General features: G+C 70.4%; 34 protein-coding genes (1 of these 34 cut by a window edge). 17 read left to right on the top strand and 17 right to left on the bottom strand.

The window, feature by feature from the left end:
- From RIC11_RS14495 to RIC11_RS14465, 7 genes are all read right to left on the bottom strand, one after another.
- On the bottom strand, nt 1-1,166 hold the 5' portion of the coding sequence (locus RIC11_RS14495) for a DUF5060 domain-containing protein (protein ID WP_350212519.1). It extends 400 nt beyond the left edge of the window; the window shows 1,166 of its 1,566 coding nt (coding positions 1-1,166); its start codon is at nt 1,164-1,166; its stop codon lies off the left edge, out of view.
- Nucleotides 1,167-1,254: 88 nt separating this feature from the next.
- Nucleotides 1,255-3,639, bottom strand: coding sequence for a glycoside hydrolase family 95 protein (locus tag RIC11_RS14490; RefSeq protein ID WP_350212517.1), 2,385 nt, complete (start codon nt 3,637-3,639; stop codon nt 1,255-1,257).
- A complete protein-coding gene (locus RIC11_RS14485) occupies nt 3,636-5,171 on the bottom strand; it encodes an MGH1-like glycoside hydrolase domain-containing protein (protein ID WP_350212515.1) in 1,536 nt (511 codons plus the stop codon). Before RIC11_RS14485 ends, RIC11_RS14490 begins: the two co-directional genes overlap by 4 nt.
- Before the next feature lie 58 nt (nt 5,172-5,229).
- Nucleotides 5,230-6,888 carry a pectate lyase family protein gene (locus tag RIC11_RS14480; RefSeq protein ID WP_350212513.1) on the bottom strand — a complete coding sequence of 553 codons (1,659 nt, stop codon included), beginning with the start codon at nt 6,886-6,888 and terminating at the stop codon, nt 5,230-5,232.
- Nucleotides 6,889-6,946: 58 nt separating this feature from the next.
- The gene (locus RIC11_RS14475) at nt 6,947-7,597 is read right to left on the bottom strand and encodes a DUF3826 domain-containing protein (protein ID WP_350212511.1); all 651 of its coding nucleotides are present in this window, start codon (nt 7,595-7,597) and stop codon (nt 6,947-6,949) included.
- Nucleotides 7,594-10,593 carry an autotransporter-associated beta strand repeat-containing protein gene (locus RIC11_RS14470; protein ID WP_350212510.1) on the bottom strand — a complete coding sequence of 1,000 codons (3,000 nt, stop codon included), beginning with the start codon at nt 10,591-10,593 and terminating at the stop codon, nt 7,594-7,596. Before RIC11_RS14470 ends, RIC11_RS14475 begins: the two co-directional genes overlap by 4 nt.
- Before the next feature lie 333 nt (nt 10,594-10,926).
- On the bottom strand, nt 10,927-11,838 hold the full coding sequence (locus RIC11_RS14465; RefSeq protein ID WP_350212508.1) for a PEP-CTERM sorting domain-containing protein: 912 nt from the start codon (nt 11,836-11,838) through the stop codon (nt 10,927-10,929).
- 507 nt (nt 11,839-12,345) lie between these two features.
- Here RIC11_RS14465 and RIC11_RS14460 point away from each other — a divergent pair.
- Complete coding sequence (locus tag RIC11_RS14460) at nt 12,346-15,447, top strand: DUF1553 domain-containing protein (RefSeq protein WP_350212506.1); 3,102 nt, start codon at nt 12,346-12,348, stop codon at nt 15,445-15,447.
- A gap of 25 nt (nt 15,448-15,472) precedes the next feature.
- Nucleotides 15,473-16,903: a DUF1501 domain-containing protein gene (locus tag RIC11_RS14455; RefSeq protein ID WP_350212505.1), complete on the top strand. Its 1,431-nt coding sequence runs from the start codon at nt 15,473-15,475 to the stop codon at nt 16,901-16,903.
- Nucleotides 16,904-17,095: 192 nt separating this feature from the next.
- Here RIC11_RS14455 and RIC11_RS14450 read toward each other — a convergent pair whose 3' ends face one another.
- Both RIC11_RS14450 and RIC11_RS14445 read right to left on the bottom strand, forming a co-directional pair.
- Nucleotides 17,096-19,270 (bottom strand): pectate lyase family protein, encoded by a 2,175-nt coding sequence (locus RIC11_RS14450; protein ID WP_350212503.1) that lies wholly within the window; start codon nt 19,268-19,270, stop codon nt 17,096-17,098.
- 34 nt (nt 19,271-19,304) lie between these two features.
- Nucleotides 19,305-21,686 (bottom strand): glycoside hydrolase family 2 TIM barrel-domain containing protein, encoded by a 2,382-nt coding sequence (locus tag RIC11_RS14445; protein ID WP_350212501.1) that lies wholly within the window; start codon nt 21,684-21,686, stop codon nt 19,305-19,307.
- 200 nt (nt 21,687-21,886) lie between these two features.
- Between RIC11_RS14445 and RIC11_RS14440 the strand changes: the two genes are divergently transcribed.
- The 5 genes from RIC11_RS14440 to RIC11_RS14420 all read left to right on the top strand — a co-directional run bounded on the left by RIC11_RS14440 (nt 21,887) and on the right by RIC11_RS14420 (nt 32,961).
- The gene (locus tag RIC11_RS14440; protein WP_350212499.1) at nt 21,887-25,057 is read left to right on the top strand and encodes a glycosyl hydrolase; all 3,171 of its coding nucleotides are present in this window, start codon (nt 21,887-21,889) and stop codon (nt 25,055-25,057) included.
- Entirely contained in the window at nt 25,054-26,175 is a 1,122-nt protein-coding gene (locus RIC11_RS14435) for a hypothetical protein (protein ID WP_350212497.1), read from the top strand. The genes RIC11_RS14440 and RIC11_RS14435 overlap by 4 nt, the downstream gene beginning before the upstream one ends.
- A 65-nt stretch (nt 26,176-26,240) precedes the next feature.
- Nucleotides 26,241-28,598, top strand: coding sequence for a glycoside hydrolase family 95 protein (locus tag RIC11_RS14430; RefSeq protein ID WP_350212495.1), 2,358 nt, complete (start codon nt 26,241-26,243; stop codon nt 28,596-28,598).
- Entirely contained in the window at nt 28,595-31,951 is a 3,357-nt protein-coding gene (locus tag RIC11_RS14425) for a glycoside hydrolase family 2 TIM barrel-domain containing protein (RefSeq protein ID WP_350212493.1), read from the top strand. The genes RIC11_RS14430 and RIC11_RS14425 overlap by 4 nt, the downstream gene beginning before the upstream one ends.
- Complete coding sequence (locus tag RIC11_RS14420) at nt 31,948-32,961, top strand: zinc-binding alcohol dehydrogenase family protein (RefSeq protein ID WP_350212491.1); 1,014 nt, start codon at nt 31,948-31,950, stop codon at nt 32,959-32,961. Before RIC11_RS14425 ends, RIC11_RS14420 begins: the two co-directional genes overlap by 4 nt.
- 95 nt (nt 32,962-33,056) lie before the next feature.
- Here RIC11_RS14420 and RIC11_RS14415 read toward each other — a convergent pair whose 3' ends face one another.
- A complete protein-coding gene (locus RIC11_RS14415; protein WP_350212489.1) occupies nt 33,057-33,962 on the bottom strand; it encodes a sugar phosphate isomerase/epimerase family protein in 906 nt (301 codons plus the stop codon).
- Between the two features lie 32 nt (nt 33,963-33,994).
- Here RIC11_RS14415 and RIC11_RS14410 point away from each other — a divergent pair, with 32 nt between their 5' ends.
- From RIC11_RS14410 to RIC11_RS14400, 3 genes are all read left to right on the top strand, one after another.
- A complete protein-coding gene (locus RIC11_RS14410) occupies nt 33,995-35,536 on the top strand; it encodes a glycoside hydrolase family 28 protein (RefSeq protein WP_350212488.1) in 1,542 nt (513 codons plus the stop codon).
- 300 nt (nt 35,537-35,836) lie between these two features.
- A complete protein-coding gene (locus RIC11_RS14405; protein ID WP_350212486.1) occupies nt 35,837-36,457 on the top strand; it encodes a hypothetical protein in 621 nt (206 codons plus the stop codon).
- An 88-nt stretch (nt 36,458-36,545) separates the two neighbouring features.
- Nucleotides 36,546-37,613: a HEAT repeat domain-containing protein gene (locus RIC11_RS14400; protein WP_350212484.1), complete on the top strand. Its 1,068-nt coding sequence runs from the start codon at nt 36,546-36,548 to the stop codon at nt 37,611-37,613.
- Between the two features lie 144 nt (nt 37,614-37,757).
- On the opposite strand, the gene RIC11_RS14395 is transcribed toward RIC11_RS14400, so the two are convergent.
- Both RIC11_RS14395 and RIC11_RS14390 read right to left on the bottom strand, forming a co-directional pair.
- Entirely contained in the window at nt 37,758-38,519 is a 762-nt protein-coding gene (locus RIC11_RS14395) for a class I SAM-dependent methyltransferase (protein ID WP_350212482.1), read from the bottom strand.
- A 61-nt stretch (nt 38,520-38,580) separates the two neighbouring features.
- Nucleotides 38,581-39,636 (bottom strand): DUF3500 domain-containing protein, encoded by a 1,056-nt coding sequence (locus RIC11_RS14390; protein WP_350212480.1) that lies wholly within the window; start codon nt 39,634-39,636, stop codon nt 38,581-38,583.
- Between the two features lie 587 nt (nt 39,637-40,223).
- On the opposite strand from RIC11_RS14390, the gene RIC11_RS14385 reads away from it, so the two are divergent.
- The 4 genes from RIC11_RS14385 (at nt 40,224) to RIC11_RS14370 (ending at nt 47,256) form a co-directional block, all read left to right on the top strand.
- Nucleotides 40,224-41,897, top strand: a complete 1,674-nt coding sequence (locus RIC11_RS14385; protein WP_350212478.1) for a fucose isomerase — start codon at nt 40,224-40,226, stop codon at nt 41,895-41,897.
- 122 nt (nt 41,898-42,019) lie between these two features.
- The gene (locus tag RIC11_RS14380; RefSeq protein WP_350212476.1) at nt 42,020-45,130 is read left to right on the top strand and encodes a PSD1 and planctomycete cytochrome C domain-containing protein; all 3,111 of its coding nucleotides are present in this window, start codon (nt 42,020-42,022) and stop codon (nt 45,128-45,130) included.
- A 10-nt stretch (nt 45,131-45,140) separates the two neighbouring features.
- On the top strand, nt 45,141-46,586 hold the full coding sequence (locus RIC11_RS14375) for a DUF1501 domain-containing protein (RefSeq protein ID WP_350212474.1): 1,446 nt from the start codon (nt 45,141-45,143) through the stop codon (nt 46,584-46,586).
- Nucleotides 46,587-46,629: 43 nt separating this feature from the next.
- Nucleotides 46,630-47,256, top strand: coding sequence for a 3-keto-disaccharide hydrolase (locus tag RIC11_RS14370; protein WP_350212472.1), 627 nt, complete (start codon nt 46,630-46,632; stop codon nt 47,254-47,256).
- Nucleotides 47,257-47,511: 255 nt separating this feature from the next.
- Here RIC11_RS14370 and RIC11_RS14365 read toward each other — a convergent pair whose 3' ends face one another.
- The 3 genes from RIC11_RS14365 to RIC11_RS14355 are packed head-to-tail and all read right to left on the bottom strand — an operon-like array spanning nt 47,512 to nt 50,523.
- Nucleotides 47,512-48,960 carry a TRAP transporter large permease gene (locus tag RIC11_RS14365; RefSeq protein WP_350212470.1) on the bottom strand — a complete coding sequence of 483 codons (1,449 nt, stop codon included), beginning with the start codon at nt 48,958-48,960 and terminating at the stop codon, nt 47,512-47,514.
- Between the two features lie 4 nt (nt 48,961-48,964).
- Nucleotides 48,965-49,498, bottom strand: coding sequence for a TRAP transporter small permease (locus RIC11_RS14360; RefSeq protein WP_350212468.1), 534 nt, complete (start codon nt 49,496-49,498; stop codon nt 48,965-48,967).
- Nucleotides 49,495-50,523 (bottom strand): TRAP transporter substrate-binding protein, encoded by a 1,029-nt coding sequence (locus tag RIC11_RS14355; RefSeq protein WP_350212466.1) that lies wholly within the window; start codon nt 50,521-50,523, stop codon nt 49,495-49,497. The genes RIC11_RS14360 and RIC11_RS14355 overlap by 4 nt, the downstream gene beginning before the upstream one ends.
- Nucleotides 50,524-50,873: 350 nt before the next feature.
- Here RIC11_RS14355 and RIC11_RS14350 point away from each other — a divergent pair, with 350 nt between their 5' ends.
- A complete protein-coding gene (locus RIC11_RS14350; protein ID WP_350212465.1) occupies nt 50,874-52,223 on the top strand; it encodes a hypothetical protein in 1,350 nt (449 codons plus the stop codon).
- Entirely contained in the window at nt 52,220-53,491 is a 1,272-nt protein-coding gene (locus RIC11_RS14345) for a tagaturonate epimerase family protein (RefSeq protein WP_350212463.1), read from the top strand. Before RIC11_RS14350 ends, RIC11_RS14345 begins: the two co-directional genes overlap by 4 nt.
- 12 nt (nt 53,492-53,503) lie before the next feature.
- Here the strand turns inward: RIC11_RS14345 and RIC11_RS14340 are convergent, their stop codons facing one another.
- Nucleotides 53,504-54,661: an AraC family transcriptional regulator gene (locus tag RIC11_RS14340; protein WP_350212461.1), complete on the bottom strand. Its 1,158-nt coding sequence runs from the start codon at nt 54,659-54,661 to the stop codon at nt 53,504-53,506.
- Nucleotides 54,662-54,816: 155 nt separating this feature from the next.
- On the opposite strand from RIC11_RS14340, the gene RIC11_RS14335 reads away from it, so the two are divergent.
- Entirely contained in the window at nt 54,817-55,782 is a 966-nt protein-coding gene (locus RIC11_RS14335; RefSeq protein WP_350212459.1) for a DUF6807 domain-containing protein, read from the top strand.
- Nucleotides 55,783-55,794: 12 nt separating this feature from the next.
- Here the strand turns inward: RIC11_RS14335 and RIC11_RS14330 are convergent, their stop codons facing one another.
- Nucleotides 55,795-57,531 (bottom strand): efflux transporter outer membrane subunit, encoded by a 1,737-nt coding sequence (locus tag RIC11_RS14330; RefSeq protein ID WP_350212457.1) that lies wholly within the window; start codon nt 57,529-57,531, stop codon nt 55,795-55,797.
- Nucleotides 57,532-57,671 lie beyond the last annotated feature (140 nt).

The following is a 57,671-nucleotide window of genomic DNA, read 5'->3' as shown; positions in this document are numbered from 1 at the left end:
ACGTCGTCGTCGGCCAGGTAACACTCGCCGTGGGTCACGTAGCAGCCGGCGATCGTGCCTTCCCAGAAGCGGTGGACCATCTCCTCGGCCGACAGGTTGCCCCAGCGGAGCGGGATGTCCCCTTCGTACTTGACTTCGTCGAGGACGATTGGCTTGGGGTACACGTCGCGGTACAGCGCAGCGCGGCCGGCGTCCTCGGCTGCCGAGCCGTTCTGGATGCTCGCGTGCGTGAGCCGCGGGTCGTTGTGGTCGTACAACTCGTACCCGTTGTGGATGCCGGTCAGGCGGCCGTAGGGGTCGGCGTCGGTCACCACGCCGATCATCCGGACCCAGTCGTCGCGCGTCTTGTTCTTGTCGAAGTCCCACTCGTTGGCGAGCGACCACCACACGTTGCGGTAGGCCGACAGCCGCGCGACGACGTAACGCAGGTACGCGTCGCAAGCCTCCGGCGGCATGTTGTCGAAGCCCCAGCGGCCGTTGTCGTACGGGTGAAGCAGGATCAAGTCCGCCTGGATCCCCAACTCGCCCAGCTGCTGGATACGCTTCTCCAAGTGGCGAAAAAACCCCGGGTTGTAGCGCGAGAAGTCCCACTCGTCGGGCGGCGTTCCCTCGAATGCGTACCGCGGCGGGTCGACCTCGTTCCACGAGTACCACTTGGGGAACACACACATCCGCACCTTGTTGAACGGAGCGTCGGCCAGCGTGTCGAGCGTTTGCTCCTCGAGCTCCTCCGGCTGCGAAGTCCATGCGTAGCAGGTCGTGCCGATCGGCTTATACGGCGCGCCGTCGGCGTAGGCGAAGTGGTAGGTGTGGGCGACCTCGACAGGGCCGTGGTTGCCGCGGCCCGGTTCGTCGACGGAGAAGTCTCCTTTCTTGCCCCCGAGGCCCTCGGCGTTGCTGTGCGTCTCGTACGACCACTCGCCGGTCGTCGGCGGCGAGAACCGCACGCGGTACACACCGTCGCCGTCGTAGAAACCCGGCACACGGATCGACTCGTCGCCTTGTGAGAAGGTGGCCGCGAAAGTCACGCCGACGAACGGGTTGCCCTCCGTGGGGCCGTCGAGCTCCACCTCGTACACGCCCCACCGCTCGCAGTCGCCGGCCGACAGCGGCGCGGCGATGAGCAGGACGCAGAACAGTAGGCAGGCGCGGTGGAGTCGGTTCATGGTGGCGTGTGCTCGGGCGCCGGCGAGGCGCCGTTGTGAAAACTGGTGGTGTGAGGTTGTGCGGGGTGGGCGATTGCTACGAATCTATTCACCCCCCGGGCGTGGCGCCCTCGGCGACTGTCAGCTCGCCGCCGAGCCGCACTGACTCACCGGCGGCGAGGTCGAGCACGTGCCGGCGATCGCCGCACGCGACCACGGCGGGCTCGCCCAATCGGGAGTGGATCGTCACGTGATCGAGCCGGCCGTCGCTCCAAGCAAGGTCGACGACGAAACCGTCGCGCGTGCGCAGGCCTGTGAGCCGGCCCTCGGGCCACGCTTCGGGCAAGGCCGGCAGCACGTCGATCAGCCGGGCGCCGTCGTCGGTGCGGCGGTGGGACTGCACGAGCATCTCACACACACCCGACGTGGCGCCGAGGTTTCCGTCGATCTGGAACGGCGGGTGGGCGTCGAAGAGGTTCGGGTAGAGGCCGCCGCCGTTGTAGTCGGTCTTCGGCGAGCCGGTGAGCGTCATCAACCCGTCGAGCACCCGCCACGCCCGGTCGCCGTCGCGCAAGCGGGCCCAGAAGTTGACCTTCCACGCGCGCGACCAGCCCGTGCCGCCATCGCCGCGGAGGTCGAGCGAACGCCGCGCGGCGTCGAACAACGCCGGCGTGTCGGGCGTGATCTCTCCGCCCGGGTGCAGCCCCCACAGGTGCGACACGTGGCGGTGGCGGTTGTCGGGGTCGTCGACGTCCTCGAGCCACTCTTGGAGCTGCCCCAGCCGCCCGACCTGGTTCGGCGCGACGCGGCGCCGCGCCTCGGCGAGCCGTTCGCGGAACGACTCGTCGACGCCGAGCGCCTCGGCCGCCCGGATCGTGTTCCCGAATAGCGAGCGGATGATCTGGTGGTCCATCGCCGGGCCCATGGCGAGGCCGCCCTGCTCGGGCGAGTTGCTTGGGCCGCTGATCAGCCAGCCGGTTTCGCTCCGCGGGTCCTCGACCAGGTAATCAAGGAAGAACTCCGCCGCGCCCTTCATCAGCGGGTAGGCACGGTCGCGGAGGAACGCCTCGTCGTGCGTGTAAGCGTAGTGCAGCCACAGGTGCTCGCAGAGCCACGCGCCGCCGGAGGGCCAGATGCCGTGGTTCGACGCGTTGATCGGCGCGGCGCCGCGCCAGCGGTCGAAGTTGTGGTGCAGCACCCAGCCGGGCGCGTCGTAGTGTTCGCGGGCGACCTCCTGGCCGGCCTGGGCGATCTCGGCGATCGCGTCGAACAGCGGCTCGTGGCACTCGTGCAGCCCGCACGGCTCGGCGAGCCAGTAATTCATCTCCGCGTTGATGTTGGTCGTGTACTTGCTGCCCCACGCCGGGTCGAGGTCTTCGTTCCACAGGCCCTGCAGGTTCGCCGGCTGCCCGCCGGGGCGGCTGCTGGCGATCAGCAAGTACCGCCCGTAGTGAAAAACCAGTGCGGCCAGGTCATTGTCGGGCGACCGCTTCGCATCGAGCAGCCGCTGGTCGGTCGGCTTCGCGTCGGCCTCCTCCGGCGGCGGGCCGAGCGTGAGGCCCACGCGGTCGAAGAGCGAGCGGTGGTCTTCGACGTGACGCTCCAACAGATCTGCGTAGGGCCATTCTGAAATCCGCTCCAGATCGCGTTGCGCTAGCGAGCCGGGCTGTGCGGACAAGTCGCGGAAATCGACCACGTTGGTAGCCGCCGTCAGCACGATAGTCGCCTGGCTCGCGTCCGAAACCCTGACGACGCCGCCGCCCGTTTCTGTGTCGCCATCGGTCGACAGGACTTGCAGGCAGGCGGCGAATCGCACCTCGCTGGGTGGCACGCCCTCGCCGGGCCGCGCCCGGTCGTTGACTCGGCCGCTCAACAGCAGCGCGCCGCGGTCGGTCGGCTTGGTTTCCGATCCGTCGTGTGGGCTGGTCAGCTCGGCCTCGAAGGCGAGGCCACCCGGCTTGTCACAGGTCAGACGCACGACGACCGCGCGATCGGGGTGCGAAGCGAAGACCTCCCGCTCGTAACGGGCGCCGTCGATGGTGTAGGTGGTCGTCGCGACGGCTCGGCCGAGGTCCAGCTCGCGCCGGTAGTCGGCTGGAAGCGCGCCGCCGTGGCCCAGCCTCAGCGTGACGTCGCCCAGCGGCTGGTAGTCCTGTTGCCGCAGCGGCCGCGACATAAACTGCCGCGCGGCCAGCTGTTCGGCCTCGCGCTGCCGCCCCTCGAAAAGGAGCCGTCGGATCTCCCCCAGGTGCTCGTGCGCGCCGGAATGCGCATAGCTGTGCGGGCCGCCGGTCCACACGTTCTGCTCGTTGAACTGCAGCCGTTCGCGGCCGACGCCGCCAAAGACCATCGCGCCCATCCGGCCGTTGCCCACCGGCAGGGCCTCCACCCATTGCTCGGCCGGCCGGTCGTACCGAAGGCGCCACTCACGCTCGCCGGCGCCGGCGGCGGCCGCGGCGGCTAGCGACACGGCGGCAAGTACGAAACGAGTCATGGTTGCTCTCCCCCAGGGGCCTCGAGCGCGTTGCTGACGATGCGTTGCAACCCGTCCGCCGTCGTGACCGGGGCGCCATCGGCGAAGACCCGCAGGCCCGCGCCCCGCCCGTAGCGCTCGCCCGAGCGGTCCCAGACGATCGTCAGCGTGTGTCCGTGATAGGGCACGCCGTCGAGGCAGAACCAGTCCCACGTGTCGTCGGGCAGCAGCGGATCGACCTCCACGCGGCCGTCCGCCCGCGGAACGAGCCCCGCCAGCCCGGTGATCACAAGGTCGCAGAAGGTCGAGTGGTTGTAGTAGCGGCTGCGTTTCTCCTTCGGGCCCGTGATGAGCCACGCGCCGGTGATCTCATCGTGGTACTCGCCGATGTAGGCGGCGCCGTCTTTTTCGTGGGCGGTCGCGTACCGCAGCAGTTGCTCGAAGTAGTCGCGCTTGCTGACGTATGGCTGCTCCGGGCCGCGCAACAGGTTGGCCAATCCGCCGAGCGTCTGAGTCGTCGCGAAGGGCCAGACGGCCCCGTCCCACTCGCACGTGCCCACGCCGCGGGTGCGGAACTCGGGGTGACGGCGCTCGGCGGTGGTCAGGCCGGCCGGCGCCCAGAAGCCGCCGTGGTCGCGGATCTGGCGCCAGGCGGCCGCGTGCCGCGGCTCGGCGACGCCCCACAGCCATGGGATGTAGCCGATCGCCTCACGCGCGTCGGACAGCTCGCCCGAATCGAGTCGCACCTTGAAGAACTCCGCCTCGGCGTCCCACATGGCAGGTGCGAACTTGTCGAGGAGCTCGTCTGCTTTGGCCTCGAACTCCCGCGCCAGCTCGTGCCGCTCGGCCTCGGCTGCTATGGCGGCGATCGCCCGAGCGTTGGCGATCATGTAGCTGTTGATCGTGGGCCGCACGTTCTGCGCGCGTCGGCCGCCGCTGATCGATTCCTCCATTCCGTCGCGGACGTCGTACTGCCAGAACAGGCCGCTGGGGAGCATCCGCTCTTCTTCCCATCGGCGATAGTCCGCGACCAGGTCGTCCAGCAGCTCCAGCGCGAGCGACGAGTCACCGGTCACCCGCCGCCGCGCGTCGACCGCCGCCGCGACCCAGCCGCTGAATTTGTGCAGGTGCGGCTGGGCCCCGCCGCCGGGCCCGCGCCGGAACCAGAACCGGAGGTACTCGTCGAGCAACGCCGTGTCGCGGAGCCAGCGCCCCTCGGCCAAATGATGGCCGATCGCGCACGCGATCGTGTTGTACGGCCCCGCGTGGCTCACCGGCGTGATGAATTCGGTCAGCACACGGCCGTCGGGCGTGGCCTTGACGTGCTTTCGGTACGTCCACCAGCGGAAGTAATAGGTCTCGACGAGTCGCGTCGAGGGGCAGTCGAAGCGCGGCGCGTTGTCGGCGATCCACTCCGCCGCCGCGCTGTTAGGGACCAGGTTGACGACCGTTTCGTCGTCCGACGCGTTGAAGCGCTCGACGAACGCACGACCGTGGTCGGCCGGCAAGACCGGCGCAGGGCCCGGCGCGGCGACGGCCGTCGCTCCTATCACCCCGAGTGCGGCGGCGGCGACAGCCGCAAGGCGCCTTGCCGGGCGCCGCCCGCGGCGCTCAGTAGCTCTGCCAGAACAGGTCGACATAGGTCCGGGGCGTCGGCCACTCCTGTTTCGGTGCGCCCGGGTCGAGCCCGTTGAGGAAGTCTTCGATGTTGGTGTAACCGTCGTCGTTGAGGTCGCCCGCCGCGTCGGAAGCGTCCTCCGGGTTGAGCCCGTGCGAGCGCTCCCAGTCGTCCGGCATACCGTCGGAGTCGGCGTCGGCGTAAGGCTCTCCGCGGTACTCGGGGTAGCCGCCGACTTGCTCGATGTCGGTGATGATGCCCTTGCCTTCTTCGTAGGTCACCGTGCCGGTGCGGACCATCTCGACGATACGCTCGTCGACCGGGTCGCGCTTCGGCAGCGTCGCGCCGGCGTTCTGCAGCACTTGTTCGTACGCGTCTTTGGCCGGCCCGATCTCGATGTACGAGTGCGGGTAGGGGGTTTCGGAGCGGATCTCGGCGAGCAGCTGCTCTTCGTTGGGGGTCCGCACCCCCTTCTTGAGCGGCTCGCGCGGCTCTGGGATGTCGACCTGCACGCCGCCGTCCCAGTTGTCGGCGGTGACGCGCGGGCTCCCTTCGACGACGTTGCCGTCGACGTAGGCCTTGCCGTAGTCGAGCAGGTAATAAGGGCTCCGGCGCTGCTCGGGCTTGAGCACGCGGTAGGCGATCGGCTCGTCTTTGGGAGTGACCGGACCCGGCTTGTAATAGTTGTTAATCAGCGTGTAGAAGCTGCGGTGGTCGCCGCCGTCGACCGTTCGGTGACGCCAGTTGTAGAGCACGTTGTTGGCGAACGTGAAGTCGTAGTTCATCCCCACGCTCGGGTTGCGGCCGGTGTTGCACGCCCAAAGGTTGTGGTGGAACGTGCTGTTGTAGCCGCCCAGGGTGCTGCCGAACGCGTGGTTGTAGGTGTCCAGGCCCTCGCTGAAGATCGAGTTCTGGATGGTGATGTTCACCGTCGGGAGCTTCAGCTCGCGGCCGCCGTCGGGCGGCTGGTACATGTGACGGTACATCGACAGGTTCTCGTCGAGGCCCCAGCTGGCCGACACGTGGTCGATCATGATGTTGCCGACCGGGTTCCCACCGAGGGAGTCGTTGCGGTCGCCGACCCACGTGTCGCCGCGGCGGAACCGCATGTGGCGGATCACGACGTCGTGCGTCTCGATCTCGACGGTGTCCCCCGCGATGCACACGCCGTCGCCCGGAGCGGTGGCGCCGTTGATCGTCAGGTACGGCGCGCGGACGATCAGCCGGCTCTCCAGCTCGATCACGCCCGCCACGTTGAAGACCACGATCCGCGGCCCGCCGGCTTCGAGCGCCTCGCGGAACGAGCCGGGGCCGCCGTCCTCGAGCGTCGTGACGACATACACCTTCCCGCCCCGCCCGCCGAAGCTGTACATCCCCCCGCCCTGCGCCCCCGGGAACGCCGGGACCTCCGCCTGCGGGAGGTCGTGCGGCCGGCGTGCGCCCGGCAGGTAGGGCTTGCCGTTCTCGGCGGCCGCCATGATGGCTGGTTGCGCGGCGGCCCAAGCCTCGTCGGATCGGCGGTACACCTCGTCCATGCGGCGGCGGCTCTCCTCCGCGACGTTGGGCGTGATCGTTGGGTACTGCGCGCAGGCCGACCAAGCGAAGAGCACCGGCAGCGCGAGCGATAGAGCGGCAGTGAAGCGGAAACTCAAGAACTTTCCTCGTTGTCGTTAGGTGAGAGGGGCCTCGTGAGCCCAGCGGGTCGCGGCGCTAGCGGCCCTCGCGCTCGGCGAGGTCACGCTCGGCCTGTTTCAGGTCGTAGCCCGCTTCGGACAGGCGGTTGTTGATCCGGCCCTTGTACTTGCCGAACCAAGCGTGCTTCTCGTCGGACGAGCCGGCGTCCATCGCGTGCTCGCGGGCTTCGAGCAGATTGGCGAGGATCATCCGCTTCTGATCGTCGGTCAGGTCGGGAAGCAGACGCACGTAGCCGGCGTACGTGATCGGCACGACGCCGTACGTCATGCCGTCCTTGACCGTGTCGACCTGCTCCGCGGCCAGTTCGGCGGCCAGCCGCGCGACAAACCGCCGGTGCAGTTCGACCACCTCCCGGTGCGCGGCGTCACGCACGGCTGTCTCGTCGGCGCCCGCCGCTGCGAGCCGCTCGTCGCGGCGGTCGTGAGCGGCGCTGAGGGCCTCGTATTGGTCGGCGATCGCGTCGACCACGCGTTGCTCTTGCTCAGCGCCGGTCAGGCCGAGGTCCTCGACGATCCGGGCGGCCCGGCCTTCGACCACGCGTCGGTACGCCTGGTCGTCCTGGGCCGCGCCGCCAGTGGCGTCGGCCCGGGCCGGCCCGCTGCTGGCGATCAATGCCGCCAGCAGCAGGGCCGCCGTGCAAGTTGCGCCGGGTTGACGGCGCCTCATGACTTCCGCCGCCCGCAGGCGGCCGCGACAAGAGCCATCAGGCCGAGCACGGCCGCGGCCGGCTCGGGGACAGCGCCAGCAGCCATTTCCATCTCGGGGGGCGGCTCGGTGAGGCCGTAGTTCGCCGCCCACTGGTCGTACTGGGGGGCGCCGATCGTTCCGCCGATCGGGTCGTTCGCCAGCTGGGTCGAGGCGCCTTCGTTGTCGCGGAACAGCGTGTAATCCGCCGCGTTCACGACTCCGTCGTTGTTGTAGTCGCCGGGGATCTCGCTGAAGATCCTCTCGGTGACCGACAGCAGGCCCGTGCCGGTGAACAAGCTGCTCTCGAACATCGCGCCCGAGCCGATGGCGCCGTAGGTGCCTTCGACGACCGACGCGCCGGCCAAGAACAAGGCGTTGATCACGTCCGTGCCGGCGAAGTCGAGGTCGAAGAGGGCGTCGCCCTCGACGTACACGTTGGCGTCGTCGGCCAGGTAGTCGTTGGTGATCGACAGCACGCCATCGTTCACGAGCGTGTCGCCCGTGTAGGTGTTCACCGCGTCGAGGATCCACTTGCCGGAGCCTTCCTTCGCGACGTTCACCACGTTGGTAGCCGAATCGCCGATGATGGGGCGGAAGGTGTTGTTGCCGGTGTTGTCACCGGTCAGCGTGAAAGTCCGCTCCGCGTCGACGAAGGACAGCGTCGATGGCGCTTCCAAGAAGTTCACGAACGGCCCGATCGGGTCGCTGAACACGACACGGGTCGGGCTCTGGATCGCGGTGATCGTGATGACCTCGTCGTCGTCGGTCGGGCTCTCGGTGAGGAAGTTGCCCATGATCTGCATCCCCGGCACGAGGTCGCTCGTATCGCCAATGTTGTAGGCGACGCTCTGGCTGGCGGGCGTCGTGCCGGCTTCAAAACCGAAGGCGCCGCCGCTGGTCACGCCCTGCCGTGCTTCGGCCGTGTCGATGGCGAGCGCGCCGGTGTTGCTGAAAACAACCGCCCCCGTGCCCGACGAGTCGATCGTCGCGCCGCGGGTGCCGATGGTGAACAGCCGGTCGGTGCTCGTGGCCGCTCCCTCGTAGCGGAGGGCGCCGCCCTGGATGACCAGGTTCGAAGCCGCGTTGCTCGACGCACCGATGCCGCTCGCCTGGCCGCCGTTGAGGAGCGACGTCACCGTGAGAGTGGTGCCGTTGAATTGGCTTCCGGTGACGCCACCGTCGATCGCCGCTTGGTCTTGCTGGCTGTTCAGCGAGCGGCCTTCGATCCGGGTGCTCCCGGTGTAGTTGTTGGTCGCCGTGATCCGCACACCGCCGAGGCCCTGCCGGCCCTCGATGTCATGGCCGTTTTTCACGACCAGCGACCGGGCGCCGGTCAACTGGTTCTGGTTCGGCAGGGTGATCACGCCGGCGCCACCGCCGAACTTGTACGTGTTGTTCAGCGGCGTGACCGTGCCCGTGTAGGTCATCCCCTGCTCGGGCGCGGCGACCGACATGTCGCCCGCGCGGACGAGCAGGCCGGTTGTGAAGTCGAGGTTCACCGCCGACTCCGATGGCGCGAGCATCAAGCCGCCCGAAGCGAAGTCGTCGGTTCGCTGCAGGTCGCCCTGCGGGGTCAACGGCGCCTGCGAGCGGTTGCGTAGGCGGTTCAGCAGCGCGGCCGAGTCGGGGCCGGTCACCGTGCCGTTGTCCAAGCCGATGGCGCCGCCCGTGGACTTGACCCGACTCGAGTTGCCCAGGTCGGCGCCGGTCGCCAGGTGCAGGTTGCCGCCCTGAACGATCAAGAAGCCGCCGAAGGTGCTGATGTTGGGCGTGTCCTGGATGCTGCCTTGCAGGTAGACGGCGCCGGTGCCCCGCTTGCCGAAGGAGCGGTTCACCAACAAGTCGGCTTCTGGGTCCATGTGGTCCTTCAGCGCGCCGGTAACGACCGTCTTGCCCGACCCGTCGAAGTTGTACTCGGTGTCGCCGGCGGGGATCGCGGTCTCGTCGGCGGGGAGCTGGTCGTCGGCGTACTGCGTCCCCGACAGCGTGAAGGTCTTGCCCGCGGGCAGCAGGTTGATGAAGCCGCGTGCGTTTGTCTGAGCGACCTCGCCGGCCCACTCGAGGCTGTTCTCGCCCTTGATCGTCACGTACTGCGCGAGTTGCATCTCGGCGCTGATGACTCGGTCGTCGCTGTCGGAGATCAGGTTCACCCCGAGCGACCCGGTTTGGCTGTTCTGCCGGACCCGGCCGCCGCTGAACGCGTTGTTGTTCGTCAGCACGTAGTTCATCACGCCCAGCGACACGCCGTCGGTGGTCGAGATGGCGCCGTTGATGATCGCAGTGGCCAGCGGCCCGTTGTTGGTGCGGGGGCCGAGCTCGAGTTCGCCGTCGCCGGTGATATTCCCATTCAGGATGACCGTGCCGGCCGAATCGGGGCTCTGGTTGATCGCGAAGTCACGCGGGTTGTTCGCTTCCCCCATGAAGATGTCGTTCACGACCAGGTTGCTATCGATCGTGAGCGTGCGGCCGGGCGCCTCGAAGTTGATGCTCGACGTGAAGTCGGTCCCGTCGAACAGGATAGGACCGGAGATCAGCAGGTCGTTGGTCGTCTCGAATTCTTCCCAAGAGCCGATGTCCAGCGACTGGCGGTTGATGAAGATCGGCGCCGTGATGACGTTCGTCGCGCCGGGCACGCCGGCGCTGACCAGCAGCGGGCGGCTAGAGTTGAACGCCGGGATGATGTTGTCCGGGTCGGTGTCGTCGTTCAATTCGTTGTTCTCGAACACCAAGCGGCCGGCGCCATCGGTGCTGACGGTCGTGTTGACCGGCCCGGCCGTGCCGCCCATCTGCAGCATCGCCACGGTCACGTCGGTGGCGCCGACGTTCACGTTCAGGTCCGCGCCGAGCGGAACCGACAGGTTCGCGCCCACGACGGGGTTGATCTGCGTCACGTTGTTGTCAACGCGGCCGGGGTCGTCCGGGTACTCGGCGGTGCTCCAGTTCGCGTCCACCTGCCACTGCTGCAGGCCGGTCAACGACGAGTTCCAATCCGAAACGGTGATCTGCGCAGAAGCGGTTGGAGCCAGCAGTAGTCCCAACCCAAAAAACGCAATCCAACGCGCCTGTACGAACATCGGTGTCTCACCTCGAAAGAGGGAATCGATCAAGGGCCGTCGGCGATGCCGTACGGTCCTGGGGAGAGTTCAAATCCACGCATTCAGCTTAATCGATGCCCGCGGATTTAGGCCCGCAGCCGGCAGCCTCATTTCAGGACAGGCTGAGGGCGCAAAACAAACGGGGCCCGCACGCTCATCGTGCGGGCCCCGGATTGTGGTTATCAGCAGCGACCCTCGCGGGTCGCGGCTTGGTCAGCTGCGACGACGCGCCGCGGCGACGCCGGCCAGGCCGACGAGGCTGAGCACCGCGGTGGTCGGCTCGGGGATCTGCTCGAGCAACAGAGCGGGCGAGAATTGGCCCATGCTGTTGTCGGTGCCGAACAGGTTGCCGATGTTGCCGCTGCCATCGCCCGGGTCGTAGTTGTCCCCGTTGAGCGTGGTCTGCTCTTTCGGGTTGAACAGGTAGTTGAAATTGATCCAGTTATTGAACTGCTTGAAGAAGGCGCTGGAGTCGTGGGCCACGTGCGACACGATCGTCACCTCGTCCTCACCGGCGTCCAGCGCAGCTTGGATGAAGTTGTCCAGGTTCACGCTGCGGAACTCCAGCGAGCCGCCGATCGGCAGGTGGTTCTGCGTGCCGATGTCCGGGAAGGTGGCGGTGCCCAGGAACGTCAGGTCGCTGTTGAGGTCACGCGTGCCGATGTTACCGTCACCCGGGAAATCGATGCCCGGAGCGTTCGCGTAGGTGATGGTGCTCTCGTCCCAGGTCTGGCCCGGAGCGAGGCCGTAGAACGCCATGCCGGTGCGAAAGCCCGAGTTCGGCGTGATGTAGTCCTGGATACGCGACTGGTTCAGGTTGTTGTTCCGGTAGGTCATCCGGAACGCGCTGCCGCCCGCGGGCACGGCGACCGTTTCGGACAGGTCGATCTTCACGTAGATCAAGCTGTTGCGGTCGGAGCCGTCGTTGCCGTCACCGGCGGGGAAGTTGTCGGCGATCCGAGAGGCGATCTCGGTGCTGCCGCCGCGGTTCTGGCTGAAGTTCGACTCGCGAACCTCCGCGTCGGCGCCGGCGCCGAAGTTGGTCGGCACCCAGATCGGCGCCGCGCTGGCCGACGCGCAAATCGCGCCCGCCATGAAGAGGGAGAACAATCGTGTGCAACTCATGAGGTCACTCCGCGGAAACGAAACGAGATGAGGCTCGAGGGAGACGAGTCCGACGCCGCCTTTCAACCCAAAAACTAGTAAGACAAGCTGTACGCACCTTTTAGCAGTCCACACGCGGGGCCGTCCGTCAACCCTACCGCGACCGGCCTCTGCTGCAGCCCGCTTCGGCGGGAGAGCCGCGACGGCCCGGCCGTCGCTGCTTCGTCGTCGCAAAAGGCGACTCCCGCAAAGGCTTGCTACTCCCTCCAGACTAAACGGGCCTCCAGCCAGGTCTAGCTTCGGACAGCCCTATTTTGAGACAGCCCTGCCCCGCCCTAAGTGACTGCCTCTTCAGGACATGCGCCACGAAATCTAGCGCCAATCGCGGGCGTGCGCCCCCCAGTTGTCTAGAATCGGGCGTCCGCCCGCATGCGTTGGCGGCGGCCCCACGCGTATCCTTCAGCGATAGGGCCTCCGGCGTTGGCGTTTCTCGCCGTGCCCCATTGCCTCCTCTCACCTAATTCCCGGATGGCGATCCGACACCCCCTAGCCGCGATTCCCTTGCTAGCAATCGCGTCGGCGGCCGTGCTGGCGCCGTCGGCCGCCGCCGACGAGCCGCCCAGCGCCACATCGCTGGCCCGCCGAGCCCGCGCGCTGCTATCCGATCGCTGCTTCGCCTGCCACGGGCCCGACTCCGCTTCGCGTCAAGCCGACCTGCGGCTCGACGACGGTTCGAGCTACATCGGCGACTCCGACGACGCGCTGGTCGTCCGCGGCGACCCCTCGGCGAGCGAACTGGTGCGACGCATCCGCTCCGACGACGAGTGGGAGCAGATGCCCCCGCCCGACTCGCACCTGTCACTGACCGACGACGAGATCACGCTGCTGGTTCGCTGGGTCGAGCAAGGCGCGCGGTGGGCGGACCACTGGGCTTTCGTCCCCCCGGACGTGGCTTTGCCCGACTCGGCTTCGGGAAACGCCAACGCTTCGGAACCGGCCCATCCGGTCGATGCGTTCGTGCGTCGGCGGCTCCAGCAGGAAGGTCTTGAGCCCAACGCGACGGCCGACAAGTCGATCCTCCTCCGCCGCGTGACGCTCGACCTCACCGGCCTGCCGCCCACCACCGAGGAGCTAGACGCGTTCCTCGCCGACCAGTCGCCCGACGCGTACGAGCGGGTCGTCGACCGGCTGCTCGTTTCGCCGCGGTTCGGCGAGCGGATGGCCACCGACTGGCTCGACGCGGCCCGCTACGCCGACACCTACGGCTACCAAGCCGACCGCTTCCGCCGCGTTTGGCCGTGGCGTGACTGGGTTGTCCGCGCGATCAACGACAACCTGCCGTATGACGAGTTCCTCACCTGGCAGCTCGCCGGGGACCAGCTCCCCGACGCCACGCAAGAACAACGCCTAGCGACCGCCTTCAACCGCCTTCACCGAGAGACCAACGAAGGCGGCAGCATCCCCGCCGAGTTCCGCGCGGAGAACGTCGCCGACCGGGTGAACACCGTCGGCGCGGCGGTGCTCGGCCTCACGCTCGAGTGCGCCCGCTGCCACGACCACAAGTTCGACCCGATCTCGCAGCGCGACTACTACGCGATGGCCGCGTACTTCGATAACACCGGCGAACTGGGCCTCTATTCGCACTTCACCGACGCCACGCCCACGCCGGCGCTGGACCTGTCGACCACGGCCCAGCGGAAACAGCTCGACGAGCTGGAAACCCGAGTCCGTGCGCTCGAGCAGCAGCAGCACGGGATCGACGCGCGGGCTGTCCCGGCCGGCGAGGGCCTCCCGGAGCCGCCGGCGCCCGCTGGCCGGTACGGCTTCGACGAGCTGTCCGACGACGAGAAGCTCGTCGGCGAGCCGGCCCGTATCGAGGGCCCCGGCGGGCGCGGGTCCGCCTTGTCGCTTGACGGCGAGAACGGTTGGGCGGGCCCGCCGCACGCGATGGACCGCAGCCAGCCCTTCTCGCTCTCGATCTGGGTCCGCCCGGCGTCGCCCGAGCAGAGCGCCGTCATCGTTCACCGCTCCCAGGCGTGGCTCGACGCGGCCGGACGCGGCTACCAGATCACCCTCGACGGGGGCCGACCCGGCGCGGCGCTGGTGCACTTCTGGCCCGGCGACGCCATCCAGGTCCGCGCCGCCGAGCCGCTCCCCGCCGAACGCTGGACGCACCTCGCACTGACCTACGACGGCTCCTCCCGAGCCGGGGGGCTGCGGCTCTACGTCAACGGACGCCGCGCCGAAACCGAGACCCTCCACGACTCGCTGACTCGCACGATCCGCTACGCCGAGCGCGACCTGGCCGCCGACAAGAACGTCCGCCTGACCGTCGGCCATCGCTTCCGCGACGTGGGCTTCAAGGGGGGCGCGGTCGACGAGCTGGGCGTGTACACGGCCGAGCTCACTCCGGTCGAGGTGGCGAGCCTCGCCGGCCTCGGCGAATCGGAGGTCGGCGCCGCCGACTGGCGCGAGCACCACCTGCGGCGCCACACGCCCGCATGGACCGACGCCCGCGCGCGGCTGCAGCACGCTCGGCTGGAGCGCGACGTGCTGCGCGACGCGATCCCGCAGATCGCCACGATGGCCGACCTGCCGGAGCGCCGGCCGAGCTACCTGCTCGAGCGGGGCGCGTACGACTCGCCCGGCGAAGAGGTCGAGCCCGCCCCGCCGGCGGCGATCGCGTCGGACCTCACCCAACAGCGCGGCGATCGCCTCGGCCTGGCGCGGTGGGTCACGTCGCGGGAGAACCCGCTGACAGCGCGGGTCGCGGTCAACCGGTTCTGGCAATCGCTCTTCGGCCGCGGCCTCGTCGCCACGCCCAACGACTTCGGCAGCCAGGGCGCGGCGCCCACGCACCCGGACCTGCTCGACTGGCTCGCGGTGCGATTCGTCGAGTCGGGTTGGGACGTGAAGCAGCTCGTGCGGTTGATCGTCACGTCGGAAACCTACCGGCAGTCGTCGGTCGCCTCACCCGAGCTGCGCGAGGCGGACCCGCAGAACGAGCTGCTGGCCCGCGGCCCCAGCGGCCGGCTGTCGGCCGAGGCGCTGCGCGACTCGGCGTTGGCGGTCGGCGGCCTGCTCGTCGAGCAGATCGGCGGGCCGCCCGTTCACCCGTTCCAGCCGCCCGGGCTGTGGGAAGAGAAAGGCGCCGCGACCTACCGGCGCGACGCCGGTCCGGGGAGCCACCGCCGGAGCCTCTACACGATCTGGAAACGCACCAGCCCGCCGCCGTCGATGATGACGTTCGACGCGGCCGACCGCGAGGTCTGCACGATGCGCCGCGAAGCGACCGCCACGCCGCTGCAGGCGCTGGTCTTGCTGAACGACCCCCAGTACGTCGAGGCCGCGTGCGGCCTCGCCGAAAGCGTCGCCGGCGACGCGCTCGCCGAGCGGCTAGAGAACCTCTGGCGGCGCGCCACCAGCCGCGCGCCGACCGAGGCCGAGTCCGCCGTGCTGCGGCGGCTCTACCACGAGCAGCTCGAGTACTTCCAGCAAGACCGCCACGCGTCCGCCACGCTGCTTTCCGTTGGCGACCGCGGCGAAGCCGATCCCGACCCCGAAGCCGCCGCGATGGCCGCTACGGCGCTGGCCGTGCTCAACCACGACGCCTTCGTGATGAAGCGGTAGCCTCGGGTCCTTCAAAAACAGCCCCATGTTCGATCCTGCCTTTGACAACCTGAACCGCCGCTGTTTCCTCCGCGCGGGCGGGCTTTCCCTCGGCGCGGCCGCGCTGGCGCAACTGCTGCCCCGGGAAGCGACCGCCTCCGCCACGCCGGGCGTGCTCGATGCGTTGCACCATGCGCCGCGCGCGAAGCGCGTGATCTACCTGTTCATGAGCGGCGGCCCGTCGCAGATGGACCTTTGGGACTACAAGCCGAAGCTCAACCGCCTCAACGGCGAGCAACTCCCAGAATCGGTCCGCGACGGCCAGCGCTTGACCGGCATGTCCGCCAACCAAGCCACGCTCCCGCTGGCCGGCGCCCAGTTTGACTTTGCGCAACACGGCAAGCACGGCGCTTGGGTCAGCGAGCTATTGCCGCACACCGCGAAGGTGGTCGACGAGCTTTGCGTGGTCCGCTCGATGCACACCGACGCGATCAACCACGACCCCGCCATCACCTTCTTCCAGACCGGCTCGCAGAACGCGGGCCGCCCGTCGATCGGCGCGTGGCTCAGCTACGGCCTCGGCTCGCTCAACGACAACCTCCCCACCTTCTGCGTGCTGGTCTCCAAGGGCGGGACCGGCCAGCCGATCTACTCGCGGCTGTGGGGCTCCGGCTTCCTCCCCTCCACGCACCAGGGCGTGCAGCTCCGCGCGGGCGCCGACCCGGTGCTCTACCTGAACAACCCCGAGGGCCAGAACCGTGCGGCGCGCCGCGCGCTGCTCGACCGCCTCGCCGACCTGCACCAACTGCAGCACGAGGCCACCGGCGACCCGCGCGTGCTGGAGCGGATCGAGCAGTACGAGATGGCCTTCCGCATGCAGGCGTCGGTCCCCGACGTGACCGACCTGTCGGGCGAATCGGACGAGACGCTCGACCTCTACGGCCCCGACGCGCGCGAGCCCGGCACGTTCGCCGCGAACTGCCTGCTCGCCCGGCGGCTGGCCGAGCGCGGCGTGCGGTTCGTGCAGCTGTTCCACCGCGGCTGGGACCAACACGACAACCTGCCGAGCGACATCCGCCGCCAGTGCGCCGCGACCGACCAGGGCGCGGCGGCCCTCGTGACGGACCTCAAGCGCCGCGGCATGCTCGAAGACACGCTGGTCGTCTGGGGTGGCGAGTTCGGCCGCACCGCGTACAGCCAGGGCGCCCTCACCGCCGACAACTACGGCCGCGACCACCACCCACGCTGCTTCACCATGTGGCTGGCCGGCGGCGGCGTGAAGCCGGGCCTCGTCTACGGCGAGACCGACGACTTCAGCTACAACATCACGAAGGACCCGGTCCACGTGCACGACCTGCACGCGACGATGCTGCACCTGCTCGGCGTGGACCACGAGCGGCTCACCTACAAGCACCAAGGCCGCCGCTACCGCCTGACCGACGTGCACGGCAATGTCGTGCAAGACCTGATTGCCTAAGAGGTCCCCTGAGCGCCGCAGAGGACGACGGCGCCCTAAGCAGCCGGAGCGCGACTCAAGGGAGCCGCAGAGCGTAAGCTCCCGGAGTGATCCAAGAGCAGGCAATCCCTGCCGTTGCGCGCTCCGGGAGCTAACGCTCTCCGGCTCCCCCAGTGGGCTCTCCGGCTCGCGGCGGCTAGCGCTTCCCGGCCCTCACTCCACGAGGCCGTTCAAGTAGTCCTCGAGGTTGGTGTAGCCGTCGCGGTCCGGGTCGACGGGCCCGTCGGTTGGGTCGTTCGGGTCGAGGCCGTGCGAGCGTTCCCACTCGGAGGGGATGCCGTCGGCGTCGGGGTCCCAATCGGCGTCGCGTTGGACCTCGGGGTAGTCCTCCCAACCGCCGACGTCGTCCTGCGAATCGGGCAGGCCCGGCTTGCCGCTGCGGCTGCCGGTGTAGGTGGTCGTCCCCTCGCGGACCTCGCGCAGCACGCGCTGGTCGTGCTCGTCGAGCTCGGGGTAGTTGCAGCCCACGTCGGCCAGCACGTCGTCGTAGGCCTTGCGCGCGGGCTGTGTGTCGACGTGGGGCGGGAAGAACGGCTCGTCGAGGGTGACCGGCTCGGGCTGCGAGCCGCGCACGTCCATGCCGGCGAACGGGCCGACGGGCCCCTCGGGCTCCGACACGCCCTCCACCACGTTCCCCTCGACATAGTACTGCTGCGGCCCGAACGAGGGGTTCTCGTAGTCCGGGTTCAGGTAGGTCAGGATCCGCGTCGCGGGGCCCGGCTTGTAGTAGTTGTTGACGAACTGCACGAGCCGCGCGCCGCCGTCGGTCGTGCGGTGGTCCCAGTTGTAGACCACGTTGTTGCGGATATCGAGGCGGCCGCGGTGGCGGTTCGCCTGGTCGACGCCGCCGGCGAGGCTCCAGTTGCGGCCCGCGCAATGGGCGAGCAGGTTGTGGTGGAAGCTGCCGATGTCGCCGCCGATGCTCGCGGCGAAGCCGTGCGACTTGCCGTCCTCGTACTTCTTGTGCCCGGCGATGTTGAGGGCCTCGCTGATGAGGGTGCGCTGCAGCGTGATGTTCTCCGCGCCGCGCGAGCTGAACGACTCGTCCTGCGTCCAGCTGATCGAGCAGTGGTCGACGATCGCGTGGTTGCAGCTCGCCAGGCCCATGCCGTCGAGCGTCTTGCCGGCCGTGTCGCCGGGCCGGACACGCAGGTAGCGTATGATCACGTCCTCGGCGCCCATCGCGCCGAGGTTGTAGTTCGACAGGCACACGCCCATGCCCGGCGCGGTCTGGCCGGCGATGGTCAGCTCGCCGTTGCGGATGATCAGGCGGCTCTGGAGCACGATCCGGCCGGACACGTCGAACACGACCGTGCGCGGCCCCTCGGCCTCGACCGCTGCGCGGAGGCTGCCCGGGCCCGAGTCGTTGAGGTTCGTCACGTGCAGCACCCGACCGCCCCGGCCGCCGCGGGCGAAGCGGCCGTAGCCCTGCGCGCCGGGGAACGCCAAATGCCGCACGCGGAAGGCCCACACCTGGCCGGGCGTGATCCGCCCGTCGGACCCGAGGGTGTCGACCCGCCACGCGTACCACCGCAGGCTGTCGTTCTCTTCGATCGGCGCGTCAGCGGTCGGCTCGGTGGTCACCGCGAGGGGCTCCCGCGCGGCGGCCGCGATCGCCCGCGCGGCCCCTTCTTCGCTCGCGGAGCCGAGGAACACGCGGTACTCGCTCGCGTTGTCGCCCCCTTGCCAAGAGAGCTTCACCGAGCCGTTGTCGCCGTCGGCGTGGCCGTCGTAGTCGGCCGGCGTGGGCGATTCGGCCCGCCGCGCCGGGTTCGGGGCGTCGAGCTCCAGCGCGTTGAGCACCACCGGGCCGTCGGCCGCCGACAAGCGGACCCGCACCGGCTTGTCCGCGTCGGCGTCGAACTCCACGTACGCGGTCGCCGCGTCGGCGTCGTGCTTGGGGGCGCGGGCGGGGCGGGCGGAGTCCGTCGCGTCGCCGACGGCGAGGGTGACCTCACCGGCCGGCCCGTTGCCAAACGCCGCGTGCCAGGTCGCCAGGCTGTGCCGCCCGGCAGAGAGGCCCTCGATCTTAATCTCGATCGGCCCTTCCGAGCGGAAGCCGTCGCTGGCGAGCGTCGCGCCCGTCGCGAGGCCCGCCTTGTGCAGGAAACCTTCTAGCAGCCCCTCTTCGGCCCGCAGCGTGATGGTCAGCCCCTCCGCGTCGCGCGAGGCCGCGCTCGCGCCGCCGAACTCCCACTCGGTCCAGCCGCGCGTCTCCGCGTCGCTCCGGCCGGTGGCGGCGCTGAGGTCGAAACGCGGCGCCGCGTCGGCCGCGGCCGACACGAGGCAGGCGACACAGGTGACTGTAAAGAACAAAGCAAAGCGCATGAGATTCTATCGGGGTGAGCGAAGCGTCAGGGTTTCAATCGGTGAAGCTTACGCGGGCGGTTCGCGGCGGGAGGCCCTCGGCGGTGGCGGTGAGCGTCGCCTCGCCCGGCAGGCCCGTGCCGCGTAGCACCGCTTGCATGCGGCCTTGGTGGGTCTCAAAACGGTCGCCGGTGTACGCGCGTGGGCTGGTCAGATCGGCCGAGCCGACCGCGATCAACTCGGCCGGGCCGGCGACCTCGAAGCGAACGAGTTTTTCCTCCAGCGGCTGGACCCGTCCGCGGGCGTCGACGACGGCCGCGTCGACTTGCACGATCGACTGCCGATCGGCCGAGACGCTGGGGGCCTCGGCCCGCAACTCGAGGCGCGCGGCCGGGCCGGCGGTCGTGAGCCGCACGCGTTCGCGCTCGGCGCCTTGGCGGTCGAGGCCGATCGCGACGAGCTCACCGGGGCGGTAAGGCACGCTGAACGAGGCCAAGAACTCGTTCTCTTCGCCGGCGTCGGCCTCGCCGACCGGCTCGTCGTTCAGCATCAGCCGCACGCGCGGCCAGCGGCTCGCGGCACGCACCGTGAGCGGGGTCCCGTCGCCGACGTTCCAAGTCCAGTCGGCGCGGGCCGGCTCGGTCGCCCAAGGGGTGAGCGACCACGGCTGGCCCGCCGGGTCGACGACCCACGCGTAGAGGGTCTCGCCGCGGTCCCAAACGATGTTGCGGTAGTAGGAGATCGGCTTCCGCTGGCCCACCAAGTCGATGTCGCCGCAGGCGGCGCCGCGCCACGGGTAGTGCTCCGCTTCCCAATGGGTCTTGGGCTCCTCGCCCGCCGGGTAAGCGCGGCCGATACCGGCCTCGCCGAGGTAGTCGATCGCCGACCAAACGAAGTCGCCGACGACCCACGGCTGCGTGGTTGTCGCGCGCCAGCTCTTGAAGACATCGACCGGGTAGGTCTCGCTGCCGTACATCACGCGTCGCGGCAGGCGCTGGTGGTCGGCGGCGTAGCGGCCGATCTCGTAGTTGTAACCGCACGCGCCCAGCGGCTCCAGCAGCGGGTCGAGCTCGCTCCACGGCCGCTCGCCCAGGCCGTTCACACCGGCGGTGACCGGCCGCGTCGGGTCGAGTTCGCGCACGTGGTCGGCCAGCGCGTGGGCGTACCGCACTCCGCTCGGCTTGCCGCGTTCGTACATCTCGTTGCCGATGCTCCACATCACGACCGACGGGTGGCGACGGTCGCGGCGCACCATGGCGGACAGTTCGTCGCGCCAGATCTCGTCGAAGTGGTCACCGTAGTCCTTGGCGAGCTTGCTCGCGCGCCAGCCGTCGAACGCCTCGTCGATGACCAGCAGGCCCAGCTCGTCGCACGCGTCGAGGAAAGCCTCGGCCGGCGGGTTGTGCGACGTGCGGATCGCGTTGAAGCCGGCCCGCTTCAACAGCGTCGCGCGGCGGCGTTCGGCCGCGTCGTACGAGGCCGCGCCGAGCGGCCCGTGGTCGTGGTGCACGTTGCCGCCGTACAGGACGACCGGCTCGCCGTTGAGCAAGAACCCGCGCTCGGCATTGACCTCGACCGTCCGCAATCCGACCCGCTGCGAGGCTTTGTCGATCGGCTTTCCTTCGGGTCCGGTCAGCTCGACACGCAGCTCGTACAGCGCAGGCGATTCGGGCGTCCAAGATTCTGGCTCGTCGATCTCGAGCCGAACGGTGGCCTCCGCCGCGCCGCCTGCGGGCGCATTGATTCCGACGTTCTTTCGCGTGACTTGTTGGCCGCTTGGCGCGAAGAGCGAGACCGTAGCCGAGTGCGCTTGCTCCGCATCGCCTGTGTTCTCGACAGAAAAGACCACCTCGGCGAGCACCCGCTCATCAGACAGCCGGAGCGTCTTTAGCCAAACGCTCTCCGGCTCGATCGTTATCTCTCCGCTCCGTCGCAGCCACACGTGGCGGTACAGGCCCGAGCCGCTGTACCAGCGGCAATTGGGCTGCGCGGAGTTGTCGACCCGTACGGCGATCACGTTCGGGCCATCGGCCCGGGCGTCGGGCAGCTCGAGCGCGAAGGGCGTGTAGCCGTACAGGTGTTTGCCAAGCCGCTCGCCGTTGAGCCACACCTGCGTGTCGCCGTAGCAGCCCTCGAACTCAACGCTGAGGCGCTCCCCGTCGGTCGCCGGCGGCAGCTCGCGGCGGTACCAGCCCACTCCCATCCGGTGATAACCGCCGGGGCCGGCGCTGGGGGCGTCGGGCTCGGTCGGGTGCTCGATGCTCCAGTTGTGTGGCAGGTCGAGCTGGCGCCAGGAGCTGTGGTCGTAGTCGGCGGCCTCCGCGCCCGGCGCGTCGCCGAGGTGGAAGCGCCAGCCGTCATCGATGAGCGTCCGCTCGCCGCCGACCGCTGGCGAAGCGAGCGCCGCGGACAGCGCGAGGAGGAAGGAGAATCGCATCCCTCAATTCAAGCAGGCCGGCGCGAGACACGCCAACGGTCGGCCGCCTGAAAACGGGGCCCGTTTTGCGACGCCCACCGGCCGACGCGTTCGCCGGCCGCGTGTAGGGTGGAGAGGACGACGACTCGCCTACTCGCCGCGCATCGGTGCGGTATCCCCGCTCCGCTTTGCTAGCGCCACCTCCCATCGCAACGCTCACCTTGCTTCCCCGCCCGTTGGCCGCCCATCGATGGATCGCGATCGCGGCGGCTTGCGTTGCGCTCGCCGCGGCGCCGCTCGCCCGATCGCAGACGATCGACCAGCTCCGTGCGGCGTTCGCCGAGCCGCCCGCCGCCGCGCGGCCGTGGGTCTTCTGGTACTGGATGCACGGCCGCGTGAGTGAAGAGGGGATCACGGCCGACCTCCAGGCGATGAAACGCGCGGGCCTCAGCGGCGCGTACCTGATGCCGATCCAGGGCCCGACGGACCCGCCGGAGTACGAGCCACTCGCCGTGCAGCTCTCTCCGCGGTTCTGGCGGATGGTGCGGCACGCGGCCGCCGAGGCGCGGCGCTTGGGCTTGGAACTCGGCATGCACGCGTGCGATGGCTTCGCCACGGCCGGCGGGCCGTGGATCACGCCCGAGCTTTCGATGCAGAAGCTCGTGTGGAGTGAAACGCCAGTCACCGGAGGCCAACAGGCCGACACGCAACTCGCCCGCCCCGAGGCTTACGACGGCTTCTACCGCGACGTGGCCGTGCTGGCGCTACCGCTTCCGCCGGGCCATGGCGCGACGACCGAGCAGATCGCGCCGAGGGTCACCTCGAGCGACCAGGAGCCGGGACTCTCGAGACTCGCTTCGCCCAAGAACACCGAGCGCTACCGCAGCGAGGCGCCCTGCTGGATCGAGTACGCGTTCGACGAGCCGTTCACCGCGCGGAGCGTGACCGTCACTCCCGACGGGCGGAACTACCAGTGCCAGCGGCTGTTGGTCAGCGCGAGCGACGACGGCGCCGACTGGCGCGAGGTCGCGCGGCTCGACGCGCCACGCCACGGCTGGCAAGAAGAAGGCTTGCCGGTCACGCACGCGTTGCCCGAAACAACCGCCCGCCGCTTCCGCTTCTCGTGGGACCCGGCCGGCAGCGAGCCCGGCGCGGAGGACCTCGACAACGCGAAGTGGTCCCCCGTGCTGAAGGTGCAGTCGATCGTGCTCTCCAGCGCGCCGCGCGTGCACCACTGGCGGGGTAAGAGTGGTGCCGTGTGGCGGCAGAGCCCGCCAACCACGGAAGAGCTGGCGCCGCAACGCTTGTGCGTGCCGCTCGCCGAGATCATCGACCTGACCGACCGCGTCGACAGCCGGGGTCGCCTCCGCTGGGACGCTCCCCCTGGCGAGTGGCTCGTCATGCGGCTGGGCCACACGTCGACCGGCCGAGAGAACGCCACGGGCGGCGGCGGCCGTGGCCTCGAGTGCGACAAGATGAACGCCGACGCCGCGCGGCTGCAATTCGACCGCTGGTTCGGCGAGGCCCAGCGCCAGATCGCCGACGAGCTCGGCCGAGCCGACGCGTCGCGCGTGCTAAGCACGCTGCACGTCGACAGCTGGGAGTGCGGCGCGCAGAACTGGACCGCCGACCTGCCCGCCGTCTTCCAGAAGCAACACGGCGATTCGCTCCTCAAGTGGCTCCCCGCGATGGCAGGCGTGCCGATCGAGTCGGCCGAAGCGAGCGAGCGCGTGCTGCACGACCTCCGCGAAACGCTCGCCGAGCTGTACGTCGAACGCTTCTACGGCACGCTGCGACGCCTGGCCGACGAGTCGGGCGTGCGCTTCACCGGCGAGTGCACCGCGCCGACGATGCCCGGCGACGGCCTGCGGCACTTCGCCTACCTCGACGCGCCGATGGGCGAGTTCTGGCTCGACAGCCCGACCCACGACAAGCCGACCGACATGCGCGACGCGGTCAGCGGCGCCCACGCCCACGGCAAGCACATCGTCCAAGCCGAGGCCTTCACCCAGCTCCGCATCGCCTGGGACGAAACGCCCGCCCGACTCAAGCGGCTGGGCGACCTGCAGCTCGCGCTCGGCGCGAACCGCTTCGTGATCCACGTGTGGACCCACAACCCTTGGCTCGAACGCAAACCGGGGCAGACCCTCGGCGGCGTGGGGCTCTTCTTCCAACGCGACCAGCCCTGGGCGCGACACGCGAGCGGCTGGACCGACTACCTCGCGCGCTGCCAAGCCGTGCTACAAGCGGGCGAGCCGGTCGTCGACATCGGCGTCGCGATCACGGGCGACCTGCCCCGACGCTCGCTCACACCGGGCAAGCTGGTCGACCGCCTGCCCGGCCTCTTCGGCCAGGAGGCTGTCGAGCGTGAACAAGCGCGGCGGGAAAACTTCGGCCGCCCGCTCCGCGAGCTGCCCGTCGGCGTAAGGGCGTCGGCCAACATCCCGCGGCCCGACGACTGGACCGACCCGCTGGGCGGCTACAAGTACGACTCGCTCAACCCGGACGCACTCGCCGCGGGCGCCGGCCAGCGTTACGCCTTCCTGCACAAGCCCAACGACCCGCCGTGGACCGAACCGGACCTTGACGGTGTCCCCCCCGATTTCCGTGCGTTCACGCCAGAGGGCGCCCGGGCCGAGAACATCGCCTGGACACACCGCCGCGGCGAGGGCTGGGACGCGTACCTCGTCGCGAACCAGACCGGCGAGCCCCGCGCCCTCCGCCTGTCGCTCCGCGCAACCGGCGACGCCGTCGAGCTGTGGGACCCGCTCACCGGCGCTCGCCAGCGCGCCGACGCCAACCACGCCCGGCGGACTGAGCTAGGCCTTTCCCTAGAGGCGAATCAATCGATGCTCGTCGTGCTGACCCGCCAGAGCGACGTGGCCCAATACGAAGAGCCTACCGGGTCGGGCCGGATCGAGGGCCCGTGGCTTGTCCGGTTCGACGCGGCGGTCGGCGACGATCCGCCCGACCTGCGGCTGGAGGGGCTCGCAGACCTAAGCCAACGCAGCGAACTCCGCGCTTTCGCCGGAGAAGCCGCTTATACGACCACGTTCAAACTCGAGGAGCCGCTCGCCGAGGGCGTCCGCTTGTGGCTCGACGTCGGCCGCGCCGAGGCGCTGGCCCGCGTCGCGGTGAACGGCGTCGACTGCGGCGTCGCGTGGACGGCGCCGTACCGAGTCGACGTGACCCGTGCGGTCCGGCCGGGTGAGAATATGTTGCGTGTCACCACGCCGAGCGTCTGGAAGAACGCCCTCATCGCCGATCGATCGCTACCCAAACACGAACGAACAACCTGGACCTCCGCCCCCGTGCGGCTGGCGGACGAAGCCCCCGCCCGGTTCGGCCTCTTGGGCCCCGCAAGGCTCCTCACCCAGAAGCCCATCGAATGATCCCCAACCAGTCAACACGGCGGCTCCGCCCAAACCGGCTCGCAGCGCTCTTGGCGTCGCTTGGCGCGCTCGGCGCCGCCGCGGTTCCCTCCTTTGCCGAAGAAGAGAACGGCGCCGCGATCGACAGCGCTACGATGCGGCGCGTGTACGACGAGCTGCACGCGCCGCACAAGCACGGCCGTGTGCTCACGCCCGGCGAGGGCGAGATGTTCGACTGCCCGAACGTGTTCCGCCACGACGGCAAGTGGTGGATGGTCTTCGTCAGCATCAAAGAACTCGTCGGCTACGAGACGCGCCTCGCGAGCAGCGACGACCTCGTCAACTGGACCGCCGAGGGGACGATCCTCCCGTTCCGCGACGACGGCTGGGACCGCTGGCAAGCCGACGGCAGCATCGCCCTGGTCGACCCCGAGTGGGGCGGCTCGTACGAGCTGTCCCAGCACGACGGCCGCTACTGGATGAGCTACTTCGGCGGCGCGAAGCAGGGCTACGAGACCGACCCGCTCGCTATCGGCATGGCGTGGACCAAGGAACCCACCAAGGCCGAGCCGTGGACGCGCCTCGGCGAGAACCCCGTCCTCGAGCCCTCCGACTCGGGGGCGCGGCCCTTCGAGCAAGCCACGCTCTACAAGAGCCACGTCTTCCGCGACGAGTCACGCTCGCTCGGCGCCCCCTTCGTGATGTTCTACAACGGCAAGCAGAAGGGGGACTGGATCGAGCGGATCGGCGTGGCCGTGTCCGACGACATGGTCCATTGGCGCCGCCACGGCGACGCTCCGGTCATCGACAACGGCAAGGGGATCTCCGGCGACCCGCAGATCATCCGCATGGGCGACCTGTGGGTCATGCCCTACTTCGGCGCGGGGTGGAAGCCGCCGGCCGCCGCTTTCGACACGTTCGCCGTGTCGAATGACCTGGTCCACTGGACCAAGTGGGAAGGGCCGAACCTCGTCGAGCCCTCCGATCCGTTCGACGAGACCTTCGCGCACAAGCCGTGGATCATCAAGCACGAGGGCGTCGTTTACCACTTCTACTGCGCGGTCGGCGGAGGAGTCCGCAGCATCGCGCTGGCGACCTCCAAGCCGCTAGCGACCTCCGAGCCGCTCAAAGCCGAATGAGAATATTTCGCCCCGCCGCTCGCGGCTTAGCCGCCGCGCTCGCCGCAGCAAGCCTCGGTCCCGCCGTGCTCGCCGAGCAAGGCGCGCCGCAGCGCGTGCTCTGCTTCGACGCACCGGCCGAGCGGTTCACCGAGTCGTGCGTGCTGGGCAATGGCCGGCTCGGCGCGATGCTGTTCGGCAGGGTGAACGAGGAGCGGGTCGTGCTCAACGAGGCCGGCATGTGGAGCGGCTCGCCCCAGCAGGCCGACCGCCCCGAAGCCCACGAGGCCTTGCCCGAGATCCGCCGGCTGCTGCTCGCTGGCCAGAACCACCAGGCCGAGCAGCTCGTCAACGAGGCCTTCACCTGCGCGGGCGTCGGCTCCGGGCAGGGGCAGGGCAAGTCGACGCCATACGGCTGTTACCAGACGCTCGGCGACCTGCGGCTCGAGTTCCCCCACGGCGGCTCCCCGGCGACCGGCTACCGCCGCACGCTCCGCTTGGCCGACGCCCGTGCCACGGTCGATTACACCATCGACGGGGTGCGCCACACGCGCGAAGCGCTGGCCTCCGCGCCGGACGACGCGATCGTCGTGCGCCTGACGGCGAGCGAGCCGGCCGCGATCTCGTTCGCCGCGTGGCTCGATCGCCCCGAACGCGCCACGCTCGCCCCGCACGGCGGCGACACGCTCGAGCTCTACGGCCAACTCGAAGACGGCTTCGGAACCGACCGCGGCGTCCGCTACGCCGCGCGGTTGCGGGTCGTCCCCGTCGGCGGCCGGGTGCGGGTCGACGGCGGTCGGCTCCGCGTCGACGGCGCCGACGAGGCGCTGGTGTTCGTCACCGCGGCGACCGACATCGACTCCTTCGCCGGCCGCCCCGTCGACGACGCCCGCGCCGCCGCGGCCGACGACCTGCGCGCGGCCAGCGGCAAAACATGGGGCGACCTCGCCGCGCGGCAAGCCGCCGACCATCGCCGGTGGTTCGACCGCGCTTGGCTGCGTGTCGGACCGCCCGCCAACGAAGCCGAGCCCGCTCCCATCGCCGAGCGGATCGCGGCCGAAGGGCCGCCCGAAGCAGAGCTCGTCGCCACGCTGTTCGACTACGGCCGCTACTTGCTGATCGGCTCGTCCCGCCCCGGCGGCTTCCCCGCCAACCTGCAAGGCATCTGGGCCGAAGAGCTGCAGACCCCCTGGAACGCCGACTGGCACGCGAACGTCAACGTGCAGATGAACTACTGGCCGGCCGAGCCGTGCAACCTGTCGCGGCTGCACGAGCCGCTCTTCGCCCTCGTCGAGTCGCTCGTCGAGCCCGGACGCGGCACGGCCCAGGCGTACTACAAGGCGCGCGGCTGGGTCGCCCACCTGCTGATGAACCCGTGGGGCTTCACCTCGCCCGGCGAGTCGGCCAAGTGGGGCTCCACGCCCACCTGCAGCGCGTGGATGTGCTGGCGGCTCTGGGACCACTACCTGTACACGGGCGACCGCGGCCACCTGCGGCGGGTCTACCCCACGCTACGCGACGCGGCCGCGTTCTACGCGGACATGCTGATCGAAGAGCCACGGCACGGCTGGCTCGTGACCGCGCCGTCCAACTCGCCCGAGAACGCGTTCATCGACAGCCGGGGGCGCACCGTGCACACGTGCATGGGCCCCGCGATCGACCAGCAGTTGCTCCGCTTCTTGTTCGACGTGGTGATCACCTCGTCGGAGTTGCTCGGCGAATCGGACCCGCTCGTCGATGAGCTACGCGACCTGCTGCCCCGCTTGGCGCCGACCCAGATCGGCGACGACGGCCGCGTCATGGAGTGGCTCCGCCAGCGTGAAGAGGCCGAGCCCGACCACCGCCACGTGTCGCACTTGTGGGGCCTCTACCCGGGCATGGAGATCGACCGGCAAGCCACGCCCGACCTGGCGGCCGCCGCCTGGGAGTCGCTCCACGCGCGCGGCGATGGCGGAACCGGCTGGGCGATCGCGTACAAGGCGTGCCTGTGGGCGCGGCTGGGCGAGGGGGATCGGGCGCTGGCGTTGCTGGGCCGGTTGCTCCGCCCCGCGGACGACCCGTCGGAGGCCCAGCGTTGGAACGGCGGCGTTTACCCCAACCTGCTGGTCGCCCACCCGCCGTACCAGATCGACGGCAACTTCGGCGCGACCGCCGCCGTGGCCGAGATGCTCGTGCAGAGCCGCTACGACACGCCCGACGGCGCCGCGCCGGCCCAGATCGACCTGCTGCCCGCCCTGCCCGCCGCTTGGTCCGAGGGACAGGCCCGCGGCCTCCGGGCGCGCGGCGGCGTCACGGTCGGACTAAGCTGGAGCGATGGCCAACTGGCGTCGGCCACGCTCACCAGCCACTGGGCCCCGTCGGCCCGCGTCCGCTACCGCGGCGCCGTGCAAACCATCGACCTGCCGCGTGGCGAGCCGGTCGAGATCTCGTTCGACCAGCGATGACTCCTCTTCCCACCCAGGCGGCAGCCGTCCGACGCTCTCTGCTGCTGCTCGCGGCTAGCGTCTTCTCTTTGTCTTTCGCCGGCGCCGCCACGCCCGACTGGGAGAACGAGCAAGTCATCCAACGAAACCGGCTCCCCGCGCGGGCGACCTTCTGGCCGATGGGCTCCGCCGAAGCGGCCCGGCGCGGCGACCGCGACGCGTCGCCGTGCGTCAAATCGCTCGACGGCGATTGGCGCTTCCACTGGTCGCCCACGCCCGAGGGCGCGCCGCTCGCGTTCTGGCGCGAGGGGTTCGACGCGACGTCGTGGGCCAAGCTGCCGGTCCCTTCGAACTGGCAGACGCACGGCTACGGCACGCCGATCTACAAGGCCTCCGGCTACCCGTTCCGGATCGACCCGCCGCGCGTCACCAGCGAGCCGCCCGAGGACTGGACCGTGCACGGCGAGCGCAACCCGGTCGGCTGCTACCTGCGCGACTTCGAGTTGCCCGAGTTGTGGGCCGGCCGCAGGGTGTTCTTGCATTTGGCGGGTGTTGAGGGGGCGGTCGAGGCGCGCGTCAACGGCCGGCGCGTCGGCTACAGCCAGGGGAGCCGCTCCCCCGCGGAGTTCGAGATCACTGCGTACCTGAAGCCCGGCGCCAACCGCATCGCGCTGAAGGTCTTCCGCTACAGCGACGGCTCGTACCTCGAAGACCAAGACATGTGGCGCCTGGCCGGGGTGTTCCGCGAAGTGGTGCTCTACGCCACGCCCGCCGCGCGGATTGCCGACTTCACCGTCCGCACCGACCTGGACGACGACTACCGCGATGCGCGGCTGGCCATCGACCTGGAGCTCGACGCGGCCGAGCCGCTCGGTGGCTGGTCGGTCGCCGCGCAGCTCTACGACGCCGACGGCGCGGCCCTCTTCGCCGAGCCACTCACGCACGACGCGGCCCCGATCCTCAACCTCGAGCAAAACGCCGACGTGCTGGTCGATCGCACGCCGCAACGCGGTCCGGCCAAGTTCGGATGGCTCACGGCCCGGGTCGCCGATCCAAAGAAGTGGACCGCCGAAACGCCGCACCTGTACCGGCTGGTGCTCTCGCTCGTCGACCCGCAGGGCAACACGGCCCAAGCCGTCGCGTGCGACGTCGGGTTCCGCGAAGTCCACATCGCCGACGGCCGGCTGCTGGTCAACGGGCGGCCGGTCAAGCTCCGCGGCGTGAACCGCCACGAGCACGACCCGGCCACCGGCCACGCGCAGTCGCTCCAGTCGATGCGGCGCGACATCCGCCTGATCAAGCAGGCCAACCTCAACGCGGTCCGCACCGCGCACTACCCGAACGACCCGCGCTGGTACGAGCTTTGCGACCGGCTCGGGCTCTACCTGATCGACGAGGCGGACCTCGAGACCCACGGCCTCCGCGGCCGCCTCGCCGGCGACCCGCGCTGGCTGCCGGCGCTGCTCGACCGCGGCGTGCGGCTGGTGGAGCGCGACAAGAACCACCCGTCGGTCATCGCCTGGTCGCTCGGCAACGAGTCCGGCTGGGGCGCGAACCTCGCCGCGCTGGCCGGCTGGGTCCACGGCGCCGACCCCACGCGGCCGGTCCATTACGAGGGCGCGCAGGGCGAGCCCGACCCGCCCGAGGTCGACTTCATCAGCCGCTTCTACCCCCGCGTCCGCGAGGAGTACCTGCACCCCGACCTGCCCCAAGACCCCGCCGCCGCCGAGCGCCCGGAGAACGCGCGCTGGGAGCGGCTGCTCGACCTGGCCGAAGCCGCCCAGCGCCGCGGCGACCCCCGCCCGGTGCTCGCCAGCGAGTACGCGCACGCGATGGGCAACGCCGTGGGGAATCTCCAGGCGTACTGGGACGAGATCTGGGCCAACGACCGGCTGCTCGGCGGTTTCCTGTGGGACTGGTCCGATCAGGCGCTGTGGGCCGAGACCGACTCGGGCGAGCCGTACCTCGGCTACGGCGGCGCGTTCGGCGACGAGCCCAACCACGGCGCGTTCTGCCTCAACGGCTTGGTGATGGCCGACCGCGCGCTCACCGCCAAGTACTGGCAAGCGAAGAAGACGCTGCAGCCCGCCGCGGTCTCGCTCGTGGGCCTCGCCGACGGCGCGGACGGCGGCCAGCGTGTCGCGCTCGAGATCACCAACCGCCGCGACCACGCCGACCTGGCCGACCTGCAAGTAGCTTGGCGATTGGAGGCCGACGGCGCGCCCATCGCCGACGGGGTCGAGGAGCCCATCGCTATCCAGCCGGGCGAGAGCGAAACGCTCGTTGTCGAGCTGCCCGCCAGCTCCGCCCCCGGCGAGCGGTTCCTGCGAGTCGCTCTGCGTCACGAGGACGCGACCGACTGGGCGCCCGCCCGGCACGAGGTTGCTTGGGAGCAGATCGAGCTGCCCGCGGCCGAACCGCTGAAAGTCGCACCGGCCGACGCGCCGCCGCTGGCGATCGAGGAGAACGAGAAGTCGATCGTGCTCCGCGGAGCGGGGTTCGAGGCCGTGTTCGACCGCCGCGCCGCCGCCCTAACGAGCCTCAGGCACGGAGGCCGCGACTTGCTCGCCGGCCCACTCCGCCCGCAGGCGTACCGCGCGCCGACCGACAACGACCGCGGATTCGGTTCGTGGCTCGCCAAGGAGTGGACCGAGGCCGGGCTGGACTCGGCCGAGCTCGAGCCGAGCGGAGCTACGGTCGAGCGGATCGACTCCGCGCACGCGCTGGTCGACGTGCGCACGGCGCTCGTCACACGCCGCGGCCAGATCGAAGTCGCCCAGACCTGGCGCGTCAGCGGCGATGGCCGCCTGGAAGCCGACGTGCGCTTCACGCCCGAAGGGGAGCTGCCCCCACTGCCGAGGCTCGGCCTGGTCGCCGCCGCGCCGGGCCGGCTGGACCGCGTCGAGTGGCTGGGGCGGGGGCCTTGGGAGAGCTACCCGGACCGGCTCGCCGCGTGCGACGTCGGCCGCTACGCGGGGCTCTTGGCCGAGCAAGCGACCCCGTACCCGCGACCGCAAGAGACCGGTTCGCACGAACAGACCCGCTGGGTCGCGCTATCGGATTCCAGCGGCGCGGGCTTGCTGGTCTTGGCGACCGGCGAACCCTTCGCCTTCTCCGCCCTGCCCTACTCGGCGGGCGATCTGGCGGCCGCGAAGCGCTGGGTCGACCTCGAGCCGCGCGGCGAGACATTCCTCTCGCTCGATGCGGCCCAGTGCGGCCTCGGCAACAGCAGCTGCGGCCCCGGCGTGCTGAAGGAGCACGCGGTCCTCCCCGGGCCGGTAAGCTTGCGCTTCGCGCTCGTCCCGCTCTCACCCGACGACGACCCCGCACCGACCGCGCGGCGCGTCCGCCAACAACTCAGCGAGCAGCCATGAAGACCTTCCGGATCGACGGGCCCGGCGCGGCCTCGATCGCCGAAGCCCCCCGCCCCACGCCCGGCGCCGGCGAGGTGCTCTTGCGTGTCGAGACCGTTGGCCTTTGCGGCACCGACCTGAACACCTTCCGCGGCCGCAACCCGCTGGTCACCTACCCGCGTGTGCCGGGCCACGAGGTCGGCGCGACGATCGCGGAGCTCGGGCCCGGTGTCGAGGGCTGGTCGGTCGGCCAGGCGGTGCTCGCCTTCCCGTACAACGAGTGCGGCCGCTGCCCCGCGTGCCGCTCCGGCCGCTTCAACTGCTGCCGCGACAACCAGACGCTCGGCGTGCAGCGCGACGGCGCCATGGCCGAGTACTTCGTGCTCCCCGCGGCCAAGCTGCTCACCGCCGAGGGCCTCTCGCACACCGAGCTCGCGCTGGTCGAGCCCCTCACGGTCGGCTTCCACGCGGTCGCCCGCGGCCAGGTTGCGGCCGGCGACACGGTCGCCGTGTTCGGCTGCGGCGCGATCGGCCTGGGCGTGATCGCCGGCGCGGCCGAGCGCGGCGCCCGCGTGATCGCCATCGACCTGGACGACGCCAAGCTCGCCCTCGCCCGCAAGTGCGGCGCGACCGACGCGATCAACTCCGGCGCGACCGACCTGCACACGGAGCTCGCCGCCCTCACCGACGGCGACGGCCCCGCCGTCACGATCGAGGCGGTCGGCCTGCCGCAGACCTTCCGCGCGGCCGTCGAAGAGGTCGCGTTCGCCGGGCGCGTGGTCTACATCGGCTACGCCAAAGCGCCCGTCGAGTACGAGACCAAGCTCTTCGTGATGAAGGAGCTAGACATCCGCGGCTCGCGCAACGCGCTGGCGAGCGACTTCGCCGACGTGATCGCGATGCTGCAGCGCAAGCACTTCCCGGTCGCCGACGTGGTCACCCACACCGGCCCGCTCGCCGACGCGCCCGACCTGCTGCGCATGTGGAGCGACCGCCCCGGCGAGGTCACCAAGATCCACGTCCGCCTGTGACACGCCGGCCTCGGTGCAGGTCGGGCTGCGCCTGCCAGGCGCGCGGCACGTCGCGTGCGTCGGGCACAGCCCGACCTACGGTTTTCCTGTTGCTCTCAAGCCTCGCCTTGGAACACCCGCTGCAAGTAAGCCACGTTCGCCCCGAAGTTGCGCCCCACGTTGCGCGCGTCGCTGGCGTCGCGCGAGCGCTCGACCACGAGCCAGCCGCTCCAGCCCATCTGGTCGAGCGTGTCTTTGACGGCCGGCATGTCGACCCGCTCGTTGTTCTCGAGCCACACGCCGTCCTCGTCGGTCGCGTGGATCTGGCAGATCCGCTCGGCGCCGAGGACGCGCAGCTCGGCGTGCAGGTCGCGGCCGTTTTGCAGCGCGTTGGCGAAGTTGAAGTAGCTCCGCACGCCCGGCGATCCGATCTCGTCGAGCAGCTCGGCCTCGCCGGCCGCGTCGAGCGCGGTCTCCACGCCGATCACCAGGCCGGCCTCCTCGGCGTCGGCGCCGAAGCGCTTCAGCCGCTCCACGACCGCCGGCCGCAGCTCGGGTCGCTGCACCAGGTCGCCCTGCACGCCCAGCGGCAAGAACGCGACCCGGACCCCCATCGCGCGCATCGTGGCGAGGCAGTCGCCGACCATCCGCGGCACGGTCGGCCGCTCGGCGAACGACTGCGCGTAGAAGCCGCTCATCGCCAGCGAGCAGATCGCCACGCCGCGGTCGGCCGCCTCGGAGAGGAATTGCTCGCGGGCCTCCGGGTCGCCCAGCTTGCTCTCGAAAGTGTCGCGCTGGCCGAGCGAACCCATGTCGACCTCCACCCCGTCGGCGCCGATCTCGGCCGCCAAACCGATCGCCCCCAGCTTCTGCCGCTTGAGCATCATCCAGTCGCACACGCCCACCCGGTAACGCGGCGCGGCGGCCGCATCGGTCAGCGAGGGGGCGGCCAGCGAGGGGGCGCCCAGCAGCGTCGCGGCGCCGGCCGCCGCGGTCGTTCGCAGGAAGTCACGGCGTCGCATCGGAGAGAACCACCAAAAAGAAGGAAACAAGGATGACCCGCACCATCTTAACGGCGATCCGCCGCCGCAAACCGACCGTTGGCTCGATAGCAGGCGCGGTTGCGCTGCTGCCGGCGGTCGCCGGCGCGTGGTCAATCGGACGGGACGACGTCGGCCCCCGCGCGATGCCCGCCGCGGTCGAGCCGATCGACGCGCCGTTCGACATGCCCCGGCTCGCCCGCCCCGCCATCGCCGACCGCCAGCAACGCCTCGAAGGACCGCCCCGCGCCGGCGCGATCCAGCCGGCGATCGACGCGCTCGCCGCCGAGGGGGGAGGCCGCGTGGTCGTGCCGGCGGGCGAGTGGCCGACCGGGCGGATCGAGCTGAAGACCGGCGTCGAGCTGCACCTGGAGGAGGGCTGCGTGCTCGCCTTCTCCGGCCGCATCGAGGACTACCTGCCGCCGGTCTTCACCCGCTACGAGGGCATCGAGGTGATGGGCGTGGGGGGGCTGGTCTACGCGCACAACCAAGAGCGGATCGCCCTGACCGGCCGCGGCGAGCTGCGCGGCCCCGACGAGGGCCCCCTCCGCGAAGCGCGCAAGGGGCTCTCCGACAAGGTCGTCGACCAGTCCGCGCCGGTCGAGACACGCCTGCTCGACGGGCAAGAGGGCCGGCACTACCTGCGTCCGTACTTCGTCTGCCCGGTCGACTGCCGCGACGTGTACGTCGAGGGGGTCACGCTCCGCAACGGCCCGATGTGGAACGTCGTAGCGATCTACTGCGACCGGGTGGTCGTCCGCGGCGTGAGGATCGAGAGCCGCGGCGTCGTCAACGGCGACGGCGTCAACGTCGACTCCAGCCGCAACGTGCTCATCGAGTACTGCTCCACCAACACCGGCGACGACTGCTACGCGGTCAAGTCGGGCCGCAACGAGGACGGCCTGCGCGTCGGCCGGCCGTCGGAGAACATCGTCGTGCGCCGCTGCTACGCCGAGGGGGGCTACGGCGCGTTCACCGTCGGCAGCGAGACCGCCGGCGGCGTGCGGAACGTGTACGTGCACGACTGCCTGTTCGACGGCATGAGCTACGCGGCCTACTTCAAGACCCGCCGCCCCCGCGGCGGCGGCGGCCGGAACCTGCTGGTCGAGCGGGTCCGCTTCCGCTCCGAGAGCCACGCGGTCTTCTTCGACATGATCGGCTCGCCGATGTACGTGGGCGAGCTCGGCGCCCGCCTGCCCGAGCGCCCCCTCACGCCGGCCACGCCTTATTACCAGGACATCACGCTCCGCGACCTCCGCGGCGAGGCCGGCGGCGAGGCGGTCAAGATCAAGGGCCTCCCCGAGAGCCCCGCCACGCGCGTCACGATCGAGGACGCCCACATCCGCAGCCGGGGCTTCCTCAACCTGGCCGACACGGCCGACCTGACGATCCGCGACAGCGTGCTGGTCACCGAAGAGCCCACCCTGCGGCTGCTCGGCACGCGCGACGTGGCCTTCGAGAACGTGCGGGTCGAAACCCCCTCCGGGTCCCCGGCCGAAATCGACGTCGACGCGACGGACTCCGATTTGCCGCGGATCGGCGCTCCCGCCCCGTGACGGCCGCCAAGATTTTTGCGGCATTTCCCTTTTCCGTTTGCTATCCTGCTCGACGGGCTCTCGTCCTTCGTGCTGCACCTAACGTCCGTCGCTTAAGAGCGCATGAATGCGTCTGTGACCCTCATCGGCCGGCGGAATCGGCCTTCTGCTGACTCGGCGCCTCGCGGGACTAACCGCTTGGCCCGCCGCAACCGGACGATCAAGAGTCGCGGGCTTCCGCGCCTTCGGTTGTCGCTACCGACCCTCTAGCGCGCCGCCCGAGCGTGGCCCGTAACACCCCGAACCCAGCCGCAGTTACCGATGACGACTCTCACCCGCGCCGCGTTGGTGGCGACCGCTCTGCTGCTCGGCCGAGGGGTCGACGCCCAAGTCATTTACAACAACTCCTCGACGGCGGCCGAAGGCTACTACCGGGGTCTGGGCGGCGCGATCCAGGCGCGGGGTCAGAAGAACCTGTCCAACTCGCAAGCCGCCATGAACCTGACCGACGCGAGGTCCGGGCAGATCGACAACCAGGTAAAGTCGGTCAACGCGTACTGGGAAAAGAAAGGCATCTACAGCCAGCACCAGCAGCAAGAGTTCTACGAGATGGAGCGGAAGCGGCAGAGCGAGCTGGCTCGTAATGGATTGCAGCCGCTCGACGAGCAGCAATTCAACACGACCACCGGCCAGATCGCATGGCCGGGGACCCTGAAGACCAGCGAGTACTCGAAATACCGAGAGACCCTCGACGACTTCTTCGCGAAGCGCGCCCAGTCCGGCGTGCTCACGGGCGACGACTACATGGCCGCAACGGCCGCTATCAAGAGCTGGCAAGACGACATCAGGGCGCAGAAGGACAAGTACCCGATGAACGTGCTGCACGAGATGCTGCGTTTCTTGCTGAGCCTGAACCGAGAGTTGAACGACAACGTGTCCTGAGCCCTCCGCCGATAGTCGACGCAGCCGGAGTTGTTCCGCGGCCGCACGCTTCGGACAAGTCACACCACCATCTCAACGAGATCTCCCGATGCACCACACGCGGTTCTTTCTTGGCCTGGCGCTTTCGGCGGCGAGCGGGGTGCTGGTAGCGCCGCCCTGTCACGCACAAGACGCGTCGGCGGCGGTCTCGGCCGCCACTTCCAAGTCCGGCGACGAGCAGTTCGCCGCCATCGACCGGCTCGGCAGGCTCCGAGAGTCGTCCACCGAAGCCGTGCCGGCGCTCCAGAAACTCCTCCAGAGCAGCGAGGCGCGGGTCCAGTGGCGCAGCGCCAGGGCCCTGGGCCACCACGGCAAGGCAGCGGCCGACGCCGCCCCGCGGCTGCGTGAACTGCTCAAGGAAGGGAAGCCCGCGGTGCGCTACCACGCGGCGGTCGCACTCGGCAAGATCGGCTCGGACGACGACGCGACCATCGACGCGCTCGTGGCCGCCGCGACGGGCGCCGACGCCACGGTCGCAAGGGCCGCGATCGCGGCCCTGAGAAACATCGGCCCGCCGCCGGCGAGGGTCGTCGATGCGTTCCAGCAAGCGCTCGCGTCGGACCACGACTCGGTCGTCGTGTACGCGCTCGAGGCCCTCGTGGAGCGTGGCGCCGACGCCACCCCTGTCTTGCGGGAAGCGCTCAAGCGGGGCGAGACCGCGTACGTCGCGTGCGCGGCGATCGAACAGATCGGCGAGCCGGTCGCGTCGCTCGCGCCGGAGGTCGCGGCGTTGCTCTCCGACACGAAGCACTCGCACCTGCAGGTCCAAGCCCTGCTCGCCTTGGCGAGCGTCGGGCCTTCCGCCAAGGACACCTCGGACAAGATCCTTCCCGTGCTGAAACAGGCCAACGACCCGTCGGTCGCCGCCGCCGCGGCCTACGCGCTGGGGAGCGTCGGCGCGACGAACGCCGACGACGCGCTGAAGGCCGCCGCCGACCGTGACGACCCCCTGTTGTCCATGGTCGCCGCCTGGGCGCTCGCCACCGTGCACCCGGACGACGCCGACCTGCAAGCCATGGCCCGCCAGCGCTTGCAAAGCGGCGCCCAGAGCGACGACCCCACGATCCGCGCGGCCGCCGAGAAGGGCCTGACGTTGCTCGGGGCCGACAAGGGCTAGGCGTACGGCCCGGAGGCCACCGACGCCAACCGCTTCCGGTTGCTCGGTCCGCCGGACGGTCTGTCGCTCGCCGCGCGGGCCTCTGGTCTGCTCGGCGTGTCGGTAGCCGCTGCTCCCCCGGCTCGCCGCTCGCTGGTTCGGGGCTTATCCCGCCCTGCGGGCGACGAAGAACCGGTAGCCGTACGCGTCCGCATACCGGCGACGCACTTCGATCTCCGCCTCGGTCGCGGCGACCACGCCGAGGGCCTGCTCGTCGCCGGCGTACTTCTCGCGCAACACGGGCAGCTTCGCCTGCAGCGGGCCGTAGTAGTCGGACCACCAATCCGAGTCGGGGAGCGTGAAGCCGCCGAGGGGTTCGTACCCCGATTCGCGCACCTCCCGTAGCACACCGCGGACGGTCGTCATCGCGGGGTACCCGGCTCGCCAAAACTCGGCGGCGGCCGGCGGCGGGTCGTTGGTGAGCCAGACCAACTCGGAGAACGCCAGGTAGCCTCGGTCGCGCAAGAGCGGACGCCAAGCCGCCAGCGCCGCCGCGACGCCCATCACGTAGGCCGCGGCCTCGCACCAGACGAGGTCGAACGAGCCGACGGGAAACGCGAGCGCCGCCATGTCGGCGTTCAACGCGTCGATGCGGCCGGCCACGCCGGCCCGCTGGGCCCGCTCGCGGAGCTCGTCGAGGTACTCGTCGCACGTATCGACGGCGACGATCCGTCCCCCGCACGCCCGGGCGAGCGTCATCGTCTGGCCGCCCGGCCCACACCCGACGTCGAGCACGTCCGGATCGGCGGGAAGTTGCGAGCAGAGCGCGAGAGCCTCCAGCGTGCTGCGTTCGCTACCGGGCCCCTGCCGCGGCAAGCCGCGCTGCACGTCGAAGAACACGGCGAGCAATCGGGGTGCTGCATCCATTGTCGACTGAGTCCGTGTAGTGAGCCGAGTCACCGTGCCAGCCGAGCGCGGGCCAAGCTTCTCAGCGCCCGCTGTGGTCGTGCCGCAGGTGGTCCCCCAGCAGGTCGACGGCGAAGTCGTGGTCGAACGACCGCCACACCGCGTGGATGTGGTTCGCGCCGTTCTGAGTGTTGTCGTACTCGATCAGGTGGTCGGCCGTCTGCAGGCGGTAGTAGTGGCCCTCGCCGGGCGCGGTCGCGCCCGCCCATGCGAAGTGGGCCTCCTCGGTAGCGAACCCGATGCCCGGCCGGAGGCCCTCGCCAGGCGCGCCGCGGTAGCGGGCCGTGTGCGCGGCCACCAGCCGCCGCAGCAGCGCCTGCTGCTCGGGGTTGAGGTCGCCGTACGCGACGCCGACGGCCGGCTCGAAGTCCGCCCGGTCGACCGATCGCTGCTCGCCGGAGAGGATGTCCTCGGGCGCGTCGTCGCTGAAGATCGCTTGGCGGCGTTGCTCGGGCCCGAGCGACTCGACCAGCTCGCGCGCGAGCTCTTCGAGCGGCGCCAGCGCGGCCAGGCCTGCGCGGGGCCCGGACGGCACGACGGCAGGGTTGGCGCCGAGGAACGACGGGGTCAGCGCCACGACCCGGCCATTGGACACCGCGATGTTGACCGATAGGTGGTGCCCCTCGAACCGCCAGCCCCACGGCCCGCGCTCCGGCTCGCCGAACACGGTTACGTAATAGAGGGCCGGATCGCGGATCGGGTTGCCGTTCTCCTGGTCGCGTAGCACTCCTTCGAGGGTCATGATCGTGGCCGCGTCGAGCAGGCCCTCGTGGGTCAACGCCGATGCGAGCAGCGCCATCGCCAGGGGCCGCTGGTCGTCACCCATGTCGCGCAGCGCGAGGCCGGCGCGGCGCCCGTCGGGCGTGACGAACTTGTCGGGCATGTAGTGCCAATCGGCCCGCTCGGGGTCGTCGAACGTGGTCTGCGCGGTCGCCCGCTGGTCCGGCCGCAGCGCGGCGAGGAAGCGATCGGCCGCCGCCCGCATGCCGTCCGCCGGCGCGTGCGCCGCGGCCACGCCGCCGAGGGCGAGCCAGAAGCAAGCCGAGAGAGCCCTAAGGGCATGGATCGTGTGCGGCATCGTAGATTCCAGCTTGGTTGCGACCGAGCGCCGACTCGGCTCGACGGAGTGAGCATCGCCGGGCGATCTGAATGGCGGCATCCGAGCTGTCCGAGTGAAACTGGCGCGACCAGCAGTCTACACACGACAACGGGAGCAGCCGGCCGAATCCTGCGCGCGGCGGCCGCCTATAGGCGATAATCGACAGATTTGTCTCGCGGGCAGCGACAGCGGGACGGGGCGCGGGCCAGCGGTGGGTCGATCAACCGTATCGAGGCCCGGAGTTTAGTCCCGATGGGGGGTATGCGGTGAACCGTGTAACGTATGGCTAAGTCGTTGTCGCGTCGGGCTTTAGCGTCGGTTTTCGAGCATCGAACCGTTACGTCGTGTTTTTCGCGCGTCGCGTAACGTAACGCATAGCCGAGCGGCCGTCGCTCACCGAGCGGCCGCAGGACGAGCCCGGCGGACCGTAGCGCTTGGCGGACGCCAAATGGCGGAATAGAGGGCCGGCTGCCGGGCGGGCGCCGGGGGGCTGGCGGCGGTAGGATGGGGGCTTGCTCAGCCCCCAGAAGGCCCTCTCCGGGGCCGCTCCTCCCTTCGGCCAGCGTATGACCGCCGCCTACGAACTCCCCGCGTCGACCCGCGCCGAGCGGCTCGGCGAGAAGCAGGTCTACCTGGCCGCGAGCGGCGACCTGCGGCCCTCGGCCAACAAGAACTGCTGGCCCGCGCAGCACGCCATGGAGCTGGCCGTGGGCGAGGCCCTCAAGTCGCTCGGCTGGGGCGTGGAGCGGGCCCACCCGTTCAAGGCCGACGAGGGGCACGGCTTCATCGCGTCGCAGCGCGAGGGGATCGAGACCTTCCGCCGGCTCGACCCCGCCGCGCCGATCCTCATCGCCGAGGCGGTCTGGCAGTACTCGCACCACGTGCTGCCGGGCCTCACCACGCACCGCGGGCCGATCCTCACGCTGGCGAACTGGTCCGGCGCGTGGCCCGGGCTGGTGGGCATGCTGAACCTGAACGCGTCGCTGACGAAGGCCGGCGTGGAGTACTCCACGCTGTGGGCCGAGGACTTCACCGACGAGGCCTTCCGGCGGCAGCTCGCCCAATGGCTGCAGGCGGGTCGGCTCGAGCACCCGGCCGACCACGTGCGGCCCTTCGCCGCTTCGATGGCCGCCGAAGCCGAGCAGAAGCTCGGCCTGGCGCTCGCGGAGCAGCTGCGTCGGGAGAAGGCGATTCTTGGCGTGTTTGACGAGGGGTGCATGGGCATGTTCAACGCGATCATCCCGGACCACCTGCTGCACGCGACGGGCGTGTTCAAGGAGCGGCTCAGCCAGAGCGCGCTCTACCACGAGACGCTGCAAACCCCCGACGACCAGGCCGCCGCCGTCCGCAAGTGGATGGAGGACCGCGGCGCGGAGTTCCAGACAGGGCCCAACCACGCGGACGACCTGACCGACGACCAGATCCACCTGCAGTGCAAGATGTACGTGGCCGCGCTCCGCCTGGCGGACGACTTCGGCTGCGACGCGATCGGCATCCAGTACCAGCAGGGCCTGAAGGACCTGCTGCCCGCGAGCGACCTGGTCGAGGGCGCGCTCAACAACGCCGACCGGCCGCCGGTCACCAGCCGCGATGGTTCGCGGGTGCTGTACGAGGGGGAGCCGCTGCCCCACTTCAACGAGGTCGACGAGGGCGCCGGGCTCGACGCGCTGATGACCTACCGCCTGCACCGCGCGATGGGCCAGCCGGTTGAGAGCACGCTGCACGACATCCGCTGGGGAGCGTACGACCCGACGGGGTCGACCGACGAGTTCGTGTGGGTGCTGGAGATCAGCGGCGCCGTGCCGCCGGCCCACCTGACGGGCGGCTGGTCCGGGGTGACCAGCATGCGGCAGCCGCCGATGTACTTCCCCTCTGGCGGCGGCACGATCCGCGGCGTGAGCCACCCGGGCGAGGTCGTGTGGTCGCGGGTGTACGTGGAGGCCGACCGGCTCAAGATCGACATCGGCCGGGCCGAGGCCCTCGAGCTGCCCGCCGAAGAGACCGAGCGCCGGTGGAAAGAGACCACGCCGCAGTGGCCGATGATGCACGCGGTCACCTACGGAGTGAGCCGCGACCAGATGATGGCCCGCCACAAGAGCAACCACATCCAGGTGGCCTACGCCAACAGCCCGGAGGAGGCCGACCGAGCCGCCCTGGCCAAGGCCGCGATGGCCGAGGCCCTCGGCATGGAAGTGGCCCTCTGCGGCTGCCGCAAGGGCGGCCGCGCGTGGGGCGAGTAGCGGCTAGGCGGAGGCCGATCCCCTCCCGCGAAGCGTCTGGATCCGGGGCGCCTCAGGTTCGCCGCAGCGGCGCACGCGGATAGAATGGAGCCCTAGTCACTTCTGCGCACCGACTCCGGGGCATGATCCGCGTGAAGCGATACCTGGCTACTGCTCTCTCCCGCACCCGGCCGGTCACGGCGACCGTGGCGGCGCTGCTCGCGCTGTCGGCCCACGGCGCGGTGGCCGCCGAGCCGCTCGACTTCGCCCGCGACGTGCGGCCGATCCTCTCGGACAAGTGCTTCCAGTGCCACGGCCCCGACGAGGCGAGCCGCGCGGCCGACCTGCGCCTGGACCTGCCCGAGAGCGCGACCGAAGACCGCGGCGGCTACGCGGCCATCACGCCGGGCGACCTCGACGCGAGCGAGGCGATCCGCCGCATCGGGTCCGAAGAAGACTGGGAGCAGATGCCCCCGCCCGAGGCGAACAAGCCGCTCTCGGCCGCCGAGATAGAAACGCTGCGTCGCTGGGTGGCCGAGGGCGCGGAGTGGTCGGGCCACTGGGCCTTCACCGCACCGCGGCGGCCCGAGGTCCCCGAAGTGGCCGACGCGCCGGCCGGCTGGTCGGAGAGCCCGATCGACGCGTTCGTGCTGCGGCGGTTGCGGAGCGAGGGGCTCGAGCCCTCGCCGCGCGCCGACCGCGACACGCTGCTCCGCCGTGTGTTCCTCGACCTGACCGGCCTGCCCCCCACGCTCGCGGAGCGCGAGGAGTTCCTCGCCGACCCGCAGCCCGGCGCGTACGGGCGGCTGGTGGACCGGCTGCTCGCGTCGCCGCACTACGGCGAACGCCAGGCGCAGCGCTGGCTCGACGCGGCCCGCTACGCCGACTCCGACGGCTACGAGAAAGACAAGCAGCGGACCAACTACTTCTACCGCGACTGGGTGATCGCCGCGTTCAACGAGGACAAGCCGTACGACCGCTTCGTGATCGAGCAGATCGCCGGCGACCTGATGCCCGGCGCGGGGCAGGACGAGCTGATCGCCACCGGTTTCCTGCGGAACTCGATGGTCAACGAGGAGGGGGGCATCGACCCGGAGCAGTTCCGCGTCGAGGGGCTCTTCGACCGGGTCGACGCGATCGGCAAGGCCGTGCTGGGCCTGACCACGGGCTGCGCACAGTGCCACTCGCACAAGTTCGACCCGATCTCGCACGAAGAGTACTTCGGCCTGTTCGCGTACCTGAACAACTGCCACGAGGCGACGATCGCCGTCTACACGCCGGCGGAGAAGCAGAAGATCGACGGCATCGAGCACCGGATCGAATCGCTCGAAGCCGACCTCCGCGCCGAGCTGCCCGCCTGGCGCGAGGAGCTCGCCGCGTGGGCCGCCGAGCAGCGCGGCCGGCAAGCGGATTGGACGCCGGTCAAGGTCGAGCGAGAGAACTTCACGGGCGAGAAGTTCGAGTACCTGGACGACCTCTCGGTCCTCTCCCAGGGCTTCGCCGGCACGCAACTCACCGCCGACATGAAGTGCCAGCCGCCGGCCGGCGCGTACACGGCCGTGCGGGTCGAGTTCCTCACCCACCCGACACTGCCGCGCGGCGGCCCCGGGCGGTCGATCTACGGCACGCACGCGCTGACGGAGTTCCGCTGCTTCTACACGTCGCCCGAAGGGGAGCGCCGGCAGCTCGACGTGGTGTCGGCCTCGGCCGACATCGACCCGCCCGACCAGCCGATGGAGCCGCCGTTCGTCAACACGCAGGTCGAAGAGGACCCGCGCCGGCTGGGGTCGATCGGGTACGCGATCGACGGGGACCTCAACACCGGCTGGCACACCAACACCCGCGCGTACGACCGCAACCGCGACCACAAGGCCGTCTTTGTGCTGGCCGAGCCGATCGCGGTCGAGCCGGGCGGGGTGCTCACGTTCCGCTTGAAGCAAGACCACGGCGGCTGGAACGCCGACGACAACCAGACGAACGTCGCCGGCCGCTACCGCTTCAGCATCACCGGCGACGACGCGCCGGTCGCCGACCCGCTGCCGCGCGACGTGCGAGAGATCGTCGGCCGCTCCACCGACTCGTGGTCGACCGCCGATTGGGAGAAGGCCTTCTCCTACTGGCGGACCACCCGCTCCGAGTGGCAAGCGACCAACGACCAGATCGACCGGCTCGTCGCCGAGTGGCCAGAGGGGACCAACCAGTACGTCGTGCAGCAGCGCGACGAGCCGCGCGTGACCCGCCTGCTTAAGCGGGGCGACTTCTTGCAGCCGGCCGGCGAGGTCGAGCCCTTCACGCCGGCGTTCTTGCACGAGCAAGAGGAGGGAGCCGAGCCGACCCGCCTGGCGCTGGCCGAGTGGCTGGTGTCGCGCGACTCGCCGACCACCGCCCGCACGCTGGTGAACCGCGTCTGGCAGTCGTACTTCGGCACGGGCCTGGTTGAAACGCCCGAGGACCTCGGCTCCCAGGCGCCGCCGCCGTCGCACCCGGAGCTGCTCGATTGGCTGGCCGTGGAGTTCATGGACAGCGGCTGGCGGCTCAAAGAGCTGCACCGGCTGATCCTCACCTCGGCCACGTACCAGCAGACCTCGCGCTTCGGCGAGCGGCTGCAAGAGGTCGACCCGAACAACCGCTTGCTCGCCCGCGCGTCGCGGCTGAGGGTCCCGGCCGAGTCGGTCCGCGACATCGCGCTGGCGGCCAGCGGCCTGCTGCAGCGCGACATCGGCGGCGAGGTCATCTACCCGCCGGCGCCCGAGTACCTGTTCCTGCCGCCGGCCAGCTACGGCCCCAAGCCGTGGCACACCACGACCGGCCCCGAGCAGTACCGCCGGAGCCTGTACATCCAGAAGTACCGATCGACCCCCTACCCGCCGCTGCAAGCGTTCGACGCGCCGACGGGCGCGTCGTCGTGCGTGCGGCGGGTCCGCTCCAACACGCCGGTTCAGGCGCTGGTCGTGCTAAACGAGGAGCAGTTCGTCGACGCGGCCCGCGCGTTGGCGGAGCGGCTCGTCGGCTCGTCGGACGACGACGCCGAGCGCCTGGACCTCGCTTCGCTGCGGACCCAAAGCCGACCGCTCCGCGCCGGCGAACGCGAAGTGCTGGAGCGGTACCTTGTCGACGTACGCACCGCCCTCACCAACGGCGAGGCCGACCCCGCGGTGATCGCCGGCCGCGACGGCGCCACGCCCGAGCTGGCCGCGTGGACGCTCGTCGCCCGCGCGATGCTCAACCTCGACGCAACGATCACCCGGCCCTGACCGATAAAGCATGAGCGACAACCCCTACCCCTGCGGAACGAACTACGCCCCCCCCGGCGACCCGCGTACGCGGAGCCGCCGCTGGTTCCTCCAGGAGTGCGGCGTGGGCCTCGGCGCGATTGCGCTGGGCAGCCTGCTTGGCAAAGAGGCCGCCGCGGCCAGCGCGGCCGACCCGCTCGCCGCACGCACGCCGCCGCTGCCCGCGCGGGCGAAGAACGTGATCCTGCTGTTCATGGGGGGCGGGCCCAGCCAGTTCGAGATGTGGGACTACAAGCCCACGCTCGCGCGGCTCGACGGCACGCTGCCGCCGGCCGAGCTGCTAGAGGGCTACCGCTCGGCGTTCATCAACCCCAGCTCGAAGCTGCTCGGGCCACGCTACAAGTTCTCGCCAGCGGGTGGCGCCGGGCTGCACGTGTCGGAGCTGCTGCCGCACACCGCCAAGGTGCTCGACGACCTGTGCGTGGTCCGCTCGGCCACGACCGACGCGTTCAACCACGCGCCGGCCCAGCTCTTCATGCAGACCGGCTCGCAGCAGTTCGGCCGGCCCTCGTTCGGCGCGTGGAGCGTGTACGGCCTGGGGAGCGAGTCGCAAGACCTGCCCGCGTTCGTCGTGTTCAACAGCGGCAAGAAGGGCCCCAGCGCCGGCGCGGCCAACTGGGGGTCGGGCTTCTTGCCGACGGTCTACTCGGGCGTGGAGTTCCGCAGCGTGGGGGACCCGGTGCTCTACCTGTCGAGCCCCGACGGCCTCACGCGCGACCTGGAGCGCCGCACGGTCGACGCGGTCAACGCGGTCAACCGGCAGAACCTCGACGCGGTCGGCGACCCGGAGATCGCCACCCGCATCAACTCGTACGAGATGGCCTACCGCATGCAGGCCAGCGCCCCCGAGGCGGTCGACCTCGCCGCCGAGCCGCAGCACGTGCTCGACGCGTACGGCGCTAAGCCGGGCGAGCCCTCGTTCGCGAACAACTGCGTGCTCGCGCGGCGGCTGGTCGAGCGCGGCGTGCGGTTCGTGCAGTTGTTCCACGAGTCGTGGGACCAGCACGGCAACCTCAAGCGCGACCTGGAGCAGAACTGCCTCGACACCGACCGGGCCAGCGCCGCGCTGGTGACCGACCTCAAACAGCGTGGGATGCTCGAGGACACGCTGGTCATCTGGTGCGGCGAGTTCGGCCGCACGCCGATGGTCGAGGGGGGCGACGACGGCCGCGACCACCACCCCAACGCGTTCACCATGTGGATGGCCGGCGGCGGAACGAAGCCCGGCCTCGTGTACGGCGAGACCGACGAGCTCGGCTTCAACGTGGCCGACAAGCCGGTCCACGTGCACGACCTGCACGCTACCCTGCTCCGCCTGCTCGGCTTCGACCACGAGCGGCTGACCTATCGCTTCCAGGGCCGCGACTTCCGCCTGACCGACGTGCACGGCCACGTGGTCGAAGACCTGCTCGCCTGACCGCTCCCCCCTGCCCCTTTATCACTCTCCGAGGCCGACACCGATGCGATCCCCCGCCCGCCGCCTGTCGACACGCTGCGTGCCGACGCTCTGCCTGCTCGCCGTTTTCGCTTCGGTGTCGGTCGCCCAGCCGGAGAGCTTGCTGACCGGCGACTCGCTCGACGGCTGGACCGTCAAGCCGTCCGAAGCCGAGGGCCACTGGCGACTGAACGACGGCGTGCTCACCGGCGAGAACCCAGACAAGGTCGGCTCGAACCTTTGGACAGAGAAGGAGTACGGCGACTTCGAGCTAGAGGTCGAGTACCGCACGCCGTCCGACTACTACGACACCGGCGTGTTCGCCCGCGGCGAGGGCCACCAGGTGCAGATCGGCATCTCCGGGAGCCTGAAGCGCGACATGACCGCCAGCATCTACGCGCCGGTCGAGGGCCAAGGGGGCTACCCGGCGAAGGCGCCCGGCGTGGAGGAGCTGCAGCGGCCGGGCGAGTGGAACCGCCTGCGGATGGTCGTGCGGGGGGACCGGATCGAGACCTTCCTGAACGGCGAGCCGATGGTCGACTACCGCGCGGCGAAGCTCCCGGCGCGCGGCCCGATCGGCCTGCAACTCCACGCGGGCCACCACATGAAGCTGCTGTTCCGGGATTTGAAGGTGACCGAGATCGGCGAGTGAGAAGGGGAGGCGAGTTCGCCCAAGCGCTTAGCCCCGACGATCATGAGCGAGGGGCTTAGCTTACCGACCGGCGGAGCCGGAACGCTTGTCGGAGTGCGGCAGCTTAAGAGGCAGGGCGGATTGCCTCGTGTCGCTGCGCGACCCCGACAGTTGCTCGGGCAAGCGAAGCGGCCGACGGGCTTCGGCGTTCGCGACTGTCGGGGCTACCCGTCCGGCGGCAGTGGCGTCACCGAGTCGGCGACAGGCGGCAGCCCCCTACCCCGGGGACTCCACCAGCCCCATCGCGTGCGGCAGCCACATCGTCAGCTCCGGCACGAACGCGATCGCGGCTAGCGCGGCGAGCATCGCCAAGAAGAACGGCAGCATCGGGCGCACGACCTGGGCGATCGACGTCTGGCCCACGCCGCAGCCCACGAACAGGCACGTGCCCACCGGCGGCGTGCACAGGCCGATGCACAGGTTCACGATCATCATCACGCCGAAGTGGACCGGGTCGAGGCCCAGCTCGACCGCGACCGGCAAGAAGATCGGCGTGAAGATCAGCACGGCGGGCGTCATGTCCATGAACGTGCCCACGAACAGCAGCAGCAGGTTGATCGACAGCAGCACCACCGCCGGGTTGTCCGACAGGCCGAGCATCGCGTCGCTGACCGCCTGGGGGATCGCCTGGTTGGTCATCACCCAGCTCATCGCTTGGCTGGCGCCGATCAGCAGGAAGATCACGGCCGAGGTCGACGCGGATCGCACGCACAGCCGCGGCAGGTCGGCCGGCTTGATCTCCCGGTACACGCCGATGGTCAAGACCAACGCGTAAGCGACCGCGATCGCGGAGGCCTCGGTCGGCGAGAACGAGCCCCGTAGAATGCCGCCTAGCACGATCACCACCAGCAGCAGGCTCGGCGCGGCTTGCAGCAGCTCGCGGCCGGCCGCCAGGCCGAGCACCACCAGCAGCCCCACGCCTGACAGGATCGCCGCGACCGACGAGGAGAGCAGCCCGGAGTAGACCGCCAGGAAAAGGCACACTCCGAGCAGCGCGAGCGCGCCGGCCACGCGCACCAGCGGCGAGCCGGCGGGGCCATCGGCGGCGCCGGAGGGGTCCTCGGCTTCGGGGGGGCACGTCAGGCGGCTGGCGATCATGATCGCCACGCCGATGATCACGCCGGGCACGATGCCCGCCACGAACAACGCGGCGACCGACACGCCGCCGGCCACCAGCGCATAGACGATCATGATGTTGCTAGGCGGGATCACCAAGCCGGTCGTCGCGGCGGTGGTGGTCACGGCCACGCTGTACGGCCGGCTGTAGCCCTTGCGGACCATCTCGGGGATCAGCATTCCGCCCACGCTCGACACGGCCGCGGTGGCCGAGCCGGAGATCGCGCCGAACAGCATGCAGGTGATCGTGCTCACGTAGGCGAGCCCGCCGGGGCGGCGGCCGACGATCGCCGACGCGAACCGCACGAGCCGTCGGGCCATCCCCCCCTCGCCCATGATCGCCCCGGCCAGCACAAAGAACGGGATCGCCAACAGCGGGAAGCTGGCGATCCCGGTGCTCATCCGCTGCGCGACCGTGTAGCACGCGGGCGCTTCGGCCATCGCGGCCAGCGCGAGCAACGCCGAAACGCCCAGCGCGACCACGATCGGCGCGCCGAGCACCAGCAGGAGCAGGAACGACGCGACGAGGATCAGCGTGCTCGGTTCCATCGCGCTAAACGGCCCGGGGCGCGGTGTCGTCGTCGTGGTGATCGAGCGGGCCCCGCCACGCGGCGATGGCCCTTTCGAGGCTGAACAGCACGATCCCGGCGCCGCCCAGCGGCACGGCCAGGTAGACCAGCCCCATCGGGACCTCCAGCGCGGCGGTCGTCTGGCCCATGCGGAGCGTCTCGGCGACGAGCACCACGCCGCCGTAGACCAGCACGCTGGCCGCGAACGCGATCACGAACAGCTCGACCGTCAGGGCCACCAGCCGCTGCGCGTCGGGGTGCAGCTTCTGCGCGAAGTAGTCGACGCCCAGGTGCTCGGCGCGGGCCCACGCGGCCGCGCCGCCGAGCATGGTGAGCCAGATCAGCAGCAGCCGCGCCGACTCCTCGGTCCACCAGCTGGCCGCGCTGAGCACGAAGCGGGTGAACACGCCCCACAGCACGATCAGCACCAGCGCGGCCATGATCGCGCCGGCGGCCGCGTCGAACCATCGCATCGCGGCGCGGGTCATCCGCCACCGGGGGACGGTGGGGTCGATCATTCGGTCTCCCGGACGCGTCGCATCAGGTCGCCGATGGGCGTGCCCTCGTACGAGGCGTGCATCGGCGCCACTTTCTCGGCGAAGGCCGCGGTGTCGGGCCTCCGCACCGTGACGCCGGCCTCCTCGACCGCGGCGAGTGCCTCCTCGGTGCGGCGGCGCCACTCGGTTCGTTGCCACTCGGCCGACTCGAGGGCGGCCTCGCGCAGCCACTCGCGCTGCTGTTCGTCCAGGCGGTCCCACCAGATGCGGCTCACCAGCAGCACGTCGGGCACGCGGGTGTGCTCGTCGAGGGAGTACTCCTTGCAGACCTCGAAGTGGCGGCTGGAGTGGAAGCTCGGCGGGTTGTTCTCGGCGCCGTCGACGAGGCCCTGCTGCAAGCCGGTGTAGAGCTCGCCGAACGTGAGCGGCGTGGGCGAGCCGCCCAGGGCCTCGACCATCCGCAACGCGGTCTGGCTGTTCTGCACGCGGATCTTCAGGCCGGCCAGGTCGCCGGGCGACTGGACCGGCGTCTTCTTGGTGTAGAAGCTCCGCGCGCCGGCGTCGTACCAGCAGAGGCCGACCAGGCCGGCCGTCTCGCCGGCGGCGAGCAGCTCGTCGCCGAGCGGCCCCTCGGCGACGCGCCAGAAGTGCTCCTCGCTGCGGAACACGTACGGCACGCCGAACAACGCCATCTCCGGCACGAAGGCCTCCAGCGGCGCCGAGGAGGTCTTGGTCAGCGCCAGCGCGCCGTTCTGCAGCAGCTCGATGCAATCGGTCTCGCTGCCCAGTTGGCCGTTGGGCGCGATCAGCAGGCGCAGCGCGCCGCCGGACTTCTGTGCGAGGCTCTCGGCCATCCGCTCCATCGCCAGGTGGACCGGGTGGGCCGTGTCGAGGCTGTGGCCCAGCTTGAGGACCACCGCCCCGTCGCGCGCCGAGGTGTTCCGGCCACGCTCCACGAGGGCGTAGCCGCAGGTCGCGACCAGGCAACCGACCAGCACGCCGGCGACGAACAGCGACAGAGTCCTGGCTTCACGCAGCTCAGACAAGGGCCCCTCAGGGGTATCGAAGAAACGGCCGCGTCGGGGCGGCTCGTCGGGGAGAAGCGATCGCTAGTCTTGCTACGCTAACCGCCAATAGAGCGGCGATCAATGGCGGCGGACCCGAAGGCAAAAGTTGCGTGATACGGGCGCCTTTTTGCAACCGCGCGGAAGTCGCTGCGGGCGACCGGCTCTTAGGATAGGGGCCACGGAACTCCTCTGCAGCGGGCGACCCGCGCCCCTAGGTAGCCCCCCGCGCGACCGGCTAAAGTCGGTAGGCGCGGCGCCTGTTCGGGCGACGCTCTGCAGCCCACCCCCTGCAGCCCACCCCCTGCAGCCCAACCCCCCTGCGAATCGCGATGTCGACAGTGCAGAAAGTGCGAAGGTCGAAGGTCCGACTCGAAGAGCGCGAAGCGGTCGAGACGCTCGTCCGCGACGCGGTCGCCGACCAGAGCGTGTGGGACCTGCACACGCACCTGTACCCGCCGGCCTTCGGCAGCCCGCTGGGCGGCGCGAAGCACTCGGCGGACCCGCGGGGGCTCTTGCTGTGGGGCATCGACGAGCTGCTGACCTACCACTACCTGGTCGCCGAGGTGTTCCGCGTCGCCACGCCGAGCGAGCTGCCGTACGCGGACTTCTGGCGGATGACCAAGAGCGAGCAGGCGGACCACATCTGGCGCCACCTGTTCCTCGAGCGGTCGCCGATCAGCGAGTCGTGCCGCGGCGTGCTGACGACGCTCCAGGCCTTCGGGCTCGACCCGGCCGATCGCGACCTGAAGGGGTACCGCAAGTGGTTCGCCCAGCAGCCGCTCGATGAGCACATCGACCGGGTCATGGAGCTGGCCGGCGTGAACCGCATCACGATGACCAACGCGGTGTTCGACGACAACGAACGCCAGCGCTGGCTCGAGGACGAGAAGGTCGGCGCCGACCCGCGCTTCGCAGGCGTGCTGCGGTTCGACCCGCTCGTCCGTGACTGGCCCGCCGCGGCCGCCAAGCTCAGCGAGTGGGGCTACCCGGCCGGGGAGCGGCTCGACCAGTCGGGCGTCGACTCGGCGAAGCGGTTCCTCGGCGACTGGATCGACCGCGTCGACGCGCTCTACGGCGCCGTCAGCCTCCCGCCCGGCTTCCGCTACGAGGGGGCCGACGACGGCCGCGACGGAAGCCGCGTGCTGAGCGAGGTCGTGCTGCCGGTGCTCGCCGAGCGGGGCCTGCCGTTCGCGATGATGATCGGCTCGGAGCTGCGGGTGAACCCGGAGCTGCGCGACGCGGGCGACATGGTCGGCCAGTCGGACGTGTCGAGCGTGGTCCGCCTGGCGCGCGACTTCCCGGGCAACCGCTTCCTCTGCACGATGCTCGCGCGCGAGAACCAGCACGCGCTGGCGGTCGCCGCCCGCAAGTTCGGCAACCTGATGGTGTTCGGCTGCTGGTGGTTCCTCAACAACCCGTCGCTGGTCGACGAGATCACGCGCATGCGGGTCGAGCTGCTGGGCCTGAGCTTCGTGCCGCAGCACTCCGACGCGCGGGTGCTGGAGCAGCTGGTCTACAAGTGGCGGCACAGCCGCGAGCTGATCGCCGACGTGCTGGTCGACAAGTACGCCGACCTGGCGGCGACCGGCTGGCGCACGACCGAAGGGGAGGTGCGCCGCGACGTCGGGCTGCTGCTCGAAAAGAACTTCACCAACTTCCTGTCGCGACGCGAATCATGACGACCCTGCTCGCCCCCACGACGCTCGGCGTCGAGCCCAGCTTCGGCTTCGGCGACCGCCTCGGCTCCGCCACGCCCGGCCACCTGGCTGCGCTGCGCGAAGCGGGCGGCCCGATCCGCGGCATCTTCGCCCAGCAGTCGATCCGAGAGATGACCCGCACCAGCCGCACGCCCGGCGAGGTGATGGCGGCCGCCACGGAGGTGCTCTCCGCCGAGGGATTCTCCGACCCTTGGTCGGCCGACGCGGACCACCTGAAGACCCCGGACGACGTGCGCCGCACGATGTCCGCCGGCTTCGTGTTCTTCACGCTCGACCCGTCGGAGCACGTCGACCAGAAGGCCGACCGTTACTCCAAGGCGGAGCTCGAGGAGCGCTTCGCGCTCTGCAAGGACGAGGCCCCCTGGGTCAACACCTACCAAGGGCGGACGGTGCGGCTGGGCTCCGCCGAGTTCACCCTCGACGAGCCGACGCTCGTCCGCGCGGCGGTGAAGTACGGCCATGCGATCAACGCCGCGATCGAGCTGGGCCGCTTCGTGCAGGGCGAGGCCGCCGCCCAGGGGCGCCCGTGCGAGATCGAGCTGAGCGTCGACGAGACCGAGGAGCCGACCACCTACGCCGAGCACTACGTGATCGCCGACCAGCTCCACCGGGCCGGCGTGTCGCTGGTGAGCCTCGCGCCGCGGTTCATCGGCGACTTCGAGAAGGGGGTCGACTTCAAGGGCGACCTGGCCGCGCTGAAGGAGTCGCTGCGGGTCCACGCCGAGATCGCGCGCGAGCTGGGCCCCTACAAGCTGTCGCTGCACAGCGGCTCGGACAAGCTCTCGATGTACGGCGCGCTCGCCCGAGCGACCGACGGACGCTTCCACGTGAAGACCGCCGGCACCAGCTACCTCGAGGCGCTGCGGGTCGTCGCGCGGTGCGAGCCGGAGCTGTTCCGCCGCGTCGTCGACTTCTCGAGGGACCACTACGACAACGACAAAGCCACCTACCACGTGTCCGCGACCCTCGCCGATTGCCCGCCGACCGACCAGGAGAGCGACCCGTTGGAGCTAGAGAAGCACTACCTGCAGCGCTGGGAAGACACGCCCGAGGGGGTCGGCTTCACCGCGCCGGGCCGGCAGGTGTTGCACTGCACGTTCGGTTCGGTGGTGACCGATCCGGAGCTGGGGCCCGCCGTCCGCGGCGTGCTCGACGCGAACCCCGACACGCACCGCGAGCTGCTCCGCGACCACTTCGTGCGGCACCTGCGGCCGCTGCGCGCTGGCTGAGCCACGCCCCCGCTACCGCGTCTGGGCGCCGCGCCACTCGCGCGGGCTGAGGCCGAACTCCTGCTGGAAAGCGGCGGCCAGTTGCTTGGCCGACGTGAACCCGCATCGGCGCGCGACCTCGTAGACCTTCAGCGAACGGTCCTCCGCGAGCCAACGCTTCGCGGACATCAGCCGCTGCCGGCGCAGGTACTGGTAGGGCGTCTCGCCAACCGCCTCGCGGAACGCGTACTCGAGCCACCGCCGCGACACGCCCGCGTGCTCGGTCAGCTCGTCGACGGTGATCGGGTCGCCGAGGTTCTCGTGCAGGTACTGCATGGCCGCGCGCAGGCGGGAGTCGAGCACCGCGTAGGTCGCGGTCGACGCCCGCTCGACGACCTCGATGGGCGCCACCGGCGGCGGCTGGCGGTCGGTCGCTTGGCCGCGCATGAGCGCGTCGAGCAGCGCGGCCGCGCGGTAGCCCTCCAGCTCGTCGTTGCGCGACACGCTGCTCAGCGGCGGGTTGGAGTGCTCGCAGATGACCTGCTCGTTGTCGACGCCCACCACGGCCAGCCCGTCCGGCACCCGCCGGCCGATCCGGCGGCACGCGTCGAGCGCCTGCCGGGCCCGGTAGTCGGACACGGCCATCAGCCCGCAGCAGTCGGGGAGCTCGGCGAGCCATTCGGCGAGCGCTTCGTGCTGCTTCATCCAGCCGCTCCCTTCGAGGCCGAAGGTCGGCGCCGCGTGGAAGCTCGCGCACGGCGCGTCGGCCGCCGCGAGGGCCTGCTCGAAGCCGCGTTGGCGGTCGGCCGAGTAGCGGACCGACTCCAGGCCGTAGAACGCGCACGTCCTGAAGCCCTTCGCCAGCAGGTGCTGGGCCGCCAGCCGCCCGATCGCCTCGTTGTCGACGACCGACGTCGGCACGCTCGGCGTGGCTAGCGCGCTAGAGATGTTGACCACCGGCGGCTTCAGGCGCGCGGCGACCTCGACCTCGGCGGGCTTGTTCAGCGCGGCAAGCACTCCGTCGCCGGGCCAGCCGATCAGGTCCAACACCGACAGGGAGAGGGTCTCCGGGGCGGTCAGGTAGGACCAGTCGCGGCCCGCTTCGCGGGCGAAGCGGAGCACCCCCTCGATAAAGACCTCCTGGTGGGTGCCGCGCGGGAAGGCAAAGGCGATCTCTTCGACGCGGTCCATGGCGAGCGGCGTGAGGGGCCTCGAGCGGGCGAGGTTGGCAGGGCTCGGAGGCGCCCCCTATCTTGAGGCCTCGGCGCCCCCTGCCGATGGCGGGCAGGCCTGCTTTTAGGACATGTCCGAGTTCTGCGTACCGGCTTCATGCGATCCTGACGCTTATGGCTATCCTCCGACTACTCGCCGCGGTCGCCGCGGCGACCGCGGCGTCCCGCTGCGCGGCCGACGTCGTGACAGTGCTCGCCGGCGACAGCGGCGTGACCGTCCGTGCCGACGGCGCCCCGTTCGCCAGTTACCTGTTCCGATCCGGAACGCGGCCCGTGTTGTGGCCCGTTGTGGGGCCCGGCGAGGTTGGAGTCACGCGCGACTACCCCCTGCAGCCGCCGGCACCCCACGGGACCGACGACCACGTGCACCACCGCTCGATGTGGATCGGTTACGAGGGGGTCAACGGCGTCGACTTCTGGCACGAGCCCGAAACCGATCGCCAACGCCCGCTGCCGATCGGCACGGTCCGGCGCAGCGAGCTGGTCCGCGCCGACTCGACCGGCGAGGTGGCCACCGTTGGCACGCGCAACGACTGGCTAGACCCCGAGGGCAAGCCTGTCGCGCACGACCAACGGCTCATCGAGTTCCGCGCCCACGGCGACACGCGGACGATGGACTTCTTCGTCGATATCTGGTCGCCCGAGGGGCCGCTCCGCTTCGGCGACACCAAGGAAGGGATGTTCGCGATCCGGGTGGCCGACTCGATGCGGGTCGACGCGGGCCGGGGGGGCCGGATCCGCACGAGCGCCGGCCTGCGCGACGCGGCGGCTTGGGGCCAGCCGGCCGAGTGGGCCGACTACTCGGGGCCGGTCGATGGTCAGGCGTGTGGCGTCGCGATCTTCGCGCACCCCAGCGGCTACAACCCCAAGCCGCGCTGGCACGTGCGGCCCTACGGCCTGTTCGCGGCGAACCCGTTCGGGGTCGCGGCCTACTCCGAAGGCGCCGACGCGCCGGCCGGCGGCGCCGAGTTCGACGAGGGGGAGCGGGTGCGGCTGCGTTACCGGGTGCTGCTGTACAGCGGGCGCCGCACACCGGAGTGGATCGCCGAGCGCTTCCGGGAGTACGCCGATGAGCCCTGAGCGACCAAACGGCTAGTTGGCGCCCGCCTCGGGCGCGGGCAGCTCCGGCGCGACGCCGCTGGGGAAGTTGAGCGACCCGTTGAGCGGCCCGTCGGTCGGCCCGTCGGTCGGCGGGACGGGCCCCACATCGATTCGCTCGGGCGTGATCGGCTGGCCGCCGTCGAGCTGCGCTCCGTCTTCGAGCAGGCGCTCTTCGCCGAGGGCACCGTCATCGGTTGCGTCGTCGCCGGTTGCGTCGTCGCCGGGCGGCTCGTCGCCTGGCGGCTGGGCCGGCTCGGCCGGGACCACTTCGCCGGCGACCGGCGGCGCCCCGGCGGCCAGGTACGGCGAGGGCCACCCGCCGCCGACGGCGCGATAAATCGCCACCACGCCCTGGGCGACTGCCCCCTTGGCCAGCGCGGCGGATTCTTCCTGTTGGGTCTTGAAGTTTTGCACGTTGAACACCCGGTTGAAGTCGGCGTTCTCGTCGCCTTCTTCGAACAGCTGGGTGATCAGCTCGTTGGTGCGCGCGGCCGCTTCGGCGGCGACCAGCTGCGCCTCGAGCCGCTCTTGGGCGCGGAGGAATTCGGCGATCGCGTTCTCTGCCTCGAGGTTCGCCACGAGCACCGTTTGCCGGTAGGCCGCCAGCAGCTGCCCGAAGCGGGCCTGCTGCAACTCGATGGCGCCGAGCAAGCGCCCGTAGTTCAGCAGGTTCCAGTTCAGCGTGGGCCCGACCGAGCCGAAGCCCGACCCGCCGCGGAACAAGTCTTGGAACTGGTTCGCGCTGCGTCCGACCGTGCCGACCAGTGTGATCTGCGGGTACAGCTCCGACTCGGCCACGCCGATCAGCGCGCTCTGCGTGGCTAGCAGGCGCTCGGCGCGGCGCACGTCGGGGCGGCGCATCAGCGTCGCGGCGGGCACGCCGACGGCGATCTCGGGGTCGACCTCGGGGATCTCCCCCTCGCCGAGCCGCTCTAGCAGGTCTTCGGGAGGGATCCCCAATAGCACGCAAAGCTGGTTCTGAGTCACCCGCAAGGCGAGCTCCAGCTGCGGCACGAAGGCTTGGGTCTGGGCGAGGCTCGACTTGGCCTGCTGCACGTCGACCTCGCTCGCCTCGCCGGCGCGCTGGCGCTTCTCGGTGAGCTCGTAGGTCTTGCGTTGGTTCTCGACATTCCGCGCCACTAGCAGCAGGCGGGTCTGGAGGGTGCGGATGTCGAGGTAGGTCGCGGCCACGTCGGCCACCAGCGTGACGACGACGTCGCCGTAGTCGAAGACCGACGCGTCGAGGTCCGCGTCGGCCGCCTCGATGGCGCGGCGGTAACGGCCCCAGAAGTCGATCTCCCAAGCGAGGGCGAACGATCCCCGCCACACGCTGAAGTGGCGGTCGAACCCCTGGCCGGTCGTCAGGTTGTGCGTGTACGACGCCGAGAAGTCTTGCTGCTGGGGGAAGAAATTCCCGACGGCGATCCGCCGCAGAGCGCGGGCCTCGCTGATCCGCGCGCCGGCCTCCCGGAGGGTGAGGTTCTGCCGGTACGCCTCGGCGACGAGGTCGCTGAGGACCGGGTCGTCGAACACGGTCCACCAGGCCTGGTGCTCGACCGGGTCGGTGAGCACCCGTTTGTCGTCCGAATCGATCCAGTCGTCGGCGACTTGCACCGGCGGCGGGCAGTAGTTCGGGCCGACCTTGAAGCCGTTGGCGATCCACTCCCGCGGGCTCGTGCAGCCGGCCACGAGGCAGCCGGCCGCGGCCAGCAGGCAAGCTGCTAGCAAGCGACGGCCGCCGCGGCGCGCTCGCGGATACGCTGGGGGTGGTTCGGATCGGGTCATCAACGGCGTCGGTTCGGAGCGGCGGCAGGGCGGCCTGCGGGCGCGGCGCCATCGATCTTTTCGTTGATTCCGGCGCCACTGGT

It is taken from the genome of Botrimarina sp. (genome assembly GCF_040219535.1).
In the GTDB taxonomy this organism is placed as follows: Bacteria; Planctomycetota; Planctomycetia; order Pirellulales; family Lacipirellulaceae; genus Botrimarina.
Note: the sequence above shows the minus strand (reverse complement) of the source record. Positions and strands in the feature narration are given on the sequence as shown.

Bases quoted from the DNA above. Each gene is read 5' to 3' on its own strand.
- RIC11_RS14340 (WP_350212461.1), bottom strand. From the start codon at position 54,661: ATGGACCGCGTCGAAGAGATCGCCTTTGCCTTCCCGCGCGGCACCCAC.
- RIC11_RS14345 (WP_350212463.1), top strand. From the start codon at position 52,220: ATGACGACCCTGCTCGCCCCCACGACGCTCGGCGTCGAGCCCAGCTTC.
- RIC11_RS14465 (WP_350212508.1), bottom strand. From the start codon at position 11,838: ATGAGTTGCACACGATTGTTCTCCCTCTTCATGGCGGGCGCGATTTGC.
- RIC11_RS14460 (WP_350212506.1), top strand. From the start codon at position 12,346: ATGGCGATCCGACACCCCCTAGCCGCGATTCCCTTGCTAGCAATCGCG.
- RIC11_RS14435 (WP_350212497.1), top strand. From the start codon at position 25,054: ATGATCCCCAACCAGTCAACACGGCGGCTCCGCCCAAACCGGCTCGCA.
- RIC11_RS14350 (WP_350212465.1), top strand. From the start codon at position 50,874: ATGTCGACAGTGCAGAAAGTGCGAAGGTCGAAGGTCCGACTCGAAGAG.
- RIC11_RS14390 (WP_350212480.1), bottom strand. From the start codon at position 39,636: ATGCCGCACACGATCCATGCCCTTAGGGCTCTCTCGGCTTGCTTCTGG.
- RIC11_RS14450 (WP_350212503.1), bottom strand. From the start codon at position 19,270: ATGCGCTTTGCTTTGTTCTTTACAGTCACCTGTGTCGCCTGCCTCGTG.
- RIC11_RS14445 (WP_350212501.1), bottom strand. From the start codon at position 21,686: ATGCGATTCTCCTTCCTCCTCGCGCTGTCCGCGGCGCTCGCTTCGCCA.
- RIC11_RS14380 (WP_350212476.1), top strand. From the start codon at position 42,020: ATGATCCGCGTGAAGCGATACCTGGCTACTGCTCTCTCCCGCACCCGG.
- RIC11_RS14490 (WP_350212517.1), bottom strand. From the start codon at position 3,639: ATGACTCGTTTCGTACTTGCCGCCGTGTCGCTAGCCGCCGCGGCCGCC.
- RIC11_RS14420 (WP_350212491.1), top strand. From the start codon at position 31,948: ATGAAGACCTTCCGGATCGACGGGCCCGGCGCGGCCTCGATCGCCGAA.
- RIC11_RS14400 (WP_350212484.1), top strand. From the start codon at position 36,546: ATGCACCACACGCGGTTCTTTCTTGGCCTGGCGCTTTCGGCGGCGAGC.
- RIC11_RS14415 (WP_350212489.1), bottom strand. From the start codon at position 33,962: ATGCGACGCCGTGACTTCCTGCGAACGACCGCGGCGGCCGGCGCCGCG.
- RIC11_RS14455 (WP_350212505.1), top strand. From the start codon at position 15,473: ATGTTCGATCCTGCCTTTGACAACCTGAACCGCCGCTGTTTCCTCCGC.
- RIC11_RS14395 (WP_350212482.1), bottom strand. From the start codon at position 38,519: ATGGATGCAGCACCCCGATTGCTCGCCGTGTTCTTCGACGTGCAGCGC.
- RIC11_RS14385 (WP_350212478.1), top strand. From the start codon at position 40,224: ATGACCGCCGCCTACGAACTCCCCGCGTCGACCCGCGCCGAGCGGCTC.
- RIC11_RS14375 (WP_350212474.1), top strand. From the start codon at position 45,141: ATGAGCGACAACCCCTACCCCTGCGGAACGAACTACGCCCCCCCCGGC.
- RIC11_RS14410 (WP_350212488.1), top strand. From the start codon at position 33,995: ATGACCCGCACCATCTTAACGGCGATCCGCCGCCGCAAACCGACCGTT.
- RIC11_RS14475 (WP_350212511.1), bottom strand. From the start codon at position 7,597: ATGAGGCGCCGTCAACCCGGCGCAACTTGCACGGCGGCCCTGCTGCTG.
- RIC11_RS14405 (WP_350212486.1), top strand. From the start codon at position 35,837: ATGACGACTCTCACCCGCGCCGCGTTGGTGGCGACCGCTCTGCTGCTC.
- RIC11_RS14425 (WP_350212493.1), top strand. From the start codon at position 28,595: ATGACTCCTCTTCCCACCCAGGCGGCAGCCGTCCGACGCTCTCTGCTG.
- RIC11_RS14335 (WP_350212459.1), top strand. From the start codon at position 54,817: ATGGCTATCCTCCGACTACTCGCCGCGGTCGCCGCGGCGACCGCGGCG.
- RIC11_RS14365 (WP_350212470.1), bottom strand. From the start codon at position 48,960: ATGGAACCGAGCACGCTGATCCTCGTCGCGTCGTTCCTGCTCCTGCTG.
- RIC11_RS14370 (WP_350212472.1), top strand. From the start codon at position 46,630: ATGCGATCCCCCGCCCGCCGCCTGTCGACACGCTGCGTGCCGACGCTC.
- RIC11_RS14360 (WP_350212468.1), bottom strand. From the start codon at position 49,498: ATGATCGACCCCACCGTCCCCCGGTGGCGGATGACCCGCGCCGCGATG.